This is a genomic window from Streptomyces bikiniensis, assembly GCF_000716625.1.
In the GTDB taxonomy this organism is placed as follows: domain Bacteria; phylum Actinomycetota; class Actinomycetes; order Streptomycetales; family Streptomycetaceae; genus Streptomyces; species Streptomyces bikiniensis.
Genome location: NZ_JNXJ01000008.1, coordinates 165,545 through 222,425 on the forward strand (window position 1 = coordinate 165,545; position 56,881 = coordinate 222,425).

The 56,881-nt window shown below is 70.6% G+C and carries 53 protein-coding genes and 4 tRNA genes (2 of these 57 cut by a window edge); 43 read left to right on the forward strand and 14 right to left on the reverse strand.

Translation table 11 applies throughout. The features are described 5' to 3' along the window. From OO47_RS08210 to OO47_RS08230, 5 genes are all read right to left on the reverse strand, one after another. Positions 1–723, reverse strand: partial view of a 2-oxoacid:ferredoxin oxidoreductase subunit beta gene (locus OO47_RS08210; RefSeq protein ID WP_051715548.1) — the 5' portion only. Its footprint begins 384 nt before the window's first position; the window shows 723 of its 1,107 coding nt (coding positions 1–723); its start codon is at positions 721–723; the stop codon falls past the left edge of the window. Then, positions 716–2,653 carry a 2-oxoacid:acceptor oxidoreductase subunit alpha gene (locus OO47_RS08215; protein WP_030208874.1) on the reverse strand — a complete coding sequence of 646 codons (1,938 nt, stop codon included), beginning with the start codon at positions 2,651–2,653 and terminating at the stop codon, positions 716–718. The genes OO47_RS08210 and OO47_RS08215 overlap by 8 nt, the downstream gene beginning before the upstream one ends. 342 nt (positions 2,654–2,995) lie before the next feature. Beyond that, positions 2,996–3,655 carry a response regulator transcription factor gene (locus tag OO47_RS08220; RefSeq protein ID WP_030208876.1) on the reverse strand — a complete coding sequence of 220 codons (660 nt, stop codon included), beginning with the start codon at positions 3,653–3,655 and terminating at the stop codon, positions 2,996–2,998. Between the two features lie 102 nt (positions 3,656–3,757). Next, entirely contained in the window at positions 3,758–5,017 is a 1,260-nt protein-coding gene (locus OO47_RS08225) for a sensor histidine kinase (protein ID WP_030208879.1), read from the reverse strand. A gap of 276 nt (positions 5,018–5,293) precedes the next feature. Continuing rightward, positions 5,294–6,496, reverse strand: a complete 1,203-nt coding sequence (locus OO47_RS08230) for a sensor histidine kinase (protein ID WP_030208882.1) — start codon at positions 6,494–6,496, stop codon at positions 5,294–5,296. A gap of 153 nt (positions 6,497–6,649) precedes the next feature. Here OO47_RS08230 and OO47_RS08235 point away from each other — a divergent pair, with 153 nt between their 5' ends. The 13 genes from OO47_RS08235 to OO47_RS08295 all read left to right on the forward strand — a co-directional run bounded on the left by OO47_RS08235 (position 6,650) and on the right by OO47_RS08295 (position 18,450). Then, complete coding sequence (locus OO47_RS08235; protein WP_033208412.1) at positions 6,650–7,078, forward strand: NADH-quinone oxidoreductase subunit A; 429 nt, start codon at positions 6,650–6,652, stop codon at positions 7,076–7,078. Then, the gene (locus tag OO47_RS08240; protein ID WP_030208887.1) at positions 7,069–7,656 is read left to right on the forward strand and encodes an NADH-quinone oxidoreductase subunit B; all 588 of its coding nucleotides are present in this window, start codon (positions 7,069–7,071) and stop codon (positions 7,654–7,656) included. The genes OO47_RS08235 and OO47_RS08240 overlap by 10 nt, the downstream gene beginning before the upstream one ends. Then, positions 7,653–8,816 carry an NADH-quinone oxidoreductase subunit C gene (locus tag OO47_RS08245; RefSeq protein ID WP_033208415.1) on the forward strand — a complete coding sequence of 388 codons (1,164 nt, stop codon included), beginning with the start codon at positions 7,653–7,655 and terminating at the stop codon, positions 8,814–8,816. Before OO47_RS08240 ends, OO47_RS08245 begins: the two co-directional genes overlap by 4 nt. Then, positions 8,813–9,781 (forward strand): complex I subunit 1/NuoH family protein, encoded by a 969-nt coding sequence (locus OO47_RS08250; protein WP_030208894.1) that lies wholly within the window; start codon positions 8,813–8,815, stop codon positions 9,779–9,781. Before OO47_RS08245 ends, OO47_RS08250 begins: the two co-directional genes overlap by 4 nt. Then, positions 9,781–10,356: a NuoI/complex I 23 kDa subunit family protein gene (locus OO47_RS08255; RefSeq protein WP_030208897.1), complete on the forward strand. Its 576-nt coding sequence runs from the start codon at positions 9,781–9,783 to the stop codon at positions 10,354–10,356. Before OO47_RS08250 ends, OO47_RS08255 begins: the two co-directional genes overlap by 1 nt. 35 nt (positions 10,357–10,391) lie before the next feature. Next, complete coding sequence (locus tag OO47_RS08260; protein WP_030208900.1) at positions 10,392–10,958, forward strand: NADH-quinone oxidoreductase subunit J family protein; 567 nt, start codon at positions 10,392–10,394, stop codon at positions 10,956–10,958. After that, entirely contained in the window at positions 10,958–11,362 is a 405-nt protein-coding gene (gene nuoK / locus OO47_RS08265; RefSeq protein ID WP_030208902.1) for an NADH-quinone oxidoreductase subunit NuoK, read from the forward strand. The genes OO47_RS08260 and nuoK overlap by 1 nt, the downstream gene beginning before the upstream one ends. Further along, entirely contained in the window at positions 11,359–13,353 is a 1,995-nt protein-coding gene (locus OO47_RS08270) for an NADH-quinone oxidoreductase subunit 5 family protein (RefSeq protein ID WP_030208905.1), read from the forward strand. The genes nuoK and OO47_RS08270 overlap by 4 nt, the downstream gene beginning before the upstream one ends. A gap of 27 nt (positions 13,354–13,380) precedes the next feature. Continuing rightward, complete coding sequence (locus tag OO47_RS08275) at positions 13,381–14,934, forward strand: complex I subunit 4 family protein (RefSeq protein WP_030208908.1); 1,554 nt, start codon at positions 13,381–13,383, stop codon at positions 14,932–14,934. Continuing rightward, positions 14,931–16,544 (forward strand): NADH-quinone oxidoreductase subunit N, encoded by a 1,614-nt coding sequence (locus OO47_RS08280; RefSeq protein WP_033208423.1) that lies wholly within the window; start codon positions 14,931–14,933, stop codon positions 16,542–16,544. The genes OO47_RS08275 and OO47_RS08280 overlap by 4 nt, the downstream gene beginning before the upstream one ends. Before the next feature lie 34 nt (positions 16,545–16,578). Then, positions 16,579–17,034, forward strand: a complete 456-nt coding sequence (mscL, locus tag OO47_RS08285) for a large conductance mechanosensitive channel protein MscL (protein ID WP_030208911.1) — start codon at positions 16,579–16,581, stop codon at positions 17,032–17,034. A 148-nt stretch (positions 17,035–17,182) separates the two neighbouring features. Continuing rightward, positions 17,183–18,046, forward strand: coding sequence for a zinc metalloprotease HtpX (htpX, locus tag OO47_RS08290; protein WP_030208914.1), 864 nt, complete (start codon positions 17,183–17,185; stop codon positions 18,044–18,046). Next, the gene (locus OO47_RS08295) at positions 18,043–18,450 is read left to right on the forward strand and encodes a YccF domain-containing protein (RefSeq protein WP_030208916.1); all 408 of its coding nucleotides are present in this window, start codon (positions 18,043–18,045) and stop codon (positions 18,448–18,450) included. Before htpX ends, OO47_RS08295 begins: the two co-directional genes overlap by 4 nt. Here the strand turns inward: OO47_RS08295 and OO47_RS08300 are convergent. From OO47_RS08300 to OO47_RS08310, 3 genes are all read right to left on the reverse strand, one after another. Next, positions 18,444–19,082 carry an alpha-ketoglutarate-dependent dioxygenase AlkB family protein gene (locus OO47_RS08300; protein ID WP_030208919.1) on the reverse strand — a complete coding sequence of 213 codons (639 nt, stop codon included), beginning with the start codon at positions 19,080–19,082 and terminating at the stop codon, positions 18,444–18,446. The two genes, OO47_RS08295 and OO47_RS08300, sit on opposite strands and share 7 nt — an antisense overlap. Further along, positions 19,079–19,576, reverse strand: a complete 498-nt coding sequence (locus OO47_RS08305; RefSeq protein WP_030208921.1) for a methylated-DNA--[protein]-cysteine S-methyltransferase — start codon at positions 19,574–19,576, stop codon at positions 19,079–19,081. The genes OO47_RS08300 and OO47_RS08305 overlap by 4 nt, the downstream gene beginning before the upstream one ends. Before the next feature lie 101 nt (positions 19,577–19,677). Continuing rightward, entirely contained in the window at positions 19,678–20,169 is a 492-nt protein-coding gene (locus OO47_RS08310; RefSeq protein ID WP_030208924.1) for a YajQ family cyclic di-GMP-binding protein, read from the reverse strand. Positions 20,170–20,342: 173 nt separating this feature from the next. On the opposite strand from OO47_RS08310, the gene OO47_RS08315 reads away from it, so the two are divergent. Continuing rightward, positions 20,343–20,424: transfer RNA gene (locus tag OO47_RS08315), tRNA-Tyr, on the forward strand. A 93-nt stretch (positions 20,425–20,517) separates the two neighbouring features. Then, positions 20,518–20,685 carry a hypothetical protein gene (locus tag OO47_RS08320; RefSeq protein ID WP_158708643.1) on the forward strand — a complete coding sequence of 56 codons (168 nt, stop codon included), beginning with the start codon at positions 20,518–20,520 and terminating at the stop codon, positions 20,683–20,685. Positions 20,686–20,745: 60 nt separating this feature from the next. Here the strand turns inward: OO47_RS08320 and OO47_RS08325 are convergent, their stop codons facing one another. Then, positions 20,746–21,402: an SDR family oxidoreductase gene (locus OO47_RS08325; protein WP_030208927.1), complete on the reverse strand. Its 657-nt coding sequence runs from the start codon at positions 21,400–21,402 to the stop codon at positions 20,746–20,748. A 2-nt stretch (positions 21,403–21,404) separates the two neighbouring features. After that, positions 21,405–22,709: an amidohydrolase family protein gene (locus OO47_RS08330; protein WP_030208930.1), complete on the reverse strand. Its 1,305-nt coding sequence runs from the start codon at positions 22,707–22,709 to the stop codon at positions 21,405–21,407. Positions 22,710–22,917: 208 nt separating this feature from the next. Here OO47_RS08330 and OO47_RS08335 point away from each other — a divergent pair. The 6 genes from OO47_RS08335 (at position 22,918) to OO47_RS08360 (ending at position 25,454) form a co-directional block, all read left to right on the forward strand. After that, positions 22,918–22,990 (forward strand) — tRNA-Thr (locus tag OO47_RS08335). 43 nt (positions 22,991–23,033) lie between these two features. Further along, positions 23,034–23,106: transfer RNA gene (locus OO47_RS08340), tRNA-Met, on the forward strand. Positions 23,107–23,195: 89 nt separating this feature from the next. Further along, positions 23,196–23,360 carry a 50S ribosomal protein L33 gene (gene rpmG / locus OO47_RS08345; protein WP_003956487.1) on the forward strand — a complete coding sequence of 55 codons (165 nt, stop codon included), beginning with the start codon at positions 23,196–23,198 and terminating at the stop codon, positions 23,358–23,360. Positions 23,361–23,443: 83 nt separating this feature from the next. Continuing rightward, positions 23,444–23,896 carry a MaoC family dehydratase N-terminal domain-containing protein gene (locus OO47_RS08350; RefSeq protein ID WP_030208932.1) on the forward strand — a complete coding sequence of 151 codons (453 nt, stop codon included), beginning with the start codon at positions 23,444–23,446 and terminating at the stop codon, positions 23,894–23,896. A 2-nt stretch (positions 23,897–23,898) separates the two neighbouring features. Then, on the forward strand, positions 23,899–24,327 hold the full coding sequence (locus tag OO47_RS08355; protein WP_030208934.1) for a MaoC family dehydratase: 429 nt from the start codon (positions 23,899–23,901) through the stop codon (positions 24,325–24,327). A gap of 65 nt (positions 24,328–24,392) precedes the next feature. Further along, positions 24,393–25,454 (forward strand): UDP-N-acetylmuramate dehydrogenase, encoded by a 1,062-nt coding sequence (locus OO47_RS08360; RefSeq protein WP_030208936.1) that lies wholly within the window; start codon positions 24,393–24,395, stop codon positions 25,452–25,454. On the opposite strand, the gene OO47_RS08365 is transcribed toward OO47_RS08360, so the two are convergent. Both OO47_RS08365 and OO47_RS08370 read right to left on the reverse strand, forming a co-directional pair. After that, positions 25,451–26,494: an adenosine deaminase gene (locus OO47_RS08365; RefSeq protein WP_030208939.1), complete on the reverse strand. Its 1,044-nt coding sequence runs from the start codon at positions 26,492–26,494 to the stop codon at positions 25,451–25,453. The two genes, OO47_RS08360 and OO47_RS08365, sit on opposite strands and share 4 nt — an antisense overlap. 116 nt (positions 26,495–26,610) lie before the next feature. Beyond that, positions 26,611–27,837 (reverse strand): pyridoxal phosphate-dependent aminotransferase, encoded by a 1,227-nt coding sequence (locus tag OO47_RS08370; RefSeq protein ID WP_030208941.1) that lies wholly within the window; start codon positions 27,835–27,837, stop codon positions 26,611–26,613. 203 nt (positions 27,838–28,040) lie between these two features. Here OO47_RS08370 and OO47_RS08375 point away from each other — a divergent pair. From OO47_RS08375 to OO47_RS08415, 9 genes are all read left to right on the forward strand, one after another. Further along, positions 28,041–28,113: transfer RNA gene (locus OO47_RS08375), tRNA-Trp, on the forward strand. Positions 28,114–28,216: 103 nt separating this feature from the next. Then, the gene (secE, locus tag OO47_RS08380) at positions 28,217–28,504 is read left to right on the forward strand and encodes a preprotein translocase subunit SecE (protein ID WP_033208429.1); all 288 of its coding nucleotides are present in this window, start codon (positions 28,217–28,219) and stop codon (positions 28,502–28,504) included. Between the two features lie 44 nt (positions 28,505–28,548). Then, positions 28,549–29,397, forward strand: a complete 849-nt coding sequence (gene nusG, locus OO47_RS08385) for a transcription termination/antitermination protein NusG (protein WP_030208947.1) — start codon at positions 28,549–28,551, stop codon at positions 29,395–29,397. Positions 29,398–29,555: 158 nt separating this feature from the next. Then, positions 29,556–29,990 (forward strand): 50S ribosomal protein L11, encoded by a 435-nt coding sequence (gene rplK, locus OO47_RS08390; RefSeq protein ID WP_030208950.1) that lies wholly within the window; start codon positions 29,556–29,558, stop codon positions 29,988–29,990. A 79-nt stretch (positions 29,991–30,069) separates the two neighbouring features. Then, entirely contained in the window at positions 30,070–30,798 is a 729-nt protein-coding gene (gene rplA / locus OO47_RS08395; RefSeq protein WP_030208953.1) for a 50S ribosomal protein L1, read from the forward strand. A 1,377-nt stretch (positions 30,799–32,175) separates the two neighbouring features. Then, on the forward strand, positions 32,176–32,706 hold the full coding sequence (rplJ, locus tag OO47_RS34785) for a 50S ribosomal protein L10 (RefSeq protein WP_078489544.1): 531 nt from the start codon (positions 32,176–32,178) through the stop codon (positions 32,704–32,706). Between the two features lie 113 nt (positions 32,707–32,819). Further along, positions 32,820–33,203, forward strand: a complete 384-nt coding sequence (gene rplL, locus OO47_RS08405; protein WP_030208958.1) for a 50S ribosomal protein L7/L12 — start codon at positions 32,820–32,822, stop codon at positions 33,201–33,203. 547 nt (positions 33,204–33,750) lie between these two features. After that, on the forward strand, positions 33,751–37,233 hold the full coding sequence (gene rpoB, locus OO47_RS08410) for a DNA-directed RNA polymerase subunit beta (RefSeq protein ID WP_030208961.1): 3,483 nt from the start codon (positions 33,751–33,753) through the stop codon (positions 37,231–37,233). Between the two features lie 100 nt (positions 37,234–37,333). Further along, a complete protein-coding gene (locus OO47_RS08415) occupies positions 37,334–41,233 on the forward strand; it encodes a DNA-directed RNA polymerase subunit beta' (RefSeq protein WP_030208964.1) in 3,900 nt (1,299 codons plus the stop codon). 120 nt (positions 41,234–41,353) lie between these two features. Here OO47_RS08415 and OO47_RS08420 read toward each other — a convergent pair whose 3' ends face one another. Next, positions 41,354–43,768 (reverse strand): YfhO family protein, encoded by a 2,415-nt coding sequence (locus OO47_RS08420; protein ID WP_234323108.1) that lies wholly within the window; start codon positions 43,766–43,768, stop codon positions 41,354–41,356. A 337-nt stretch (positions 43,769–44,105) separates the two neighbouring features. On the opposite strand from OO47_RS08420, the gene rpsL reads away from it, so the two are divergent. The 4 genes from rpsL to tuf all read left to right on the forward strand — a co-directional run bounded on the left by rpsL (position 44,106) and on the right by tuf (position 48,461). Then, entirely contained in the window at positions 44,106–44,477 is a 372-nt protein-coding gene (rpsL, locus tag OO47_RS08425; RefSeq protein WP_003948652.1) for a 30S ribosomal protein S12, read from the forward strand. Between the two features lie 2 nt (positions 44,478–44,479). Further along, positions 44,480–44,950, forward strand: a complete 471-nt coding sequence (gene rpsG, locus OO47_RS08430; protein ID WP_015035567.1) for a 30S ribosomal protein S7 — start codon at positions 44,480–44,482, stop codon at positions 44,948–44,950. 39 nt (positions 44,951–44,989) lie between these two features. Next, a complete protein-coding gene (gene fusA, locus OO47_RS08435; protein WP_030208970.1) occupies positions 44,990–47,116 on the forward strand; it encodes an elongation factor G in 2,127 nt (708 codons plus the stop codon). A 151-nt stretch (positions 47,117–47,267) separates the two neighbouring features. Further along, complete coding sequence (gene tuf, locus OO47_RS08440) at positions 47,268–48,461, forward strand: elongation factor Tu (RefSeq protein WP_030208973.1); 1,194 nt, start codon at positions 47,268–47,270, stop codon at positions 48,459–48,461. A 107-nt stretch (positions 48,462–48,568) separates the two neighbouring features. On the opposite strand, the gene OO47_RS08445 is transcribed toward tuf, so the two are convergent. After that, on the reverse strand, positions 48,569–50,557 hold the full coding sequence (locus OO47_RS08445; RefSeq protein WP_030208974.1) for a PIG-L family deacetylase: 1,989 nt from the start codon (positions 50,555–50,557) through the stop codon (positions 48,569–48,571). A gap of 307 nt (positions 50,558–50,864) precedes the next feature. Here OO47_RS08445 and gdhA point away from each other — a divergent pair, with 307 nt between their 5' ends. The 9 genes from gdhA to rpsC form a co-directional block, all read left to right on the forward strand. Continuing rightward, positions 50,865–52,232, forward strand: coding sequence for an NADP-specific glutamate dehydrogenase (gene gdhA, locus OO47_RS08450; protein ID WP_030208977.1), 1,368 nt, complete (start codon positions 50,865–50,867; stop codon positions 52,230–52,232). Positions 52,233–52,697: 465 nt separating this feature from the next. Further along, positions 52,698–53,006, forward strand: coding sequence for a 30S ribosomal protein S10 (gene rpsJ / locus OO47_RS08455; protein ID WP_003948644.1), 309 nt, complete (start codon positions 52,698–52,700; stop codon positions 53,004–53,006). A 13-nt stretch (positions 53,007–53,019) separates the two neighbouring features. Beyond that, positions 53,020–53,664, forward strand: a complete 645-nt coding sequence (rplC, locus tag OO47_RS08460) for a 50S ribosomal protein L3 (protein ID WP_030208979.1) — start codon at positions 53,020–53,022, stop codon at positions 53,662–53,664. A gap of 7 nt (positions 53,665–53,671) precedes the next feature. Further along, positions 53,672–54,322, forward strand: a complete 651-nt coding sequence (gene rplD / locus OO47_RS08465; protein ID WP_030208981.1) for a 50S ribosomal protein L4 — start codon at positions 53,672–53,674, stop codon at positions 54,320–54,322. After that, a complete protein-coding gene (gene rplW / locus OO47_RS08470) occupies positions 54,322–54,645 on the forward strand; it encodes a 50S ribosomal protein L23 (RefSeq protein WP_030208983.1) in 324 nt (107 codons plus the stop codon). Before rplD ends, rplW begins: the two co-directional genes overlap by 1 nt. A 39-nt stretch (positions 54,646–54,684) precedes the next feature. Further along, entirely contained in the window at positions 54,685–55,521 is an 837-nt protein-coding gene (gene rplB, locus OO47_RS08475) for a 50S ribosomal protein L2 (RefSeq protein ID WP_030208986.1), read from the forward strand. 12 nt (positions 55,522–55,533) lie between these two features. Beyond that, entirely contained in the window at positions 55,534–55,815 is a 282-nt protein-coding gene (rpsS, locus tag OO47_RS08480) for a 30S ribosomal protein S19 (protein ID WP_015035577.1), read from the forward strand. A gap of 42 nt (positions 55,816–55,857) precedes the next feature. Beyond that, complete coding sequence (gene rplV, locus OO47_RS08485) at positions 55,858–56,205, forward strand: 50S ribosomal protein L22 (RefSeq protein ID WP_030208989.1); 348 nt, start codon at positions 55,858–55,860, stop codon at positions 56,203–56,205. Then, positions 56,205–56,881, forward strand: the 5' portion of a protein-coding gene (gene rpsC, locus OO47_RS08490; RefSeq protein ID WP_017239578.1) for a 30S ribosomal protein S3. 172 nt of this gene lie beyond the right edge of the window; only the first 677 of its 849 coding nucleotides appear in the window; the start codon lies at positions 56,205–56,207; its stop codon lies off the right edge, out of view. The genes rplV and rpsC overlap by 1 nt, the downstream gene beginning before the upstream one ends.

Genomic DNA, 56,881 nt, shown 5'->3' on the forward strand with positions numbered 1-56,881 from the left:
GGTGTCGAAGGCCCCGTCGTTGAAGATGTTGCAGTTCTGGTAGATCTCCACCAGCGCCGTGCCGTCGTGGTCGGCGGCCTGCCGCAGGACCTCGGTGAGGTGCTTGCGGTCGGAGTCGACCGTGCGGGCCACGAAGGTGGCCTCGGCGCCGAGCGCGAGGGAGACCGGGTTGAAGGGCGCGTCCAGGGAGCCCATGGGGGTGGACTTGGTGATCTTGCCCGTCTCGCTGGTGGGGGAGTACTGGCCCTTGGTCAGGCCGTAGATCCGGTTGTTGAAGAGCAGGATCTTCAGGTTGACGTTGCGGCGCAGGGCGTGGATGAGGTGGTTCCCGCCGATGGACAGCGCGTCGCCGTCACCGGTGACGACCCAGACCGACAGGTCGCGGCGCGAGGTGGCCAGACCGGTGGCGATGGCGGGGGCCCGGCCGTGGATGGAGTGCATCCCGTAGGTGTTCATGTAGTACGGGAAGCGGGAGGAGCAGCCGATGCCGGAGACGAAGACGATGTTCTCCCGGGCCAGGCCGAGTTCGGGCATGAAGCCCTGGACGGCGGCCAGGACGGCGTAGTCGCCGCAGCCGGGGCACCAGCGCACCTCCTGGTCGGACTTGAAGTCCTTCATCGACTGGACGGCCTCGGCCTTCGGCACCAGGCTCAGGAGCGATTCCGTGCGCCCGGGCTCCGTGTGCTCGGGTCCTGTGTGCTCAAGCTCCTCGTGCTCAGGCATCGATGGCCTCCTTGAGGACGGCGGCGAGCTGTTCGGCCTTGAACGGCATGCCGTTGACCTGGGTGTGGCTGCGCGCGTCGACCAGGTACTCCGCCCGCAGCAGGGTGGCGAGCTGGCCGAGGTTCATCTCGGCGACGACGACCTTCTCGTAGCCCTTGAGGACGTCTCCGAGGTTGCGGGGGAAGGGGTTGAGGTGGCGCAGGTGGGCCCGGGCGACGTGCCCGCCCTCCCGGCGGATCCGCCGCACCGCCGCCGTGATCGGCCCGTACGTCGAACCCCAGCCCAGCACCAGCGTGCGGGCCCCGTCCGGGTCGTCCACGTCCAGGTCCGGGACGTCGATGCCGTCGACCTTGGCCTGGCGGACGCGGACCATGAAGTCGTGGTTGGCCGGGTCGTAGGAGATGTTCCCCGTCCCGTCCTGCTTCTCGATCCCGCCGATGCGGTGTTCGAGGCCCGGGGTGCCGGGGACGGCCCAGGGGCGGGCCAGGGTCTCCGGGTCGCGCTTGTAGGGCCAGAACACGTCCGTGCCGTCGGCCAGGGTGTGGTTCGGGCCGGTGGCGAACGCGGTCCGCAGGTCCGGGAGTTCCCCGGTGTCGGGGACGCGCCAGGGTTCGGAGCCGTTGGCGAGGTAGCCGTCGGAGAGCAGGAAGACCGGGGTGCGGTAGGCCAGCGCGATCCGGGCCGCCTCCAGGGCCGCGTCGAAGCAGTCCGCCGGGGTCCTCGGCGCCACGACGGGGACGGGCGCCTCGCCGTTGCGGCCGTACATCGCCTGGAGCAGGTCGGCCTGCTCGGTCTTGGTCGGCAGGCCGGTCGAAGGGCCGCCGCGCTGGATGTCCACGATCAGCAGCGGCAGCTCCAGGGAGACCGCCAGGCCGATCGTCTCGCTCTTGAGCGCCACCCCGGGGCCGGAGGTGGTCGTCACGGCCAGCGAGCCGCCGAAGGCCGCGCCCAGCGCGGCTCCGATGCCCGCGATCTCGTCCTCGGCCTGGAAGGTGCGGACGCCGAAGTTCTTGTGCTTCGAGAGCTCGTGCAGGATGTCCGAGGCCGGGGTGATCGGGTACGAGCCCAGGTACAGCGGCAGGTCGGCCTGGCGGGCGGCGGCGATCAGCCCGTACGACAGGGCCAGGTTCCCCGAGATGTTCCGGTACGTGCCCGCCGGGAACGCCGCCGTCGCCGGGGCGACCTCGTAGGAGACGGCGAAGTCCTCGGTGGTCTCCCCGAAGTTCCAGCCGGCCCGGAACGCGGCCACGTTCGCCTCGGCGATCTCCGGCTTCCTCGCGAACTTGCGGCGCAGGAACGCCTCGGTGCCCTCGGTCGGCCGGTGGTACATCCACGACAGCAGCCCGAGCGCGAACATGTTCTTCGACCGCTCGGCCTCCTTGCGCGGCAGCCCGAAGTCCTTCAGCGCCTCCAGGGTCAGCGTCGTCAGGGGCACCGGATGCACCCGGTACCCCTCCAGGGAGCCGTCCTCCAGCGGCGAGACCGCGTACCCGACCTTCGCCATCGCCCGCTTGGCGAACTCGTCGGTGTTCACGATCACCTCGCCGCCGCGCGGCACGTCGGCGATGTTCGCCTTCAGCGCGGCCGGGTTCATCGCCACCAGTACGTCCGGCGCGTCGCCCGGGGTGAGGATGTCGTGGTCGGCGAAGTGCAGCTGGAACGAGGAGACGCCCGGCAGGGTCCCGGCGGGCGCCCGGATCTCGGCCGGGAAGTTCGGCAGCGTCGACAGGTCGTTCCCGAACGACGCCGTCTCCGAGGTGAAGCGGTCACCCGTGAGCTGCATGCCGTCGCCCGAGTCGCCCGCGAAGCGGATGATCACCCGATCGAGGCGGCGGACCTCCTTCGCGTCGCCGTCGTGGGACACGGCCGGGGCGCCTCTCTGCTCCCCGAGCAGGGCCTCGCCGGCCTCGCTGCTGACCTGGCTGGTCACTGAACTGGACCTCCCTCGTGGCAAGGGGAACTCTCCGCCGGAGGCGGGGAGGGGCTCGCGGCGCGGTCGGCCGATCACCGTCCGTCCCGCTGCCCACCCTACGACGGCGAGGTCGGGTCTCCCCGGACTTCTTGCATCATGGACCGCTTTTCGGAAACGTTCTGTCAGGTTTCGTCACGCCGTGTCGCCGCCCGAAGTGTTGCGGAAGGTCGGATTCCGGCCTTTCTGTCGCTTCAGGGCCCCTCAAGGCCTCTCAAGGCTCCTCCGGGCCCCCAGGACTCCTCAAGGTCCCCCAAGACCATGCAAGACCCCCCAGGACTCCTCGGAAGTGGCCGGGACCGGTCAGGACCTCAAGTACGTCAACACGGCGAGCACCCGTCGATGGTCGCCGTCACTCGGCGAGAGCCCCAGCTTCAGGAAGATGTTGCTGATGTGCTTCTCCACCGCGCCATCGCTCACGACCAGCGCCTTCGCGATCGCCGAGTTCGTCCGCCCCTCCGCCATCAGGCCCAGGACCTCCCGCTCGCGCGGGGTCAGGTTCGCCAGGACGTCCTGCTGCCGGCTGCGGCCGAGGAGCTGCTGCACGACCTCCGGGTCCAGGGCCGTGCCGCCCCCGGCGACCCGCACGACCGCGTCCACGAACTCGCGGACCTCCGCGACCCGGTCCTTCAGGAGGTAGCCCACGCCCCGGCTGGAACCGGCCAGGAGTTCGGTGGCGTACTGCTCCTCCACGTACTGCGACAGGACGAGGACCCCGAGCCCCGGGTGGTCCCCGCGCAGCCGCACCGCCGCCCGCACCCCCTCGTCCGTGTGCGTCGGCGGCATCCGCACGTCCGCCACCACCACGTCCGGCAGCGCCCCCTCGGCCGCGAGCTTCCCCACCGTCTCCACCAGGGCCTCGCCGTCACCGACCTTGGCGACGACCTCGTGCCCCAGGTCGGTCAGGAGCCGGGTCAGCCCCTCCCGGAGCAGTACCGAGTCCTCGGCGATGACCACCCGCACCCGCTCCGCCACGTTCCGCTCTCCCACGCCCCACAGCCCCCGTGATCCGGTCGTCCGGTCTTCCGTCGGAGCCCAGCATCGCACCCGGCGCCGGTGAGGGGCCTACGCGCGCCAGGGCAGTTCGACCGTCACCGTCGTCGGCCCGCCCGCCGGCGAGTCCACGGCGAGCACCCCGTCCACCGCCCCGACCCGCTCGGAGAGCGCCGCCAGGCTCCGCCCGGCCGCCGCCTCCGCGCCGCCGGCGCCGTCGTCCCGGACCTGGACCATCAGCCGGTCCGCCGTCCGCCACACCTCCACCCAGGCGCGCCGCGCCCGCGCGTGCTCGGTGACGTTCCGCAGGAGCTCCGAGACCGTGAAGTACGCGATGCCCTCGATCGCCGGGACCGGCCGCGCCGGCAGGTCCACGTCCACCGACACCGGGACCGCGCAGCGCGAGGCCACCGCCGACAGGGCCGCGTCCAGGCCCCGGTCGGTGAGGACGGCCGGGTGGATGCCCCGGGCCAGGTCCCGCAGCTCCTGGAGCGCGAGCTTCACCTCGCCGTGCGCCTCCTCCACCAGGGCCGCCGCCGCCTCCGGGTCCTGCGCCAGCCTCTCCTTCGCCAGGCCCAGGTCCATGGCGAGCGCCGACAGCCGGGCCTGCGCGCCGTCGTGCAGCGCCCGCTCGATGCGCCGCAGGTCGGCGGCGGCGGTGTCCACGAGCACGCCCCGGTCCGACTCCAGCTCCGTCACGCGCGAGGCCGGCCGGGACGGGCCGAGCAGCCCGGCCACCAGGAACCGGTCCACGGCGACGAACCCGCGCAGCAGCCACGGCCCGACCATCACGAACAGCAGGCCGACCAGGCTCGTCACCGCGATCTCGAAGGGCGAGTCCAGGTAGAGGCCGTGCGTCCCGTCGCCGTACAGCTGGATCCCGTCCTGCCCGACGTACGCGGGGAACGTCCACTGCCACAGCGGGTACGTGAGGAGGCCCCAGCCCCACCCCCAGAACGCCACCGTCACCGAGAAGGAGAACACCGCCCACGGCATGTGCACGAACGCGTAGAGCAGGTGCCGCCAGGACGCCCCGCTCTTCAGCACGGCCCCCATCCACGAGAACGGCCCGCCGGTCCGGCCGCGCACCGGCTCCGGCGCCGCCACGTCGAGGCCGAGCAGCGCCCGCGCCCGGGCCCGCTCGACGACGCCGAAGCCCCGGCACAGGGCGAGCGCCCCGGCCAGGACCGGCACGCCGAGGAAGGTGACGAGCAGCCCGGCGCCGGCCGAGACGAGGGAGACGGAGAGCGCGAACCAGCAGACGCTCAGCGGGAGGCCGATCAGGACGTACCCGAAGGCGCGCCAGGTGCGGCCCTCGAACGGCGCGCGGATCGCGGCGGGGGGGGCGGGGGGAGGGCATGGCGAACGTCCTTCTCTGCGGGTGGGCGGGGTCCGTCGGCGGCGCGACGCGGGGCGGTACGTGGTCCAGGATTCCGTTCCGGCGGGTGCCGGACCATGAGGGAGGTCGGCGTCTGCGGGCGGGGGTTTTCCCCACCTCGGAACCTGGGGCCGGGCCCCGGGACCCGGGCCTGGGGGCCCGGGCCTCGGGTTCCCGGGCTTGGCCCGGCCCCCGGCCCCGGCCCTTCCGCCCGCCCCCCCGGGTGGCGGCTACCGCGCGCCCGCGCCCCGCCCCCGCCACGGCAGCTCCGCCGTGACCGTCGTCGGGCCGCCCGCCGGGGAGTCCAGGACCAGGACGCCGTCGACCGCGCCGAGGCGCTCCCCGAGCCCGGCGAGCCCCGTGCCGCCGCCGAGGCGCGCCCCGCCGGTGCCGTCGTCCCGGACCTGGAGCATCAGCCGGTCGCCCGCCCGCCACACCTCCACGGAGGCGGACCGGGCGCGGGAGTGCTTGGAGACGTTCTGGAGCAGCTCCGAGACCGTGAAGTACGCGATGCCCTCGATCGCCTCCGCCGGCCGCTCGGCCAGGTCGACGTCGACCCGCACCGGCACCGTGCAGCGCGCGGAGACCGAGGACAGGGCCGCGCCGAGCCCCCGGTCGGTGAGGACGGCCGGGTGGATGCCCCGGGCCAGGTCCCGCAGCTCCTGGAGCGCGAGCTTCACCTCGCCGTGCGCCTCGTCCACCATCGCGGCGGCCGCCTCCGGGTCGTCCAGGAGCTTCTCCTTGGCCAGGCCGAGCCCCATCGCGAGGGCGACGAGCCGGGCCTGCGCGCCGTCGTGCAGGTCGCGCTCGATGCGCCGCAGGTCGGCGGCGGCGGTGTCCACGACCACGCCCCGGTCCGTCTCCAGCTCGGCGATCCGCCGCTCCAGCTCGTCGGAGGGCGAGAGCAGCCCCCGGACCATCCCCCGGTCGGCGCTCGCGAGCAGCCGCGACGCGAAGGGCAGCAGGGGCCAGAGGACGAGGAGGGAGACCAGGGTGACCGTGAACGTCAGGATGCCCCAGGGCAGCCGGATCAGCCCGTACAGCTGGGTCCGCCAGGCCACCGGGTCCTTCAGCGCGGACCAGAGCCAGTCGAGGAAGCCGTCGTGCCGGGGCAGCGGGGACGGCTCCCGGACCGCGACGCCGAGCAGGCCCCGGGCCCGCGCCCGCTCCGACCGGCCGAGCAGCCGGGCGCCGCCGAGGCCGAGGGCGAGCAGCGGCAGGCCGACCACGGTGACCGAGAGGCCCACGCCGAGCAGCACGCTCACCACCGCGTAGACGAAGCCGACCAGCGTCGTGACCAGGTTGGAGAGGAGGAAGGCGACCGCCTTCCAGGTCTCCTTGCCGTAGGCGGTGCGGGGACGCGCCGTCGTGCCGGAGGGGGCGGCGGCGGAACCCGTGGAAGGGGCGGCGGCGGAGTCGTGATCGGCACTCATGGGCCCCAGGGTGCCCGGCGCGCCTCCCGCGCCGCCATGGGGGAGGTGGGCCGGTGGGAGAGGGGGTTAACCCCACCGGAACCGGCCACCGCGACTGCTTACGGTCCCTTTAGCAGGGCCTAGACTCGCGTGCGTACAGAACAGAAGTGACCCATGGGACACCTGGAGCGAGGGGCGGACGTGCGGGAACCGACCGTTGTCGCGGCCGACGCGGCGGACTACTTCCAGACGTACTCCGTCGTCGGCCTGCTCGCCGTCGTCGGCGTGCTCTTCGTCGCCGTGGCGTTCGGCGCCGGCCGGCTGCTCCGGCCCGTCGTGCCGACGCCCGAGAAGCTCCTCACGTACGAGTGCGGTGTCGATCCCGTGGGGGAGGGCTGGGCGCACACCCAGGTGCGCTACTACGTGTACGCCTTCCTCTACGTGATCTTCGCCGTCGACTCGATCTTCCTCTTCCCCTGGGCGACGGTCTTCGCCGCGCCCGGCTACGGCGCCACGACCCTGGTCGAGATGTTCGTCTTCCTCGGCTTCCTGGCCGTGGGGCTGCTCTACGCGTACAAGAAGGGCGTCCTGGCATGGACGTAACACCCGAAACCGGATCCGGCCCCGTGGCCCTGCCCGCCCCGAAACTGGGGACGCTCGCCCGCCTGGCCCCGGAGCCGATGAAGGTGGTCCTCAACTGGGGCCGCCGCTACAGCCTGTGGGTCTTCAACTTCGGACTCGCCTGCTGCGCGATCGAGTTCATCGCCGCGTCGATGGCCCGGCACGACTTCATCCGCCTCGGCGTGATCCCCTTCGCGCCCGGCCCGCGCCAGGCCGACCTGATGATCGTCTCGGGCACGGTGACGGACAAGATGGCACCGGCCGTGAAGCGCCTCTACGAGCAGATGCCCGAACCGAAGTACGTCATCTCCTTCGGCGCCTGCTCCAACTGCGGCGGCCCGTACTGGGACTCGTACTCGGTGACGAAGGGCGTCGACCAGATCATCCCGGTCGACGTGTACGTGCCGGGGTGCCCGCCCCGGCCGGAGGCGCTGCTCCAGGGCATCCTCAAGCTCCAGGAGAAGATCGCGCGGGAGAACCTGGCGGAGCGGTACGGCCGGTCCGCGTCGGTGCCGGAGCTGACGAGCCCGCTGACGCCCCCGCCGGGAGGCACGGCATGAGCACGTACGGCGATCTCCCCGAGTCGGTGACGGAGGTCTTCGGCGAGGAGGCGACGGCGGAGCGGGCGTACGACCTGCTGACGGTCGACGTGCCGCCGGCCTCCTGGACCACCGCCCTGACCACGGCCCGCGACGAGCTGGGCTGCACCTACTTCGACTGGCTGAGCGCGGTCGACGAGCCGGGCACGGGGATCCGGGTCTGCGCCCACGTGGTGGCGCTCGGGGAGGGCGGCCCGCGCCGCCTCCTCGTCCGCACGACGGTTCCGCACTCCGCCCCCGTCCTCCCCACGGCGGTGGAGGTGTACGCGGGCGCGGGCTGGCACGAGCGCGAGACCCACGAGATGTTCGGCGTGGACTTCACGGGCCACCCGAACCCGGCGCCGCTCCTCCTCCCCGAGAACTTCGAGGGCCACCCGCTGCGCAAGGACTTCGTCCTCGCGGCCCGGGTCGCCAAGGCGTGGCCGGGCGCGAAGGAACCGGGCGAGTCCCACGACGGCGGCGCTCCCAAGCGGCGCCAGATGCTCCCGCCGGGCGTCCCGGACCCCAACGAGTGGGGCCCCCTCAAGGGCCAGCTCCCCCCGGCCCCCACCCGACCCGAACGCCCGGCCCGCCGCACCCGCACGACGACGGACACCACTCCGACGCCTTCACCCCGCCGCACCCGCACGGCCTCGGAGGACCCGGCGAGCCAGGAGACGCCGGCGGCCCCGCCCCGCCGCATGCGCTCGGCGTCGGACGGCTCGGCGAGCCAGGACCCGGCGGCCCCGCCCCGTCGCATGCGCTCGGCGTCGGACGGCTCGGTGAGCCAGACGGCGGGGGATCAGACGGCCCCCCGGCGTACCCGCAGCTCGGACGCCCCCTGGCACCACGCCCGCCCCGCCTTCGACGAGGAACCCGAGGCCCCGGCGGAGCCGGACACCGCACCGGCCCCGCAGGTGGCCCCGGCAACTCCGGCGGAGCCGGACACCGCCACCGAGCCGGACACTGCCGCCAAACCGGACACCGCCACCGAGCCGGCCGCCCCGGCCGAGCCCGGCACGGACGCCGAGCCCGGCAAGGACGCCGAGCCCGGCAAGGACGCCGAGCCCGGCAAGGAAAAGCCCACCGCCCCGGACACCGACTCCGACCCCACCCACCCCGCCGGAGGCGATCCCGCGTGAACGACGTACTCGACGTCGCCCTCCGGCTCCTCGTCGTCTTCGCCGTCTTCCTCGTGCTGCCCCTCGTCGTCGGCCAGACCGAGCACAAGGTCATGGCCCACATGCAGGGCCGCCTCGGCCCCATGTACGCCGGCGGCTTCCACGGCTGGGCCCAGCTCGTCGCCGACGGCGTGAAGTTCGCGCAGAAGGAGGACGTGGTCCCGAAGGACGCCGACCGGCGGGTCTTCCAGCTCGCGCCGGCCGTCGCCCTCCTCCCGTACCTCCTCGTCCTCGTCGCGATCCCGGTCGGCCCGGGCGAGGGGGCCGTCGGCCAGGTCGTCGACGCGGGGATCTTCTTCGTGCTCGCCGTGATGGGCGTCGGCGTCCTCGGCAGCCTCATGGCCGGCTGGGCGTCCGCGAACAAGTTCTCGCTGCTCGGCGGCCTGCGGACCGCCGCCCAGCTCCTCGCGTACGAGCTCCCGATGCTCCTCGCCGCCGCCTCCGTCGCGATGGCCGCCGGCACCGTCTCCCTCCCCGGCATCCTGAACGCCTTCGAGTGGTGGTGGCTGCCCTGGCAGATCGTCGGCGCGCTGGTCTTCTTCGTGGCCGGCCTCGCCGAACTCCAGCGGCCCCCGTTCGACATGCCGGTCGCGGACTCCGAGATCATCTTCGGCGCGTACACCGAGTACACCGGCCTCCGCTTCGCGCTCTTCCTGCTCGCCGAGTACGCCGGCATCGTCGTCCTCTGCGGCCTCACCACCGTCCTCTTCCTCGGCGGCTGGCACGGCCCCCTCGGCGCCGACGGCCTCGGCTGGGTCTGGACCCTCCTGAAGACCGCCGTCCTCGCCTTCGTCGTCATCTGGCTGCGGGTCAGCTACCCGCGCCTGCGCGAGGACCAGCTCCAGCGCCTCGCCTGGACGACGCTCGTCCCGCTCGCCCTCGCGCAGATCGCGCTCACCGGCATCGTGAAGGTGGCGATCAACTAATGGCCCCTCTTCTCCCGCCCTCCCGACCCGGCATCCCCGGCTCCGGCCTCGCCAAGGGCCTCGCCGTCACCCTCCGCACGATGACGCGGCGCTCGCACACCGCGCAGTACCCCGACGTGCAGCCCGAACTCCCGCCCCGCACCCGCGGGGTCATCGGCCTGTTCGAGGAGAACTGCACGGTCTGCATGCTCTGCGCCCGCGAGTGCCCCGACTGGTGCATCTACATCGACTCCCACAAGGAGACGGTGCCGCCCGCCGCCCCCGGCGGCCGCGAGCGCAGCCGGAACGTCCTCGACCGGTTCGCCATCGACTTCGCGCTCTGCATGTACTGCGGCATCTGCATCGAGGTGTGCCCCTTCGACGCGCTGTTCTGGTCGCCCGAGTTCGAGTACGCGGAGACCGACATCCACGAGCTGACGCACGAACGCGACAAGCTCCGCGAGTGGATGTGGACGGTCCCGGAGCCGCCCGCGCTCGACCCGCGCGCGGAGGAGCCGAAGGAGATCGCCGCCGCCCGCAAGGCGGCGGAGAAGGCCGCGGCGGCAGCGGCGGCGGCCGAGGGGGAACAGCGGTGATCCTGACAACAGCACAGGCAGCACAGGCAGCACAGGTGGCACAGACGGCACAGGCGGCACAGGCGGCACAGGAACACGGCTTCCTCTCGCCCACCGGCGTCGAGATCGCCTTCCTCCTCGTCGGCCTCGTCACCCTCGGCGCCGCCGTCGTCACCGTCACCACCCGCCAACTGGTGCACGCCGCCCTCTGGCTGGTCGTGGCCCTCGGCGGCCTCGCCGTCGAGTACCTGCTCCTGACCGCCGAGTTCATCGCCTGGGTCCAGGTGCTGATCTACGTCGGCTCCGTCGTCGTCCTCCTCCTCTTCGGCCTCATGCTCACCAAGGCCCCCATCGGCCGCTCCCCGGACACCGACTCGGCCAACCGCCCGGTCGCCCTCGCCGTGGCCCTGGCCGCCGCGGCCGCGCTCGTCTGGGTGGTCGTCGACGCGTTCCGCACGACCTGGATCGACCTCGACGGGGCCGTCCAGGGCTCCACCGAGGTGACCGGTTCGATCCTCTTCCGGCACTGGGTGCTGCCCTTCGAGGCGCTGTCCGTGCTCCTCCTGGCCGCCCTGGTCGGCGCCATCGTGCTCTCCCGGAAGAAGAAGGAGGGGGAGCGCTGATGCACCTCGCCTACCCCGCCGTCCTCGCCGCCCTCCTCTTCTGCACCGGCCTCTACGGCGTCCTCGCCCGCCGCAACGCCATCCTCGTCCTGATGTCCGTCGAGCTGATGCTCAACGCCGTCAACCTCAACCTCGTCGCCTTCGACGTCTGGCTCCGCGACGCCCTCCACGCCGGGCAGGCCCTCACCCTCTTCACCATCGCCGTCGCCGCCGCGGAGATCGGCATCGGCCTCGCGATCGTCCTGATGGTCCACCGCAACCGCGGCACCTCGGACGTCGACCGCCTCCGCGAGACGGCGGAGCACCCGCACGAGGACCCGGACACGGACCCGCACGAGGACCCGGACACGGCCCCGCACGCCCACGCGGGCCCGCACGACGAGAAGGCCGAGGCCGCCGCGTGACCACGACCACCCTCGCCGTCCTCGTCCCCCTCCTCCCCTTCCTCGGCGCCGCCGCCGGGCTCCTCCTCGGCCGCACCGCCCCCGGCTTCGTCCGCCCCCTCGCCGTCCTCCCGACCCTCGCCGCCGCCGTCCTGGCCGTGCTCGTGGCGGTCCGGCAGGGCGGCGGGAAGGCGATCGACGCCGCCACCCAGCTCACCCCCACCGGCTCGGTCCCGATCGACCTGGCCCTGCACGTCGACGGCTTCGCCGCCCTCGTCGCCGTCCTCGTCGGGGTCGTCGCGACCTGCGTGCAGGTCTACTCGACCGGCTACCTCCGCGAGGACCCCCGCTACCCCTCGTACGCCGCGCTCGTCTCCCTCTTCACCGCCGCGATGCTCCTCGTCGTCTACTCCGGCGACCTGATGGTGCTCCTGGTCGGCTGGGAGGTCATGGGCATCTGCTCGTACTTCCTCGTCGGCCACTACTGGGAGACCCCCGAGGCCCGGTCCGCCTCCCTCAAGGCCTTCCTCGTCACCAAGCTCGGCGACGTCCCCTTCCTCATCGGACTCTTCGCGCTCGCCGTCGACGCCGGCACCTTCCGGATCACCGGGGTCCTCGGCGCCGTCGCGACCGGCGGCCTCGACCACCCCACCCCGATCGCGCTGCTGCTGCTCGCCGGCGTCGCGGGCAAGTCCGCCCAGTTCCCGCTGCACACCTGGCTCCCGGACGCCATGGCCGGCCCCACCCCCGTCTCCGCGCTCATCCACGCCGCGACGATGGTCGCCGCCGGCATCTACTTCACGGCCCGGCTGCTCCCCGTCTTCGCGGCCTCCGCCGCCGCGATGACCGTCCTCGCCGTGATGGCCGCGATCACCATGGTCGGCTCGGCGCTCGCCGCGCTCGCCCAGGACGACATCAAGCGGGTCCTGGCATACTCGACGATCGGCCAGCTCGGCTACATGGCCGGCGCCCTCGCCGTCGGCGACCGGGGCGCCGCCGTCTTCCACCTCCTCTCGCACGCCGCCTTCAAGGCGCTCCTCTTCCTCGCCGCCGGCGCGGTCATCCACGCCGCCGGTACGAACTCGCTCACCGCCATGTCCCGCATGAGCGGCCTCGCCCGGCGGGTCCCGGACGCGTACTGGACGACGACCGTCGCCCTCCTCGCGCTCGCCGCGATCCCGCCCTTCGCCGGCTTCTTCTCCAAGGAGGCCGTCCTGGTGGCCGCCGAGCACACCGCGCTCGGGGACCGGACCGTCGCCCCCGCCGGGGCCGGCTGGACCGTCCTCGTCGCGGGCCTCCTGACCGCCCTCCTCACCGCCGCCTACGCCCTCCGCCTCTGGCTGCGCGCCTTCCGCGGCCGGGGCGCCGAAGCCCCGGACCACGGCCGTCAGCCGATCGCCATGACGAGCGTCCTGTGGGTGCTCGCCGTCCCCTCCCTCGGCTTCGGCCTGACCGTCCGCCACCTCCCCGACTGGTTCGACGGGCACGACCTCGCCCCGACCCTCGTCACCACCGTCCTCGGCACCGGCCTCGCCGTCGCCGGGGCCGCCGTCACCTACGCCGTCTGGCGCACCCTCGCCGTCCGGGCCCTCACCGCCCCGGCGGCCGCCGCCGTCCCCACCCCGCACGTCGCCCACCCGGACGCCGACGCGGGCCTGGTCGAGGCCGAGGCGCTGCACCTGCCGCACCCCGCCGAAGACCCGGCCGACCCCGGCCGCGCCCTCCTCGGGCCGCTGCACCGCCCCGCCGCCGACGGCTTCCACCTGGACGCCGCCTACCGGGCCGCCTTCGTCCGCCCCGTACGCGCCGCCGCCTCCCTGGTCCGCTTCCTGGACCGCGAGGTCGTCGACACCTACGTCCGGGGCGCCGCCGGCTCCGCCAAGGGCCTGGGGTGGCTCGTCCGCCGCGCCCAGACCGGCAACGTCCAGACCTATCTGAGCGCCCTGCTCGCCGGCTCCGTCGTCCTGGCGATCGCCGCAGTCGCCCTCGCCAACGCCGTCGCCGGAGCGTGAGCCGTGATCGATATCAGCGAATCCGTGATGCAGTTCCTTCTGGCGTTGATCGTCGCCGGACCGCTCCTCGGCGCCGCCGCAGCCCTCCTCCCGGCCCTGCCGGGGCTGAAGGGGAAGTCACCCGACCAGGCCGTCCTGCGCCACGGCGTCACCGTCACCGGCGCGATCCTGCTCGCCACCCTCGTCCTCGCGGCCGGCTTCGACCACGACCACCCGTCGAGGATGCAGGCCACGACGGACATCAGCTGGATCAGGGCACTGGACGTGCGCATCCACCTCGGTGTCGACGGCATCTCCCTCCCCCTCCTGGTCCTGACCGCGCTCCTGTGCTTCCTCTGCGCGCTCCACAGTTACTTCAAGCCCCCGGCCGGCCCCGCCCCCAAGGCCTTCGTCGCCCTCCTGCTCCTCCTGGAGTCCGGCACCCTCGCCACCTTCGCCGTCCTCGACCTCGTCCTGTTCTTCCTGGCCTTCGAGACGGTCCTCATCCCGATGTACTTCCTCATCGCCCGCTGGGGCGGCGAGGGCAGGCGCGCCGCCGCCACCAAGTTCGTCCTCTACACGCTCCTCGGCTCCGTCGTCATGCTGCTCGGACTCCTCCTCATCGGTGTGAAGTCGGGCACATTCGACATGGTGGCACTCGCCACTGACAACGGCCGCGGACTGACCGCGTCCGTGCAGGTCATCGCCGTTCTCGCGATCGGGATCGGGCTCGCCGTGAAGACCCCGATGTGGCCGCTGCACAGCTGGCTCCCGGACGCCCACACCGCCGCCCCCACCGTCGGCTCCGTCCTCCTCGCCGGCGTCCTGCTCAAGATGGGCACGTACGGCTTCGTCCGGATCGTCCTGCCGATCGCGCCCGACGGCATGCGGACCTTCGCCCCGTACCTCGCCGCCTTCGCCGTCGCCGGGATCGTCTACGGATCGCTCGCCTGTCTCGCCCTCGCGCGCCCCGGCGCCAAGGGCGACCTCAAGCGCCTCATCGCGTACTCCTCCGTCGGCCACATGGGCTTCGTGCTCCTCGGCATCGCCAGCATGACCCCCACCGGGGTCAACGGCGCCCTCTTCGCCAACGTCGCCCACGGCCTCGTCACCGGCCTGCTCTTCTTCCTGGTCGGCGCGGTCAAGGACCGATACGGCACCGCCGACCTCGACACCCTCGCCGGAGCCACCGGCGCCGCCCTCTACGGCCGCGCCCCCCGCCTCGGCGCCCTCCTCGCCTTCGCCGCCGTCGCCTCCCTCGGCCTGCCCGGCCTCGCCGGCTTCTGGGGCGAGATGCTGGCCCTCTTCGGCGCCTTCGACCCGGCCGAGGGCCTCAGCCGCCCCGCCTTCCTCGCCTTCACGGCGATCGGCGCCTTCGGCACCCTGCTCACCGCCGCGTACCTCCTGATCGTCGTCCGCCGCGTCTGCATGGGCGGCCCCCGGCCCGCCGGGGAGGCCCCGATCCCCGACGTCCAGGGGTACGAGTTCGCCGCCTGGACCCCGCTCGTCGCCCTCACCGTCCTCGCCGGACTCTGGCCCGCCGTCCTCCTCGGCCTCACCGACCCGGCCGTCCAGAAGCTCCTCGCCGGAGGCACCCAGTGACGTCGCAGCTCGTCCAGTCCGTCGACTGGCTCACGATCGCGCCCCCCGTCCTCACGGCCGCGGTCGCCCTCGCCGTCCTCGTCGCCGACCTCTTCGTCCCGCCGGAGCGCAAGCGGCTCCTCGGCTGGACCGCGATCGCCGGCCTCACCGCCGCCCTCGCCCTCCTCGTCCCCCTGCGGGCCGGCGACCGCTCCACCTTCTGCCTCACCCCCGACACCCGGGTCACGGCCTGCAGCTACACCGCCGACCACTTCACCCTGGTCGTCCAGCTCCTCGTCCTCGGCGGAGCGCTCCTCACCGCGCTGCTCTCCCTGGACGAGACCCGCGAGAGGCTCCCGGCCAGCGGAAAGCCGTCGCCCCGCGAGCCCCTCCCGGCCGGCGAGTACTGGTTCCTGCTGCTCTCCTCCGCCGCCGGAGCCGCCCTGCTGCCCGCCTCCCGGGACCTCGCGACCCTCGTCGTCGCCCTGGAGGTGGCCTCCCTGCCCGCCTTCGCGCTCGTCGGCCTCAGGCGCGGCGACCGCAGGTCCGGCGAGGCCGCCCTCAAGTTCTTCCTCTCCTCCGTCACCGCGACCGCCGTCACCCTGCTCGGCGCGAGCTTCGTGTACGCGGCGACCGGCACCCTCCACCTCACGGAGATCGCCCAGCGCCTCGACGAGGTCCCCGGGCAGCTCCAGACCCTCGCCGAGGCGGGCGTCGCCCTCACCCTCGTCGGCTTCGCCTTCAAGACGGCCGCCGTCCCCTTCCACTTCTGGGTCCCCGACACCTACGTCGGCGCCCCGCTGCCCGTCGCCGCCTACCTCTCCGTGGTCGGCAAGGCGGTCGGCTTCACCGGCCTGATCCTGGTGGCCGTCGTCGCCTTCCCCTCGTACGCGGACGTGTGGGGCCCGGCGCTCGCCGTGCTCGCCGCGCTCACCATGACCGCCGGGAACGTCGCCGCCCTGCGCCAGTCCTCCACGCGCGCGTGGAGCGCGGTCCGGCTCCTCGCCTGGTCCTCCGTGGCCCAGGCCGGCTACCTCCTGGTGCCGATCGCGGCCGCCGCGTACTCCAGCGACGACCAGATCGGCGCCACCGTCGCGTACGCCCTGATGTACGCCGTCGTGAACCTCGGCGCCTTCGCGGTCGTCGTGCTCGTCGCGCGCGCGCGTCCCCGGAACCGGATCGAGGACTACCGGGGCCTGTACGCGGCGAGCCCCGCCGCCGCCCTCGCGCTCGCCTTCTTCCTCCTGAATCTGGCCGGTTTGCCCCCGGGTATCATCGGCCTCTTCGCCAAGGTGACCGTCTTCTCGGCGGCCGTCGACGCGGGCCTGGGCTGGCTGGCCGTGGTCATGGCGCTCAACGTCGTGATCGCGCTGTACTACTACCTCCGCTGGACGGCCCTGCTCTTCCGCACCCCGGAAGGAGCGCCGGAGGAGGCGCCGGGAGAGGTCCCGGCGGGAGCGCGGGGAGAAGCCCCGGCAGCGGTCCCGGAAGGCGCCGGGAAGGGCAGCGCCGCCCTCCACCGCCCCTCCGCGCCGGTCACCCTGGCGATCGCGCTGACCGCCGCGGCCGGAGCCGTCCTGTCGGGCTACCCGCAGTTCGCCCTCCGCTTCGCGACGACGACGCTCTTCTGACCCCCACCCGAGCAGAACCCAGGAGCAGGACCCCGTGCTGAACGGATTCAAGGACTTCATACTTCGCGGGAACGTCATCTCGATGGCCATCGGTCTGGCCGTCGGAACGGCGTTCACCTCCGTCGTCACGGGCTTCAGCAAGGCCTTCATCACCCCGCTCATCGGCCTCGCCACCGGCTCCGTCGGCAACTTCAACGACGCGACGTTCCACGTCGGCCGGACCGTCTTCCCCTACGGCCTGGCCATCTCCGCGACCATCGCCTTCGTCATCACCGCCGCGGTCCTCTACTTCCTGATCGTCGTCCCCATGACGAAGATCCAGCACAGGTTCGCCAAGGAGGAGGCGGCCGACCCCAAGTCGGAGAAGCGCGACTGCCCCCACTGCTACAGCGAGATCCCGGCCATCGCCTCCCGCTGCGCCTTCTGCACCGGAGAGGTCGAGCCCGTCGGCACCCTCCTGGAGAAGGTCGAGGTCCCGGCGCCCCGCTGACCACCCGGACGGCCCACGGCGGCCCCCCGGCGCGGCCGGGGGAACCCGAGCCTCCCGCCTGGCGTTGACCAGTACGGGAGGGTCCACTGGGGGAGTGGACCACCACGCAGAAAAGGGTTCCCCTGCCGCACCACCTGGAGGGCGTACCGTGCACCGCCGGCACAACGGGCTGAGGACCGCCGTACTCCTCGGAGGGCTCTCGGCCCTCATCATCGTCATCGGCAGCTTCTTCGGGCGTACGGGACTGATCGTCGCGCTCGTCGTGGCGCTCGGCACCAACGCGTACGCGTACTGGAACAGCGACAAGCTGGCGCTGCGGGCCATGCGCGCCCGCCCGGTCAGCGAGTTCGAGGCGCCCGCGCTCTACCGGATGGTGCGCGAGCTCTCCACGCAGGCGCGCCAGCCCATGCCCCGGCTCTACATCTCGCCCACCCAGGCGCCCAACGCCTTCGCCACCGGCCGCAACCCGCGCAACGCCGCCGTCTGCTGCACCGAGGGCATCCTCACCCTCCTGGACGAGCGCGAGCTGCGCGGGGTCATCGGGCACGAGCTGAGCCACGTCTACAACCGGGACATCCTGATCTCCTCGGTCGCCGGCGCGCTCGCCTCCGTGATCATGTTCCTGGTGAACTTCGCCTGGCTGATCCCCGTCGGCCGCTCCAACGACGACGACGGCCCCGGCCTCCTCGGCTATCTCCTGATCCTGATCCTCGGCCCGGTCGCGGCCTCGGTCATCCAGCTGGCCATCTCCCGCTCCCGGGAGTACGAGGCCGACGCCTCCGGCGCCCAGCTCACCGGCGACCCGCTCGCCCTGGCGGGCGCCCTGCGGAAGCTGGAGGCGGGCACCAAGCAGCTGCCGCTGCCGCCCGAGCCCCGGATCGAGACCGCGAGCCACATGATGATCGCGAACCCGTTCCGGCCCGGCCAGGGCCTCTCCAAGATGTTCTCCACCCACCCGCCGATGGCCGAACGCATCGCCCGGCTCGAACAGATGGCAGGTCGACGCCCGTGAAGACGATCCTGAACGTCATTTGGCTGATCCTGTGCGGCTTCTGGATGTTCCTCGGCTACATGCTCGCGGGACTCCTGCTCTGCATCACGATCATCGGCATCCCCTTCGGGCTCGCCGCCTTCCGCATCGGCCTCTACGCCCTGTGGCCCTTCGGCAAGACGGTCGTCGACCGCCGCGACGCGGGCGCGCCCTCCTGCGTGGGCAACGTCCTGTGGCTGATCCTCGCCGGCTGGTGGCTGGCCCTCGGCCACATCACCACGGGCATCGCCCTCTGCCTCACGATCATCGGCATCCCGCTGGGCATCGCGAACTTCAAGCTGATCCCGGTCTCGCTGCTGCCGCTCGGCAAGGAGATCGTCTCCACGGACCGTGCCGCGGGCGTCCACGTCCCGCAGGGCTACTGACCGGACCGCGGGATCCCGGTCTCCCGCAGGGTGATGTTGAGCCGCCCCCGCAACCCGAGACCGGGCTCGGCGGTCCCGGGAAACACCCGGGGCACCCCGTGGTGCGCCCACCGCGAGGGCCCGCCGAAGACGAACAGGTCCCCGGAGACCAGCTCGACGTCCCGGTAGGGCCGCCCCCGGCCCTCCGCGTTCCCGAACCGGAACACGCACCGGTCCCCGAGGCTCAGCGACACCACCGGCGCGCTCGAACGCTCCTCCCGGTCCTGGTGCATCCCCATCCGCGCCTCGGGCGCGTAGAAGTTCACCAGCGCGGTGTCGGGCGCGAAACCGCCGTGCTCCCCGTACGCCTCGGCGACGGCCTCCCGCCCGAGCGAAACCAGCCACTCGGGCAGTGGCACCCCCACGGCGTCGAGATACCGATACGGCACCCACTGCCGCCCCAGACACAGCGACCGCACCGACATGACGCCCCCGCCCGGCAGCACGGTCCGCCGGTACGGGAAGGGCCCGCGCCCCCACTCCCGGCAGGCGTCCACCAGCTCCCGCTGCCGCGAGAACGGGAGCCACGCGGGCACGTGCACGGCCCCGGGAGCCACGAGGACCCGGTCCCGCGGAAAGAGCCCCTCACTCACACCAGGGCCCCCTCCAGGCCCAGCAGCCGCTCCTTGCGCTCGACCCCGGCGGCGTACCCGCGCAGGGCCCCGTCGGCCCCGATCACCCGGTGACAGGGCCGCACCACGAGCAGCGGATTGCGCCCGATCGCGGTCCCCACGGCCCGCACCCCGGCCCCGGCCGAACCGACCCGCCGGGCGATCTCCCCGTACGAGACGGTGGAGCCGTACGGCACCTCTTCGAGGGCCCGCCAGACCCGCCGCTGGAACTCCGTCCCGGCACCGTCGTCGCAGGGCAGCTCGAACCGCTCCCGCTCCCCGGCGAAGTACTCCCCCAACTGCCCGGCGGCCTCCTCGAAGGCCCCGGGGGCGAGCGTCCACCCGTCCTCGACCGCGACGGCCCCCTTCTGCCCCGGCAGGGACAGCGAGCGCAACACGGCACGACCCCCCGGCGCGAGCCGCCCGACGAGCAGCATCGCCCCCAGGGGGCCGTCGACGTACGCGTACACGGTCATGACTGCTTCCTCTCCCGCACGGGCCTTCCACGCCCAGTGTGCGGGCCCGCCGACCCGAAGGCTGGCGGGATTCGGACACGACCTTCGCCGCCGGACAGGCCCTAGCGGTAGTTCACGAACTGGATCGCGAAGTCGAAGTCCTTGCCCTTGAGGAGCGCCTGGACGGCCTGGAGGTCGTCGCGGCTCTTCGAGCTGACCCGCAGTTCGTCGCCCTGCACCTGCGCCTTGACGCCCTTGGGGCCCTCGTCGCGGATGGTCTTCGCGACCTTCTTGGCGTTCTCCTGGGAGATGCCCTCGGTGACCGAGGCGAAGAGCTTGTACTCCTTGCCGGAGAGCTGCGGCTCGCCCTCGACGTCCAGCGACTTGAGCGAGATCCCGCGCTTGATCAGCTTGGACTGGAAGATGTCGAGGATCGCCTTGACCCGCTCCTCGCCGTTCGCCTGCATGAGGATCTTCTCGCCCGACCAGGAGATCGAGGCGTTGGTCCCCTTGAAGTCGTAGCGCTGCGAGATCTCCTTGACGGCCTGGTTGAGGGCATTGTCGACCTCCTGCCGATCGACCTTGGAGACGATGTCGAAACTGGAGTCGGCCATGACTCGTGGCTCCTTGCTCGGATGCTGTGGGGTACAGCGCAAAGCCTAGGGGGTGAGCGACGGCCCGAACCGCTGATCAATCCGGTGGCGGAGCACCCCCGGGGATCAGGTATTGTTTACGTCGTTGCCACGGAGCACCGCCGGAAGGCGGATCTACAGGGCAGCGATCCCATGGCGGTGTGCCCGAGTGGCCAATGGGAGCGGACTGTAAATCCGTCGGCTTAGCCTACCCAGGTTCGAATCCTGGCGCCGCCACGCGATGAAGAAGGTCCCCGGTACTCGTACCGGGGACCTTCTCTCGTTGTGCGGGCTCTCGTCGTACGGGCCGGGGCGCTAGGGTCCCGGTCCATGGGGGCGATCGAGATCGAAGTGGGGCCGCTGGCGTGCAAGTGGTGCAAGCGGCCGGTTCCGCAGCGCCGTTGGTGGCGGCGGAGGCGGTACTGCAACGGCTGGCACCGGGTGAAGAAGTGGGTGGCCCGGATCTTCGAGTTCGTCGGAGAGGTCCTTTCCTCCTGACCTCCCGGGAACACCCCCGCGAGGTCTCCTCCTGGCCTCCCCGGGGACACCCCCGCGAGGTCAGTTTCCGGCCACCGCCTTCACCGCCACCGAGACCGGCGTCGACCCCGAGGTCAGTTCCAGGGTGAGGCCGGCCGTCGCCGGGGTCTCCAGGAGTTCCGCGACGACCGCCGCCACGTCGTCGCGGGGGACCGGGCCGCGGCCCGTGCGGGCCTCCAGGCGGACCAGGCCCGTGCCCGCGTCGTTCGTGAGGGCGCCGGGGCGCAGGATCATCCAGTCCAGGGCCGTGCGCGAACGGATCTCGTCGTCCGCCGCGCCCTTGGCCCGCAGGTAGGTGTCGAAGACCTCCTCGCCCGGGTGGGACGCGTCCGCGCCCATCGAGGAGACGACCACGTACCGCCGCACCCCCGCCCGTTCCGCCGCGTCCGCGAGGAGCACCGCGGCCCCCCGGTCCACCGTGTCCTTGCGGTCCGCGCCGCTGCCCGGGCCCGCGCCCGCGGCGAAGACCACCGCGTCCGCGCCCCGCAGGGCGTCGGCCACCATGTGGGACGAGGCCGTCTCCAGGTCCAGGACGACGGGCTCGGCGCCCGCCTCCCGCAGGTCCGCCGCCTGCTCCGGCCGGCGGATGATCCCCGCCGGTTCGTGTCCGCCCGCCGAGAGCAGCCTCTCCAGGCGCAGGGCGATCTGTCCGTGTCCTCCAGCGATGACGATGCGCATACTCACGACCGTACGACGGGACCGGCCTGCGGGCTCCCCGGCTCGGGCGGCCGCTTCGTCCGCGCCTGCCGCGGCAGGTCGAGCGCCGCCGCCGAGTCGCAGTACTCCCGCACCGCGCTCGTCCGCGCCACCACCCGCCCCCGGTGCACCACGATCCGGCTGTACGCCAGGGACAGCACGCCCGCCAGCCGCTCGCCCCGCACCGCCAGGAGCTCCGCCGGGAAGCCCGCCTCCACCCGCACCTCCGGAAGCCCGAGGACCGCCCGCGCCTCCGCGCCCACCGCCCCGTACGCCTCCTCCGGCGCGAGCCCGCCCTGCGACGCCAGCAGGTACGCCGCCTCCAGCGGGTCCCCGCGCCCCACCGGGTTCGCCGCGTCCCGCAGCGCCCCGCTCCCGGCCGCCACCCGCACCCCCGCCGCCCGCAGCAGCCCCACCGGCGCCACGCCCCGCGACCCCGCGTCCCGGCACCCGCCCTGCGGCAGGCACACCACCGCCACGCCGGCCGCCGCCAGCCGCTCGGCCGCCCGACCCGCCACCCCGGCGGGGAGCCGGGCCAGCCCCGCGCACGGTCCGATCGTCACCCCGGCCCCCAGCCCCCCGGCCATCGCCGCCAGCCGGGCCAGCCACGCCGGATCGTCCCCCTCCGTGTGCAGGTCCACCGGTACGCCGTGCTCCGCCGCGACCTCCAGGGCCGCCGCCACGTGCCCGGCCGGATCGGGGTCCAGGTCCGGCCGGCCACCGACCGCGACCGCACCCCTCCGCACCGCGTCCCGCAGCAGCGCCCGCCCGTCCGCGCCCGCCGCCCCGGTCAGCAGCCGGGGTACGGCGACGGGCAGCAGCTCGCCGAGGCCGTGCAGCGAACGCCGGGCCCGGAGCACCTCCTCCAGCGGCCCGAGGCCCTGCCCGTCGTCGATCCGCACGTGCGCGCGCAGCGCGGTCGCGCCGTGCCCGAGCTGGAGCAGCGCGGCCTCCGTGGCCCGGCGCCGCACCTCCTCCCCGTCGTACGGGACGCCGTACGACACGGGCCCGGGGCCGGGGGAGCCGGCGGAGAACGCCGTGTCGGCGTGCGCGTGGGGCTCGGCGGGCGCGGGCAGCAGCAGATACCCCGTGAGGTCCACCCGGGCGCCCGCGGTCACGGGCCCGAGGCCGCCCGCCGCCCCGACGGCCTCGATCCGGTCGCCCGCGATCCGTACGTCCACGGTCCGCCCGTCGGCGAGCCGCGCGCGCGAGAGCAGGAGCGAGGTCGTGCCGGCGCCGGTCGCGGCCCCGTCCTCGGGCGGTTGGGGCTGCTTCCTGTCGGCTGACATCCGGCTCCTCAGGCCTCCTCGGGATCGGGTACCACCCGGCGTGCGCCCGAGCCTAGGGGCGCCCGCGGTGACCTGCGGGGAAGGGCGCGGCGGGGGTACCCGATCGGGGCACGAGTGGCGTACGTGACACCGGACGGGAAGGGTCGCAGCGGCTCCGGGAAACGGATTTGGGAGATGGGCCGGGGACCGTGTAATGTCTTCCTCGCTCGCCCCAATAGCTCAGTCGGTAGAGCGTCTCCATGGTAAGGAGAAGGTCTACGGTTCGATTCCGTATTGGGGCTCTGGTGAGAAGGACCCGCCTTCGGGCGGGATCCGGATCATCAAAGCGGTGTAGCTCAGTCGGTAGAGCAAGCGGCTCATAATCGCTGTGTCACCGGTTCAAGTCCGGTCACCGCTACACACGGTAGCCGATTGTGGGGTCGGTCCTTCGATCGGCTACCCTTTTATGCGTTCATCCGTCCAACCGTCCGTCCAAGGAGCACTCACGTGGCTGCCACCGACGTCCGCCCGAAGATCACGCTGGCCTGCGTGGAGTGCAAGGAGCGGAACTACATCACCAAGAAGAACCGGCGTAACAACCCGGACCGTCTTGAGATGAAGAAGCACTGCCCTCGCTGCAACTCGCACACCGCGCACCGCGAGACGCGCTAACCAGGCTCGTACACGAGGCCGTCCCCTTTCCGGGGGCGGCCTCGTGTCGTTTGTCGGCAACAGATCCAGGAGGTATCGAGTCCATGGCGCTCGACCAGTCCTTCGTGGGCCGGACCTATCCGCCCACCCCGCCCTACGAGGTCGGCCGCGAGAAGATCCGCGAATTCGCCGAGGCGATCGGGGACGCCAACCCCGCGTACACCGACACCGAGGCGGCCAAGGCACTCGGCCACCCCGACGTGATCGCCCCGCCCACCTTCGTGTTCGCCATCACGTTCAAGGCGGCCGGACAGGTCGTGGAGGACCCGCAGCTCGGCCTCGACTACAGCCGGGTCGTCCACGGCGACCAGAAGTTCGCCTACACCCGTCCCGTACGGGCCGGCGACCGGCTCTCGGTCACCTCCACCATCGAGGCGGTCAAGTCCCTCGCCGGCAACGACATCCTGGACATCCGCGGCGAGGTCCACGACGAGACCGGCGAGCACGTCGTCACCGCCTGGACCAAGCTCGTCTCCCGAGCGCCCGAGGAGGCCTGACCATGACCGCGAAGATCGCCTACGACGAGGTCGAGGTCGGCACCGAGCTGCCCGCGCGGACCTTCCCCGTGACCCGCGCCACCCTCGTCCGGTACGCCGGCGCCTCCGGGGACTTCAACCCCATCCACTGGAACGAGAAGTTCGCGGTCGAGGTCGGCCTGCCCGACGTCATCGCCCACGGCATGTTCACCATGGCCGAGGCGATCCGCGTCGTCACCGACTGGGCCGGCGACCCCGCCGCCGTCGTCGAGTACGGCGTCCGCTTCACCAAGCCCGTCGTCGTCCCCAACGACGACACCGGCGCCCTGATCGAGGTCGCCGCCAAGGTCGCCGCCAAGCTGGACGACGGCCTGGTACGGGTGGACCTCACCGCGACCAGCGCGGGCCAGAAGGTCCTGGGGATGAGCCGGGCCGTGGTGCGGCTCGCCTGAGACCCGCACTTGCGTACGGGGTGCGATCGCAGCCGCGGTCGCACCCCGTACGTACTCTTGTCCTCGTGCAGCTCCTCAATGACGCCCCCCTCGCCCCCCTCACCACCTTCCGCCTCGGCGGCCCCGCCTCCCGCCTCGTCACCGCCACCACCGACGACGAGGTGATCGCGGCCGTCCGCGAGGCCGACGACGCCGGGACGCCGCTGCTGGTCATCGGCGGCGGATCCAACCTGGTCATCGGGGACAAGGGCTTCGACGGCACCGCGCTGCGGATCGCCACCACCGGCTTCTCCCTCGACGGGACCCGCCTGGAGCTGGCCGCCGGAGAGGTCTGGACGGACGCCGTCGCGCGGACCGTCGAGGCCGGCCTCGCCGGGATCGAGTGCCTGGCCGGGATCCCCGGCTCGGCCGGGGCCACCCCGATCCAGAACGTCGGCGCGTACGGGCAGGACGTCTCCGCCACCGTAACCGAGGTCGTCGCGTACGACCGGACCACCCGCGAGACGGTCACGCTCACCAACGCCGAGTGCGCCTTCTCGTACCGGCACAGCCGCTTCAAGGAACACCCCGAGCGGTACGTCGTGCTGCGGGTCCGCTTCGAGCTCGAGGACGCCGACGGGCTCTCCGCGCCGCTCCGGTACGCCGAGACCGCCCGCGCCCTCGGCGTCGGGGCCGGCGACCGCGTCCCGCTCGCCGCCGCCCGCGAGACCGTCCTGAAGCTGCGCGCCGGGAAGGGCATGGTCCTGGACCCGGAGGACCACGACACCTGGTCGGCCGGCTCCTTCTTCACCAACCCGATCCTCGACCCCGAGCAGTACGAGGCCTTCCTCGCGCGCGTGGCCGGGCGCCTCGGCCCCGACGTCACCCCGCCCGCCTTCCCCGCCGGGGACGGGAGCGACCGCGTCAAGACCTCGGCGGCCTGGCTGATCGACCGGGCCGGGTTCACCAAGGGGTACGGCACCGGGCCCGCCCGGATCTCCACCAAGCACACGCTCGCCCTCACCAACCGGGGCGAGGCGACCACCGAGGACCTGCTCGCCCTCGCCCGCGAGGTCGTCGCCGGAGTCAGGGACGCCTTCGGGATCACCCTCGTCAACGAGCCCGTCACGGTGGGCGTCGAGCTCTAGGACAGGCCCCGGGCGGGATCGGCGCCGATCCAGTCGTCGATCCCCGCCAGCAGCTTCTCCCGTACGCCCTCCGGTGCCGCCGAGCCCCGTACCGACTGCCGGGCCAGTTCCGCCAGTTCCGCGTCCGTGAAGCCGTGGTGCCGGCGGGCGATCTCGTACTGGGCCGCCAGGCGGGAGCCGAAGAGCAGCGGGTCGTCCGCGCCGAGCGCCATCGGCACCCCCGCCTCGAAGAGGGTCCGCAGCGGTACGTCCTCGTGCCGCTCGTACACCCCGAGGGCCACGTTCGACGCCGGGCAGACCTCGCAGGTCACCCCGCGCTCGGCGAGCCTGCGCAGCAGCCCCGGGTCCTCCGCCGCCCGCACCCCGTGGCCGACCCGCGCCGCCCGCAGGTCGTCCAGGCAGTCCCGCACCGACGCCGGACCCGTCAGCTCGCCGCCGTGCGGGGCCGCGAGCAGACCGCCGTCCCGGGCGATCGCGAAGGCCCGGTCGAAGTCCCGGGCCATGCCCCGGCGCTCGTCGTTGGAGAGCCCGAAGCCCACCACGCCCCGGTCCGCGAACCGCACCGCGAGACGGGCCAGGGTGCGCGCCTCCAGGGGGTGCTTCATCCGGTTCGCCGCCACCAGGACCCGCATCCCGAGCCCGGTGTCCCGGGACGCCGACTCGACCGCGTCCAGGATGATCTCCAGGGCCGGGATGAGCCCGCCGAGGTGCGGGGCGTACGAGGTGGGGTCGACCTGGATCTCCAGCCACCCCGAGCCGTCCCTGACGTCCTCCTCGGCCGCCTCCCGGACGAGCCGCCGGATGTCCTCCGGCGCGCGCAGGCAGGAGCGGGCGATGTCGTAGAGCCGCTGGAAGCGGAACCAGCCGCGCTCGTCGGTCGCCCGCAGCTTCGGGGGCGTACCGCTGCTCAGCGCTTCGGGGAGGTGCACGCCGTACTTGTCGGCCAGCTCGATCAGCGTCGTGGGCCGCATCGAACCGGTGAAGTGCAGGTGCAGATGGGCCTTGGGCAACAGGGTGAGGTCGCGGTAGTCGTGCTCCATCGACCGATCCTGCCGCACCCGAACGGGCGAAGACAGCCCCTTTCCCCGATCGGGTTCCTCCCGAACGCAGAAACGGGCCCCGGTTCGGAGGAACCGGGGCCCGTGCACGGCTGCGATCAGTCCGTCGCCTCCGCCAGGAGCTTCTGGATCCGGGACACGCCCTCCACCAGGTCCTCGTCGCCGAGCGCGTACGACAGGCGCAGGTAGCCGGGGGTGCCGAAGGCCTCGCCCGGGACGACCGCGACCTCGGCCTCGTCCAGGATCAGGGCGGCCAGCTCGACCGAGCTCTGCGGGCGCTTGCCGCGGATCTCCTTGCCGAGCAGCTCCTTGACCGAGGGGTACACGTAGAACGCGCCCTCCGGGGTCGGGCAGACGACGCCGTCGATCTCGTTCAGCATCCGCACGATCGTCCGGCGGCGCCGGTCGAAGGCGGTGCGCATCTCCGCGACCGCGTCCAGGTTCCCGGAGACGGCGGCGAGCGCGGCGACCTGCGCGACGTTGCTCACGTTGGACGTGGCGTGCGACTGCAGGTTCGTGGCGGCCTTCACGACGTCCTTGGGGCCGACGATCCACCCGACGCGCCAGCCCGTCATCGCGTACGTCTTCGCCACGCCGTTGACCACGACGCACTTGTCGCGCAGCTCGGGCACGATCGCCGGCAGCGAGGTGAACTTCGCGTCGCCGTAGACCAGGTGCTCGTAGATCTCGTCCGTCAGGACCCACAGGCCGTGCTCGACGGCCCAGCGGCCGATCGCCTCGGCGTCGGCCTCGCTGTAGACGGCGCCGGTCGGGTTCGAGGGGGAGACGAAGAGGACGACCTTGGTCTTCTCCGTGCGGGCCGCCTCCAGCTGCTCCACCGAGACCCGGTAGCCGGTCGTCTCGTCGGCCACGACCTCGACCGGGACGCCGCCCGCGAGGCGGATCGACTCGGGGTACGTCGTCCAGTACGGCGCCGGGACGATGACCTCGTCGCCCGGGTCGAGGATCGCGGCGAAGGCCTCGTAGATCGCCTGCTTGCCGCCGTTGGTCACCAGGATCTGGGACGCGTCGACCTCGTAGCCGGAGTCGCGCAGCGTCTTGGCGGCGATGGCGGACTTCAGCTCGGGCAGGCCGCCGGCCGGGGTGTAGCGGTGGTACTTGGGGTTCTTGCAGGCCTCCACGGCCGCCTCGACGATGTAGTCGGGGGTCGGGAAGTCGGGCTCGCCCGCGCCGAAACCGATCACCGGGCGGCCGGCGGCCTTGAGGGCCTTGGCCTTGGCGTCTACGGCGAGGGTGGCGGACTCGGAGATCGCACCGATCCGGGCGGAGACCCGACGCTCGGTGGGAGGGGTAGCAGCGCTCATGCGGCCATCGTCCCAGACCGCCTCGGCGGCGGACACACAGGTTTCACGGAGCGGACAGGAACGGTCATTCCCGGTCGTACGCGCGCCCGTCGGCAGGTCGGCGCGGTTTCTGTTCGACGTAGGGGCCCATGACCACGTATGCTCACTCCTCGTTGGTCCGCACCGGCCGCGTCTCACGATGCGGTAGGTTGGGTAACTGACAAAGGGTCGTAGCTCAATTGGTAGAGCACCGGTCTCCAAAACCGGCGGTTGGGGGTTCAAGTCCCTCCGGCCCTGCTACACACACCGCCAGGTGTTGTGCGCATGTACGTACTTCATTGCACCGCCGTGCGGCTCCACCCGGGCGCGGCACGGCCGACCCGGAATCAGGTGAGACATCGTGACGGACGCCGTAGGCTCCATCGACACGCCTGATGCCGACGACGAGACGGCGGAGTCGAAGAAGAAGTCCCGCAAGGGCGGAAAGCGCGGGAATAAGGGCCCCCTGGGCCGCCTCGCGCTCTTCTACCGCCAGATCATCGCCGAGCTCCGCAAGGTCGTCTGGCCCACGCGCAGCCAGCTGTCGACGTACACCACCGTGGTGATCATCTTCGTCGTCATCATGATCGGCCTCGTCACCGTGATTGACTATGGCTTCCAGGAAGCAGTCAAGTACGTCTTCGGCTGACTTTTTGTTCCACCCCATCTGTATCGCAGGAAGAAGCAGCCACCGTGTCTGACGCGAACCTGAACGACGCCTTCGAGTCCGAGTCCGTCGAGGACGAGCTGGACATCGTCGAGGCCGCCGACGAGGACCGGGCCGACGCTGCTGACGACGCTGCGGACGAGGCCGCCGCCGACGAGACCGTCGAGGACGAGCTCGCCGAGGACGAGGCCGACGCCGACGAGGCCGCCGCCGAGGCCGGGGAAGAGACCGAGGAGGAGGCCGAGGAGGCCGCTCCGGTCGACCCGGTCGCCGCGCTCCGCGAGGAGCTGCGCACCCTTCCCGGCGAGTGGTACGTCATCCACACCTACGCGGGCTACGAGAAGCGCGTGAAGGCCAACCTGGAGCAGCGCGCCGTCTCGCTCAACGTCGAGGACTTCATCTACCAGGCCGAGGTCCCCGAGGAAGAGATCGTCCAGATCAAGGGCGGCGAGCGGAAGAACGTCAAGCAGAACAAGCTCCCCGGCTACGTGCTCGTCCGCATGGACCTCACGAACGAGTCCTGGGGCGTCGTCCGCAACACCCCCGGCGTCACCGGCTTCGTGGGCAACGCCTACGACCCGTACCCGCTGACCCTGGACGAGATCGTCAAGATGCTCGCCCCGGAGGCCGAGGAGAAGGCCGCCCGCGAAGCCGCCGAGGCCGAGGGCAAGCCGGCTCCGGCCCGCAAGCTGGAGGTCCAGGTCCTGGACTTCGAGGTCGGCGACTCGGTCACCGTCACCGACGGCCCCTTCGCCACCCTCCAGGCCACGATCAACGAGATCAACGCCGACTCGAAGAAGGTCAAGGGCCTCGTCGAGATCTTCGGCCGCGAGACCCCGGTCGAGCTCAGCTTCGACCAGATCCAGAAGAACTGATCCCACGGTTTTCCGACCAGGTCAGAGTGGCTGTCGCAGCCGCTCTGACCTGCTCGGTTTTTAGCCGCACGTGTATACCCGTTATCGTGGTGCGGTATGCCTCCATCCGGATGTCCGGGTGGCGGGCTGAACACTCTCACTAGGACCCGGAGAGAGCAATGCCTCCCAAGAAGAAGAAGGTCACGGGGCTGATCAAGCTCCAGATCAACGCCGGTGCGGCCAACCCGGCCCCGCCGGTCGGCCCCGCGCTGGGTCAGCACGGCGTCAACATCATGGAGTTCTGCAAGGCCTACAACGCCGCGACCGAGTCGCAGCGCGGCATGGTCGTGCCGGTGGAGATCACGGTCTACGAGGACCGTTCCTTCACCTTCATCACCAAGACCCCGCCGGCCGCGAAGCTGATCCTCAAGGCCGCTGGTGTGGACAAGGGCTCCGGCGAGCCGCACAAGACCAAGGTCGCCAAGCTCACGGCCGCCCAGGTCCGCGAGATCGCCTCGGTCAAGCTCCCCGACCTGAACGCCAACGACCTCGACGCCGCGTCGAAGATCATCGCCGGCACCGCCCGTTCCATGGGCATCACGGTCGAGGGCTGATCACCCCCCTCGTGATCCAGTGGTAGGACCAAGCGCTGGTCCGCACCACGACTCCACACCTGAACCAACAGGAGAAGAAGTGAAGCGCAGCAAGGCTCTCCGCGGCGCGGACGCCAAGGTCGACCGCGAGCGGAACTACGCTCCCCTCGAGGCCGTCCGTCTCGCCAAGGACACCGCCACCACGAAGTTCGACGGCACCGTCGAGGTCGCCTTCCGCCTGGGTGTCGACCCGCGCAAGGCCGACCAGATGGTCCGTGGCACCGTGAACCTCCCGCACGGCACCGGCAAGACCGCCCGGGTCCTGGTCTTCGCGACCGGTGAGCGTGCCGAGGCCGCGATCGCCGCGGGCGCCGACATCGTCGGCTCCGACGAGCTCATCGACGAGATCTCCAAGGGCAACCGCCTGAACGAGTTCGACGCCGTGGTGGCCACTCCGGACCTCATGGGCAAGGTCGGCCGCCTCGGCCGCGTCCTCGGCCCGCGTGGTCTCATGCCGAACCCCAAGGTCGGCACCGTCACCCCCGATGTCGCCAAGGCTGTCAACGACATCAAGGGCGGCAAGATCGAGTTCCGCGTCGACAAGCACTCGAACCTGCACTTCATCATCGGCAAGGTCTCCTTCGACGAGACGAAGCTGGTCGAGAACTACGCCGCGGCCCTGGAGGAGATCCTCCGTCTGAAGCCGTCCGCCGCCAAGGGACGCTACATCAAGAAGGCGACCCTGACGACGACGATGGGCCCCGGCATCCCGCTGGACTCCAACCGCACCCGCAACCTCCTCGTCGAGGAGGACCCGGCCGCGGTCTGAGCCCCATCGGCTCGCTGAAGTGGTCAGCCGGCCCCGTACCTCTCCGGAGGTGCGGGGCCGGCTCTTTGCTACGGTCCGAGAGATCGTGAAGAACTGAACGACATGAACGACCAGGGGTGGGGAACCATGAGCAAGTCCGCATGGAAGCGCGCGGGCGTCGTCCTGACGGCAGCCGCCGTCGTGACGGGCCTCGCGGGCTGTCAGGACGACGGCGGGGACAAGGGGGAGAAGAAGGCGGCGGCTCCGGCCCCCGCCACGACGCCCGCCGCGCCGCGGACGCAGACCCTCGGCGAGGCCACGGAGGTCATCCGGGCCGCGTACACGAAGACCGCCGGGGCCAAGGCCGCCAAGGTGAAGATGACGATGAGCATGACCGGCCTCGGGGAGGAGTCCGGCACGGCCGAGATGACCGGCGTCCAGGGCTGGAACCCCGCGGTGATGGACATCACCATGAAGGGCTCCCTGCTCACCGCGGGCGACCCGGGCGCCCCGGAGCAGTCCCGCATGATCATCCTCGACGACGTCACGTACGTGGACATGGGCGCCGAGAAGGCCGCCGAGCGGGACGGCAAGCGCTGGATGAAGCTGGACACGAAGGCCGCCGCCGAGGCTTCCGGCGACCCGGCGACGCAGAAGCAGATGACCGGCGGAGCTCTGGGGAACATGAACCAGGACCCGGCGCAGCAGCTCGCCCTGCTGCTCGACTCCCCGGACCTCAAGCACGTGGGGGCCGAGAAGATCAACGGCATGGAGACGCAGCACTACAAGGGCACGCTCACCTTCGAGCAGATGCTCAAGGCCAACAAGACGTCCGAGCTCCTCTCCAAGAAGGACCACGACGCCCTCATAGCCGCCGTGAAGCTGGCCGGGCTCAAGGGGTACGACACCGAGGTCTGGGTCAACGAGGACGGCTACCCGGCCCGTATGAACGTCGACATGAACATGGGCTTCGGCTCGATGAAGCTCCGCGCCGACTACAGCGACTACGGCACCGCGACCGCCGTCAAGGCCCCGCCGGCCAAGGACACCTACGACCTCCTCGAGATGCTGAAGGAGCTGGAAAGGCCTGGAAGGCACGGAGGGGCTGGAAGGGCTGGAGGAGCCGGAAGGGCTGACGGAGGGCTGATTTGCCCCTGGCCGACCCGGTCACGTACTCTTCCACAGAAGCCAAAGACCGCTGGTCGTCTCTGCGCCCGTTCGGGTGCGGTGGCCGAAGGATTCGCTGAGAGATGCGAACGACCCGCGCAGGTGACTGTGGAAGAGTTCCCGATTCCTTGTGAAACGGTCGAGCTGAGCCCCGTGCGCCTGCGCCCGGGGCGTTTTGTTTTGTTCAGCCCCTTCCGAGCGGTCCCATCACCCGGAAGGAGGCCGACGCTTATGGCAAGGCCCGACAAGGCTGCCTCGGTGGCCGAGCTGGAGGACCAGTTCCGCAGCTCGAACGCCGCTGTGCTGACCGAGTACCGGGGTCTCACCGTCGCGCAGCTCAAGACGCTGCGTCGTTCGCTCGGTGAGAACGCCCAGTACGCCGTGGTGAAGAACACGCTGACCAAGATTGCGGCCAACCAGGCCGGGATCACCGCGCTGGACGAGCACTTCGCTGGTCCGACCGCGGTCGCCTTCGTCACCGGTGACCCGGTGGAGTCGGCGAAGGCCCTGCGTGACTTCGCCAAGGAGAACCCGAACCTCATCATCAAGGGCGGTGTCCTTGACGGTAAGGCGCTCTCCGCGGATGAGATCAAGAAGCTCGCGGACCTCGAGTCCCGCGAGGTTCTGCTCAGCAAGCTGGCCGGCGCGTTCAAGGGCAAGCAGTCCCAGACTGCCTCGCTCTTCCAGGCGCTGCCGTCGAAGTTCGTCCGCACCGCGGAGGCGCTTCGCGTCAAGCTCGCCGAGCAGGGCGGTGCCGAGTAACTCGGCTCGCGCATTGACCCGCGCCGCCTAGCGCGCGGGTCGCAGCGGGCCGACAGTACGCCCGCCTCTACATACATCCGGCACCTGCCGAATTAGTGGAAGGATCGCCCATCATGGCGAAGCTCTCTCAGGACGACCTCCTCGCCCAGTTCGAGGAGATGACCCTCATCGAGCTCTCCGAGTTCGTGAAGGCCTTCGAGGAGAAGTTCGACGTCACCGCCGCCGCGGCCGTCGCCGTCGCCGGTCCGGCCGGCCCGGGCGCCCCGGCCGAGGTCGCCGAGGAGAAGGACGAGTTCGACGTCATCCTCACCGGCGCCGGTGACAAGAAGATCCAGGTCATCAAGGTCGTGCGTGAGCTGACCTCCCTGGGCCTGAAGGAGGCCAAGGACCTCGTCGACGGCACCCCGAAGCCGGTCCTCGAGAAGGTCAACAAGGAGGCCGCTGACAAGGCCGCCGAGGCCCTCAAGGGCGCCGGTGCCTCCGTCGAGGTCAAGTAACACCTCCTCGGGTCACGAGCTGACTCCGGTCCCCGTGTAACGCGGGGGCCCCGAAGGGCGATCATCCACATGGGTGGTCGCCTTTCGGCGTTCCCGGGTACGGGCGTGGCGGGCGTCCGGAGGGGCGCCGGAAGCGGAGTATGGTGATCTTCGCCGTGCGCCCCGCGGGACGGGGCCCCTTGACGAACCGCACGCAGCGCGCAATTCTCAGGACGCGTCGTCACAACGATCCGTATCCGAGGCATGGATCGACGGCGGAACGGGCAGTATCGAGGTGCGCCGCACGGCGCGAGGTAGCGCGGAGTTGAGAGCAACGAGGGTCGCGAAGAACTCGCCCTGGACATCAGTGAGCCAAGTGGCTACACTGACCCTTTGCGCTGCCTGTTAGCTGCCCCCTGCCCGTCACCAGGGGCATACCTTCGCATCCGTTTCATCGGCCGACCCCTTCTGACCTGGCCTTTCGGTCATTTCAGGAAACGTCTGCCCTGAAGCTCTGCTGGGGACCGGTACGCGCGTAGTGAGTCCGAGCCCTCGGAAGGACCCCCTCTTGGCCGCCTCGCGCAACGCCTCGACCAATACGAACAACGGCGCAAGCACCGCCCCGCTGCGCATCTCCTTTGCAAAGATCAAGGAGCCCCTCGAGGTTCCGAACCTCCTCGCGCTGCAGACCGAGAGCTTTGACTGGCTGCTCGGCAACGCCGCCTGGAAGGCTCGCGTCGAGGCTGCCCTTGAGTCGGGACAGGACGTCCCCACGAAGTCCGGCCTGGAGGAGATCTTCGAGGAGATCTCCCCGATCGAGGACTTCTCCGGGTCGATGTCGCTGACCTTCCGCGACCACCGCTTCGAGCCGCCGAAGAACTCGATCGACGAGTGCAAGGACCGTGACTTCACGTACGGCGCCCCGCTCTTCGTCACCGCCGAGTTCACCAACAACGAGACCGGCGAGATCAAGTCCCAGACGGTCTTCATGGGCGACTTCCCGCTCATGACCAACAAGGGCACCTTCGTCATCAACGGCACCGAGCGTGTCGTCGTGTCGCAGCTCGTCCGCTCCCCGGGCGTCTACTTCGACTCCTCGATCGACAAGACGTCCGACAAGGACATCTTCTCCGCCAAGATCATCCCGTCCCGGGGTGCCTGGCTGGAGATGGAGATCGACAAGCGCGACCTGGTCGGCGTCCGCATCGACCGCAAGCGCAAGCAGTCCGTCACCGTCCTCCTGAAGGCCCTCGGCTGGACCACCGAGCAGATCCTCCAGGAGTTCGGCGAGTACGAGTCCATGCGCGCCACCCTGGAGAAGGACCACACCCAGGGCCAGGACGACGCGCTGCTCGACATCTACCGCAAGCTCCGCCCGGGCGAGCCGCCGACCCGCGAGGCCGCCCAGACGCTGCTCGAGAACCTCTACTTCAACCCGAAGCGCTACGACCTCGCGAAGGTCGGCCGCTACAAGGTGAACAAGAAGCTCGGCGCGGACGAGCCGCTGGACGCCGGCGTCCTCACCACCGACGACATCATCGCCACGATCAAGTACCTCGTGAAGCTCCACGCGGGCGAGACCGAGACGATCGGTGAGAACGGCAACGAGATCGTCGTCGAGACCGACGACATCGACCACTTCGGCAACCGCCGCCTGCGCAACGTCGGCGAGCTGATCCAGAACCAGGTCCGTACGGGTCTCGCCCGTATGGAGCGCGTCGTGCGCGAGCGCATGACCACCCAGGACGTCGAGGCGATCACGCCGCAGACCCTGATCAACATCCGGCCGGTCGTCGCCTCCATCAAGGAGTTCTTCGGCACCAGCCAGCTGTCGCAGTTCATGGACCAGAACAACCCGCTGTCGGGTCTGACGCACAAGCGTCGCCTCTCGGCGCTCGGTCCCGGCGGTCTGTCCCGTGAGCGGGCCGGCTTCGAGGTCCGAGACGTGCACCCGTCCCACTACGGACGCATGTGCCCGATCGAGACCCCCGAAGGCCCGAACATCGGTCTGATCGGTTCGCTCGCCTCGTACGGCCGCGTCAACGCGTTCGGCTTCATCGAGACGCCGTACCGCAAGGTCGTCGACGGCCAGGTCACCGACGAGGTCGACTACGTCACCGCCGACGAGGAGGACCGCTTCGTCATCGCGCAGGCCAACGCCGCGCTCGACGACGAGCTGCGCTTCTCCGAGAACCGCGTCCTGGTCCGCAAGCGCGGCGGCGAGGTCGACTACGTCGAGCCGTCGGACGTGGACTACATGGACGTCTCGCCGCGCCAGATGGTGTCGGTCGCGACCGCCATGATCCCCTTCCTGGAGCACGACGACGCCAACCGCGCCCTCATGGGCGCGAACATGATGCGTCAGGCGGTGCCGCTGATTAAGTCGGAGGCCCCGCTCGTCGGCACCGGCATGGAGTACCGCTGCGCCACCGACGCCGGCGACGTGCTCAAGGCCGAGAAGGACGGCGTCGTCCAGGAGCTGTCGGCCGACTACATCACGGTCGCCAACGACGACGGCACGTACATCACGTACCGCCTGCACAAGTTCTCCCGCTCGAACCAGGGCACCTCGGTGAACCAGAAGGTCGTCGTGGACGAGGGCGACCGCGTCATCGAGGGCCAGGTCCTCGCCGACGGCCCCGCCACCGAAGACGGCGAGATGGCGCTCGGCAAGAACCTGCTCGTGGCGTTCATGCCGTGGGAGGGCCACAACTACGAGGACGCGATCATCCTGTCGCAGCGCCTCGTGCAGGACGACGTCCTCTCCTCGATCCACATCGAGGAGCACGAGGTCGACGCCCGTGACACCAAGCTGGGCCCCGAGGAGATCACCCGGGACATCCCGAACGTCTCCGAGGAGGTCCTCGCCGACCTCGACGAGCGCGGCATCATCCGCATCGGTGCCGAAGTCGTCGCCGGCGACATCCTGGTCGGCAAGGTCACGCCGAAGGGCGAGACCGAGCTGACCCCGGAGGAGCGCCTGCTCCGCGCGATCTTCGGCGAGAAGGCCCGCGAGGTCCGCGACACCTCCCTGAAGGTGCCCCACGGCGAGATCGGCAAGATCATCGGCGTGCGCGTCTTCGACCGCGAGGAGGGCGACGAGCTTCCCCCGGGCGTGAACCAGCTGGTCCGCGTCTACGTCGCCCAGAAGCGCAAGATCACCGACGGTGACAAGCTCGCCGGCCGTCACGGCAACAAGGGCGTCATCTCGAAGATCCTGCCGATCGAGGACATGCCGTTCCTGGAGGACGGCACCCCGGTCGACATCATCCTCAACCCGCTCGGCGTCCCGTCCCGAATGAACCCGGGACAGGTCCTGGAGATCCACCTCGGCTGGCTCGCCAGCCGCGGCTGGGACGTCTCCGGCCTCGCCGACGAGTGGGCGCAGCGCCTCCAGGCCATCGGCGCCGACCAGGTCGCCCCCGGCACCAACGTCGCCACCCCGGTCTTCGACGGCGCGCGCGAGGACGAGCTCGCGGGTCTGCTCCAGCACACCATCCCGAACCGCGACGGCGAGCGCATGGTGCTCCCGTCCGGCAAGGCGAGGCTGTTCGACGGCCGCTCCGGCGAGCCGTTCCCGGACCCGATCTCCGTCGGGTACATGTACATCCTCAAGCTCCACCACCTGGTCGACGACAAGCTGCACGCGCGTTCGACCGGCCCGTACTCGATGATCACCCAGCAGCCGCTGGGTGGTAAGGCCCAGTTCGGTGGCCAGCGCTTCGGTGAGATGGAGGTGTGGGCGCTGGAGGCTTACGGCGCCGCGTACGCCCTCCAGGAGCTGCTGACGATCAAGTCCGACGACGTGACCGGCCGCGTGAAGGTCTACGAGGCCATCGTCAAGGGCGAGAACATCCCTGAGCCCGGCATCCCCGAGTCCTTCAAGGTGCTCATCAAGGAGATGCAGTCCCTGTGCCTCAACGTGGAGGTGCTGTCCTCGGACGGCATGTCCATCGAGATGCGCGACACCGACGAGGACGTCTTCCGCGCAGCGGAGGAGCTCGGCATCGACCTGTCCCGGCGCGAGCCGAGCAGCGTCGAAGAGGTCTGACGGGAGTCCGGCCGGGGGGACCCGTACAGGTCCCCCCGCCGGCCCCAGGACCCCCGTATCAGACCCACAGCCTTACAACCCTGAGAGGGATTGACGCATAGTGCTCGACGTCAACTTCTTCGACGAGCTCCGGATCGGTCTGGCCACCGCTGACGACATCCGTCAGTGGAGCCACGGCGAGGTCAAGAAGCCGGAGACCATCAACTACCGTACGCTCAAGCCCGAGAAGGACGGACTCTTCTGCGAGAAGATCTTCGGTCCGACCCGGGACTGGGAGTGCTACTGCGGCAAGTACAAGCGCGTCCGCTTCAAGGGCATCATCTGCGAGCGGTGTGGCGTCGAGGTCACCCGCGCGAAGGTGCGCCGCGAGCGGATGGGCCACATCGAGCTCGCCGCCCCCGTCACCCACATCTGGTACTTCAAGGGCGTCCCGTCGCGCCTCGGGTACCTGCTCGACCTCGCCCCGAAGGACCTGGAGAAGGTCATCTACTTCGCGGCGTACATGATCACGTACGTCGACGACGAGCGCCGTACGCGTGACCTGCCCTCGCTGGAGGCGCACGTCTCCGTCGAGCGCCAGCAGATCGAGAACCGTCGCGACTCCGACCTGGAGGCCCGCGCCAAGAAGCTCGAGAACGACCTCGCCGAGCTGGAGGCCGAGGGCGCCAAGGCCGACGTGCGCCGCAAGGTGCGCGAGGGCGCCGAGCGCGAGATGAAGCAGCTGCGCGACCGCGCGCAGCGCGAGATCGACCGTCTGGACGAGGTCTGGTCGCGCTTCAAGAACCTCAAGGTCCAGGACCTGGAGGGCGACGAGCTCCTCTACCGCGAGCTGCGTGACCGCTTCGGCACGTACTTCGACGGCTCGATGGGCGCCGCGGCGCTGCAGAAGCGCCTGGAGTCCTTCGACCTGGAGGAGGAGGCCGAGCGCCTCCGCGAGATCATCCGCACCGGCAAGGGCCAGAAGAAGACCCGTGCGCTCAAGCGCCTCAAGGTCGTCTCCGCGTTCCTGCAGACCGCGAACAGCCCCAAGGGCATGGTCCTCGACTGCGTGCCGGTCATCCCGCCGGACCTGCGTCCGATGGTGCAGCTGGACGGTGGCCGCTTCGCGACCTCCGACCTGAACGACCTGTACCGCCGCGTGATCAACCGCAACAACCGCCTGAAGCGGCTTCTCGACCTCGGCGCGCCCGAGATCATCGTGAACAACGAGAAGCGCATGCTCCAGGAGGCCGTCGACGCGCTCTTCGACAACGGCCGTCGTGGTCGCCCGGTCACGGGCCCCGGCAACCGTCCGCTGAAGTCGCTGTCCGACATGCTCAAGGGCAAGCAGGGTCGTTTCCGTCAGAACCTGCTCGGCAAGCGAGTCGACTACTCGGCCCGTTCCGTCATCGTCGTCGGCCCGCAGCTCAAGCTGCACCAGTGCGGTCTGCCGAAGGCCATGGCCCTGGAGCTCTTCAAGCCGTTCGTGATGAAGCGCCTGGTCGACCTGAACCACGCGCAGAACATCAAGTCGGCGAAGCGCATGGTCGAGCGCGGCCGCACGGTCGTGTACGACGTCCTCGAAGAGGTCATCGCGGAGCACCCGGTCCTCCTGAACCGTGCGCCCACGCTGCACCGCCTCGGCATCCAGGCCTTCGAGCCGCAGCTGGTCGAGGGCAAGGCCATCCAGATCCACCCGCTCGTCTGCACCGCGTTCAACGCGGACTTCGACGGTGACCAGATGGCCGTCCACCTGCCGCTCTCCGCGGAGGCGCAGGCCGAGGCCCGCATCCTGATGCTGTCCTCGAACAACATCCTCAAGCCGGCCGACGGCCGCCCGGTCACGATGCCGACCCAGGACATGGTCCTCGGTCTGTTCTTCCTGACCACCGACGGCGACCTCCGTGACACCAAGGGCGAGGGCCGCGCGTTCGGCTCCACGGCCGAGGCGATCATGGCGTTCGACGCCGGCGAGCTCGCGCTGCAGTCGCCGATCGACATCCGCTTCCCGGTGGGCACCATCCCGCCGCGCGGCTGGACCCCGCCGGCGCGCGAGGAGGGCGAGCCCGAGTGGCAGCAGGGGGACTCGTTCCGCCTGCGCACCACCCTGGGCCGCGCGCTCTTCAACGAGCTGCTGCCCGAGGACTACCCGTTCGTCGACTACTCGGTGGGCAAGAAGCAGCTCTCCGAGATCGTCAACGACCTGGCCGAGCGCTACCCCAAGGTCATCGTGGCGGCGACGCTCGACAACCTGAAGGCGGCGGGCTTCTACTGGGCGACCCGCTCCGGCGTCACCGTGGCCATCTCCGACGTCGTCGTCCCCGAGGCGAAGAAGGAGATCGTCGCCGGGTACGAGGCGCAGGACGAGAAGGTCCAGAAGCAGTACGAGCGCGGTCTGATCACCAAGGAAGAGCGCACGCAGGAGCTCATCGCGATCTGGACCAAGGCGACCAACGAGGTCGCCGAGGCGATGAACGCGAACTTCCCCAAGACCAACCCCATCTTCATGATGGTCGACTCGGGTGCCCGAGGAAACATGATGCAGATGCGGCAGATCGCGGGTATGCGCGGTCTGGTGTCGAACGCGAAGAACGAGACCATCCCGCGTCCCATCAAGGCGTCCTTCCGCGAGGGCCTGTCCGTCCTCGAGTACTTCATCTCGACGCACGGTGCCCGTAAGGGTCTCGCCGACACCGCCCTGCGCACCGCCGACTCGGGTTACCTGACCCGTCGTCTGGTGGACGTCTCGCAGGACGTCATCATCCGCGAGGAGGACTGCGGCACCGAGCGCGGTCTGAAGCTGCGGATCGCGGCGAAGGACGAGACGGGTGTCCTGCGCAAGACCGAGGACGTCGAGACCTCCGTGTACGCGCGGATGCTCGCCGAGGACGTCGTCGTGGACGGCAAGGTCATCGCGCCGGCCAACGTCGACCTGGGTGACGTGCTCATCGACGCCCTGGTCAACGCGGGCGTCGAGGAGGTCAAGACCCGTTCGGTCCTGACCTGCGAGTCCGCCGTCGGCACCTGTGCGTTCTGCTACGGCCGTTCGCTCGCCACCGGCAAGCTGGTCGACATCGGTGAGGCGGTCGGCATCATCGCCGCCCAGTCCATCGGTGAGCCCGGTACCCAGCTGACGATGCGTACCTTCCACACCGGTGGTGTGGCCGGTGACGACATCACCCAGGGTCTGCCCCGTGTCGTCGAGCTCTTCGAGGCCCGGCAGCCGAAGGGTGTCGCCCCGATCTCGGAGGCGGCCGGCCGCGTCCGCATCGAGGAGACCGAGAAGACCAAGAAGATCGTCGTCACCCCGGACGACGGCACCGACGAGACGGCCTACCCGATCTCGAAGCGTGCCCGTCTGCTCGTGGGCGAGGGCGACCACGTCGAGGTGGGCCAGAAGCTCACCGTGGGTGCCACCAACCCGCACGACGTGCTCCGGATCCTCGGTCAGCGCGCGGTCCAGGTCCACCTGGTCGGCGAAGTCCAGAAGGTCTACAACTCGCAGGGCGTGTCGATCCACGACAAGCACATCGAGATCATCATCCGGCAGATGCTGCGCCGCGTGACGATCATCGAGTCCGGCGACGCGGAGCTGCTTCCGGGCGAGCTGGTCGAGCGGTCGAAGTTCGAGACCGAGAACCGTCGTGTGGTCACCGAGGGCGGTCACCCCGCCTCCGGCCGTCCGCAGCTGATGGGCATCACCAAGGCCTCGCTGGCGACGGAGTCCTGGCTGTCGGCCGCCTCCTTCCAGGAGACGACCCGAGTGCTGACGGACGCGGCGATCAACGCCAAGTCCGACAGCCTCATCGGCCTCAAGGAGAACGTCATCATCGGTAAGCTCATCCCGGCCGGTACGGGTCTGTCCCGCTACCGCAACATCCGGGTCGAGCCGACCGAGGAGGCCAAGGCCGCGATGTACTCGGCCGTCGGCTACGACGACATCGACTACTCGCCGTTCGGCTCGGGCTCCGGCCAGGCCGTTCCGCTGGAGGACTACGACTACGGCCCGTACAACGGCTGAGGGTCGTCCGTCTGACGAAGAAGCCCCCCGCCGCTCCGAGAGGAGCGGCGGGGGGCTTCTTCGTGTGCGTGCCGTACGGCCTTCCTCCCCCGGGGGCGGGGCCCCGGGGGAGGGGGGAGGTCACTCCGCCGGTGCGCCGGTACGGGCCCGGCGGCGGGCGACCACGGTGACGGCGATCAGGGTGAGCAGGGCCAGGGCCGAGGCCGCCAGACCGGGCAGGAAGCCCTTGGGCGTGAAGGTGCAGGAGACCTTCTCGGCGCCGGAGGAGAGGTCCAGGGCCACCAGGCCGTGGAACTCCTTCCGGGGGGCCGAGCACTGCCAGCCGGGGACGTCGGTCATGGCGAACACGGCGGTGCCGGTGCTGCCGGCGGGCAGGACGGCCTCGATGGTGTGGCCGCCGGCCTTCACCTCGGTGGCCCCGGTGGCGGTGAGGGTCCGCACGGCCCTGTCGAGGGCGGAGCGGTCCAGGCAGCCGATCGGGTACTCCGGGGCGTCGGCGTCGCTCCTGGTCCTGACGGTGGCCTCGACGGTGCCGTTCGCGGGGACCGGGCCCAGCCCGACGACCCCGGTGAGGCGGTCTTCGAGGTGCAGGGCGGTGCCGGCGGCGGTGAGGGTGCCCTTGAGGGCGGGGGAGTACCAGTAGGCCTCGGTGCCGGGGCGGCAGGTCGCGGTGTACGTCCGGGTGGTGCCGGCGTCGGTGCGGGTCGTGCGGGGCACCTGGTACACGGCGCTGCCCAGGACGTCCTCCTGGTGGGCCCAGACGCTGCCGGCCGGGGCGGGCGACGTGAAGGCGGCGCCGCGGACGGTCACGAGCGGGGGCGCGGGGAAGGTCCGGCCGGCCCAGGCGTTCTTCTTCCCGGGGACCGGGGCGACCCGGGCGCCGATGGAGAAGACGGCGTCCAGGACCGGGTTGTCGGCGCCGAAGAAGGTGCGGCCGTCGTTCTTGTAGCCGTAGCCCAGCGGCTCCAGGGCCCGGAAGGTGGTCTCGGGCAGGTAGCTGCTGTAGTACTGCGGGCCCTCCGCCCGGAGGGCGAGCGCGTCGTTGTACGAGGTCTGCGGCTGGCCCGAGTCCGTCCGGTACGCGGGCCAGCCGTCCACGGAGCGGACGGCGTCGAAGTGCGCGGCGATCGACTTGCTCGACGTGACGGCCGGCTTGGCCCACCGCTCCCGGACCCGCTTCTCGTCCGCGTTGAAGGCGGACAGGGCGGACTCGGCGAAGACGACGCCGGCCATCAGCACGGCGGCGACCGGTATCAGGACGCGCCGGCGCTCGCCCGCTCCCAGCAGGAGCAGCGCGAGCAGGGACAGCGCGCCGCCGCCCAGGACCGCGTACCAGGTCTCCACCGAGAAGTCGTCGGTGTTCCGGAGCAGGAAGGTGGCCGCGACCATGATCCCCGTCGCGATCGCCAGGTGCAGCGGGCGCGGGCGGTGGGCCAGCGACAGCCAGGCCAGGATCACCAGCAGCCCGCTGAACACGAAGGCCTCGCGGTACGGGTTGCCGTTCGGGACCGCGAGGCCGTGCCAGACGTACTGGGTCGGCGGGAACTGGAACGAGGCCGCCACCAGCACCACGGCCAGGCCCCACGCCAGTCGCGTCTTCTTCGCGATCGCGGAGTTCATCAGGAAGGCGAGCGCCAGGATCAGGCCCAGGGAGGCGATGTAGAGCCTCGGTCGGCCGCCCCAGAGGTGGGTGGCGGGCAGCATCCCGGTGAGGAAGACGTCCAGCCGCTGCGGGTCGAACTCGGCCGCCTTGGTGGGCTGGGCGGCGCCGCTGGAGAGGAAGGCGGGGAGCAGCAGCGGCAGGGTGAGCAGGATGCCGGTGGCGGCCGCGGTGGCGGCCCGGAACAGGGCGCGCAGCCGCTGCCGGCCGGTCATGTCCAGGGTGACGAGGCGGACGGCCAGCAGGACGCAGGCCGCCATCGTCGCCATCATCCCGGTGTAGAAGTTGCCCAGCCAGGCCAGCGCCACGAGCAGGGTGACGCCCGGCCAGCGCCGCTCCTCCAGGCACCACTCGACGGCGATCCCCAGCAGGGGGAGCGCGACCAGGCCCCACAGCCACATCGGGATGTACGAGGCGTCGCTGAGCGCCCACCCGCACAGTCCGTACGCCGCGCCGAGCACTCCGCGCTGCCACCAGGGGCCCGGCACGAGCCGGCCCAGGTAGACGGCCATCACCGCGGCGGCCAGGCCCATGGTGAGCGGGGAGACGGCGAAGACCACCAGGTCCACGTGGTTCCGCGGCACCAGGGTCACCAGCCAGGAGAACGGGTTGCCCAGGTAGGTGTGGTAGTCGGACAGGAACTGCTGTCCGAAGGCCCCCCGCCAGGTGAACAGCGCGTCACCGGCGGCCTGCCCGTGCACCAGGTCCCAGAGCGCCCGGTGGAAGGGGATGTACTGGTTGGCCTGGTCGTTGATGGCCCGCCCGGTGTTCCCGAAGGGGAAGCTGCCGCGCAGCGCCCACGCCGTGCAGAACGCTACGGAGGTGAGGGCGAAGGCGAGCAGGGGGGCGTACAGCCGCTTGATCCGGCTCGCCAATGTGTAGCTCCCTGAAACTCGATACGATGACTCGTTCGGACAGTTTAGGTGTCGGCCCGGAGGGCCCCGCCGGGCGCCCGGGGCCGGTGCGCGCAGGGGTCCTGGGCATTTGTTTTGACCGGAGTCCGTGCGATAGGTACGCTCAAGCCTTGTGCCTGGGGTGTGCCTGGGCTCGTGTGCGTGTCCTCAACCGCACGGCGAGTTCTGCACCGGCCACCGTGGTCCGCGCTTTTTCCCGCCGTCGGCGGGGGTCCGCGAGATTCGACACACCCGACCGCGTGGGTCGGTGAATGTTCCAGGTTAGTTTTACCGACGGCACACAGAAACCGGAGAAGTAGTGCCTACGATCCAGCAGCTGGTCCGCAAGGGCCGGCAGGACAAGGTCGAGAAGAACAAGACGCCCGCACTCGAGGGTTCCCCTCAGCGTCGCGGCGTCTGCACGCGTGTGTTCACGACCACCCCGAAGAAGCCGAACTCGGCCCTCCGCAAGGTCGCGCGTGTGCGTCTGACCTCCGGCATCGAGGTCACGGCCTACATCCCGGGTGAGGGTCACAACCTGCAGGAGCACTCCATCGTGCTCGTGCGCGGTGGCCGTGTGAAGGACCTGCCGGGTGTTCGCTACAAGATCATCCGCGGTTCCCTCGACACGCAGGGCGTCAAGAACCGTAAGCAGGCTCGCAGCCGCTACGGCGCCAAGAAGGAGAAGTAAGAATGCCTCGTAAGGGCCCCGCCCCGAAGCGCCCGGTCATCATCGACCCGGTCTACAGCTCTCCTCTTGTCACCTCGCTGATCAACAAGATCCTGCTGGACGGCAAGCGTTCCACCGCCGAGCGCATCGTGTACGGCGCCATGGAGGGTCTTCGCGAGAAGACCGGCCAGGACCCGGTCATCACGCTGAAGCGCGCGCTGGAGAACGTCAAGCCGGCCCTCGAGGTCAAGTCCCGCCGTGTCGGTGGCGCCACCTACCAGGTGCCGATCGAGGTCAAGCCGGGCCGCGCGTCCACGCTCGCCCTCCGCTGGCTCGTCGGTTACTCCCGCGCCCGCCGCGAGAAGACGATGACCGAGCGCCTCATGAACGAGCTCCTCGACGCCTCGAACGGCCTCGGTGCTGCCGTCAAGAAGCGTGAGGACACGCACAAGATGGCCGAGTCCAACAAGGCCTTCGCGCACTACCGCTGGTAGTCGCAACCCACATCGAGACCGAGAGAAGACTGAGCCGATATGGCTACCACTTCGCTTGACCTTGCCAAGGTGCGCAACATCGGCATCATGGCTCACATCGACGCGGGCAAGACGACCACCACCGAGCGGATCCTGTTCTACACCGGTGTCTCGTACAAGATCGGTGAAGTCCACGACGGCGCTGCCACGATGGACTGGATGGAGCAGGAGCAGGAGCGCGGCATCACGATCACGTCCGCCGCGACGACCTGCCACTGGACGCTCGAGAACGTCGATCACACGATCAACATCATCGACACGCCGGGCCACGTCGACTTCACCGTCGAGGTGGAGCGTTCGCTGCGCGTGCTCGACGGTGCTGTCACCGTGTTCGACGGCGTGGCCGGCGTCGAGCCCCAGTCGGAGACCGTCTGGCGCCAGGCGGACCGCTACGGCGTTCCGCGCATCTGCTTCGTCAACAAGCTCGACCGCACCGGCGCCGACTTCCTGCGCTGCGTCGACATGATCGTGAACCGCCTCGGCGCGACCCCGATCGTCATGCAGCTCCCGATCGGTGCCGAGGCCGACTTCCAGGGCGTCGTGGACCTGGTCCGCATGAAGGCGCTCGTCTGGTCCGCCGAGGCCAGCAAGGGCGAGATGTACGACGTCGTCGACATCCCGGCCGAGCTGACCGAGCTGGCCGACGAGTACCGCGCCAAGCTGGTCGAGACCGTCGCGGAGAACGACGAGGAGATCATGGAGCTGTTCCTGGAGGGCGTCGAGCCCACCGAGGAGCAGATCTACGCCGCCGTCCGCCGCATCACCATCGCCTCCGGCAAGGGCGGCGACACCACGGTCACCCCCGTGTTCTGCGGCACCGCGTTCAAGAACAAGGGCGTCCAGCCCCTGCTCGACGCGGTCGTGCGCTACCTCCCCTCGCCCCTGGACGTCGAGGCCATCGAGGGCCAGGACGTCAAGGACCCCGAGGTCGTCGTGCGGCGCAAGCCGTCCGAGGACGAGCCGCTGTCGGCCCTCGCGTTCAAGATCGCGAGCGACCCGCACCTCGGCAAGCTCACCTTCGTCCGGATCTACTCCGGTCGCCTGGAGGCCGGCACCGCGGTGCTGAACTCCGTCAAGGGCAAGAAGGAGCGCATCGGCAAGATCTACCGCATGCACGCGAACAAGCGTGAGGAGATCGACTCGGTGGGCGCCGGCGACATCGTCGCCGTCATGGGCCTCAAGCAGACCACCACCGGTGAGACGCTGTGCGACGACAAGAACCCGGTCATCCTGGAGTCCATGGACTTCCCGGCGCCGGTCATCCAGGTCGCCATCGAGCCCAAGTCCAAGGGTGACCAGGAGAAGCTGGGTGTCGCCATCCAGCGTCTCGCGGAGGAGGACCCCTCCTTCCAGGTCCACTCGGACGAGGAGACCGGCCAGACCATCATCGGTGGCATGGGCGAGCTCCACCTCGACATCCTCGTCGACCGCATGCGTCGCGAGTTCAAGGTCGAGGCGAACGTCGGCAAGCCGCAGGTCGCGTACCGCGAGACGATCCGCAAGGCCGTCGAGCGCGTGGACTTCACCCACAAGAAGCAGACCGGTGGTACCGGTCAGTTCGCCAAGGTGCAGATCGCGATCGAGCCCATCGAGGGCGGCGACGCCTCGTACGAGTTCGTGAACAAGGTCACCGGTGGCCGCATCCCGAAGGAGTACATCCCTTCGGTCGACGCGGGTGCGCAGGAGGCCATGCAGTTCGGTATCCTCGCGGGCTACGAGATGACTGGCGTTCGCGTCATCCTTCTCGACGGCGCCTACCACGAGGTCGACTCCTCCGAGCTCGCGTTCAAGATCGCCGGTTCGCAGGCCTTCAAGGAGGCCGCGCGCAAGGCTTCGCCCGTGCTCCTCGAGCCGATGATGGCCGTCGAGGTCACCACGCCCGAGGACTACATGGGTGAGGTCATCGGCGACATCAACTCCCGCCGTGGCCAGATCCAGGCCATGGAGGAGCGTGCCGGCGCCCGTGTCGTCAAGGGCCTGGTGCCGCTTTCGGAGATGTTCGGCTACGTCGGAGACCTCCGCAGCAAGACCTCGGGTCGCGCAAGCTACTCGATGCAGTTCGACTCCTACGCCGAGGTTCCGCGGAACGTCGCCGAGGAGATCATCGCGAAGGCCAAGGGCGAGTAACTCTTCCGAGTCCACGCTTTAGGCTTGACACCAGTCACCGGGGCCCGGCCCCCGAAACCCGAGGAATCGGGCCCCGGTTGACTGGCATCCCAGCAAAGATCACCTGGCGCCGATGAAGCAAGGCGTTCAGAACCACTCCAGGAGGACCCCAGTGGCGAAGGCGAAGTTCGAGCGGACTAAGCCGCACGTCAACATCGGCACCATCGGTCACATCGACCACGGTAAGACGACCCTCACGGCCGCCATTACCAAGGTGCTGCACGACGCGTACCCGGACCTGAACGAGGCCTCGGCCTTCGACCAGATCGACAAGGCTCCCGAGGAGCGCCAGCGCGGTATCACGATCTCGATCGCGCACGTCGAGTACCAGACCGAGTCGCGTCACTACGCCCACGTCGACTGCCCCGGTCACGCGGACTACATCAAGAACATGATCACGGGTGCCGCGCAGATGGACGGCGCCATCCTCGTGGTCGCCGCCACGGACGGCCCGATGCCGCAGACCAAGGAGCACGTGCTCCTGGCCCGCCAGGTCGGCGTTCCGTACATCGTCGTCGCCCTGAACAAGGCCGACATGGTGGACGACGAGGAGATCCTGGAGCTCGTCGAGCTCGAGGTCCGTGAGCTCCTCTCCGAGTACGAGTTCCCGGGCGACGACCTGCCGGTCGTCCGCGTCTCGGCGCTCAAGGCGCTCGAGGGCGACAAGGAGTGGGGCGAGAAGCTCCTCGGCCTCATGCACGCCGTGGACGAGTCCATCCCGCAGCCCGAGCGTGACGTCGACAAGCCGTTCCTGATGCCGATCGAGGACGTCTTCACGATCACCGGTCGTGGCACCGTCGTCACCGGTCGTATCGAGCGTGGTGTCCTCAAGGTCAACGAGACCGTCGACATCATCGGCATCAAGACCGAGAAGACCACCACCACGGTCACCGGCATCGAGATGTTCCGCAAGCTGCTCGACGAGGGCCAGGCCGGTGAGAACGTCGGTCTGCTCCTCCGTGGCATCAAGCGCGAGGACGTCGAGCGCGGCCAGGTCATCATCAAGCCCGGCTCGGTCACCCCGCACACCAAGTTCGAGGCCCAGGCCTACATCCTGTCGAAGGACGAGGGTGGCCGTCACACCCCGTTCTTCAACAACTACCGCCCGCAGTTCTACTTCCGTACCACGGACGTGACCGGCGTCGTGACCCTCCCCGAGGGCACCGAGATGGTCATGCCGGGCGACAACACCTCCATGTCCGTCGAGCTGATCCAGCCCGTCGCCATGGAGGAGGGCCTGAAGTTCGCCATCCGTGAGGGTGGCCGGACCGTCGGCGCCGGCCAGGTCGTCAAGATCACCGCCTGATCTCGAACCGACCTGGTGACTCGCAGGAGTCGCTGAGCAGTAAGGGGAAGCCCCGCACCGGAAGGTGCGGGGCTTCTTCGCGTTCCCGGGGCCGTGCCCCGGAGCCCCTACGGCTTCCAGCTCCACGGCCGCCCGTCCGCGCCGAGCCCCACCACGGTCGCGCCCCGCGCCCCCAGGTGCAGGGCGGCCGGGGCCGCCGCCCCGCCCTTCGCCGTACGCACATGGGTCCGGCCCCCGGCCCGCACCACCGCCCGGCCGCGCGCGTCCGTGCCGAGCAGGACGGTGCCGAGCGCCGCCGACCGCGCGGCGACCACCTCCCCGTACCCGTCGAGACCGGTGTCGCCGGCCGGGCCGAGCAGCCGCGCGTCCGCCGGCGGCCGGTGGAACAGCTCGCCGTCCGCGCTCGCCAGCGCGGACCCGGAGAGCGGCAGCCGCTCCGTCCGCTCCCGCCCGTCCACCCAGTGCCGTACGGACTCCCGCCCCGCCGCGTACACGTGGACGCGCCCCGCCGGGTCCACCGAGACGGCCGGACCGTCCTGGACCTCGGCGTCCCCGGGGAGCGTCCGCCACGGGCCCCAGGAGCCGTCGACCGCCCGGACCCGGGTCGAGAGGCGCTTGTCCGCGTTCCGCACGAAGAGGTGGACCCGGCCGTCGGGGGCCGCGACCGCCGCCGGGGAACCGAGCCTGCGTCCCCGGTCGTCCCCGTGCTCCGGGTTCCCCAGGCCCCGCCAGGGGAGGAACGGGCCGCCGGGGGACCGCTGTTCGAGGAGGACGACCTCGCGCCGGTTGACGCCGCCGTGCCCGTCGAGCGCGGCGAGCCGCACCCCGAGGAGCAGCACCCGCCCGTCGGGCAGGACCGCGGAGCCGAGCGCCGGGGCGAGCGGGCCGCCGCCGAGGTCCTCCGGGTCGCCCCAGACGCCGCCGGGCGCCGACTCGCGCCAGCGGACCGCGCGCAGGCCCAGGACCCCGTACGCCGCGAGCCGGCCGTCCGGCTCCTCGGCGAGGGCCGGGCGGGCGCCGGGCCAGCGGTGGTGGGTGGAGCGGACCCAGCCCTTGCGGTTGGTCAGCGGGCGGTCGCCGCCGACGCCGTAGTCGCCGCAGCCCGAGGGGTTCCCGCACCGCCAGGAGGGGTCGCCGCCGTACGGGACGAGCCGGGCCGCCTTCTCCTCCAGGACGCCCGGCGGGAGGTTCTTGGGCCAGTGCCGGTTGTAGTAGCCGCGGAAGGCCGTCGTCGTGAACGCCGGTATCGGCTCGCCGTCCCGGACCGCGTCCGAGACCCGGCGGCACAGCGCCGCCCAGGTGAAGCAGGCGACCGCCGTGTGGTCCCCGTGGTCCGCGTAACCGGGCTGCTCGGAGTCCCGCCGCCGGGTCGCCTCGTCGCTGTGCTGGACGTCCGGGTCGGGGTCCAGGGTGTGCACCACCGTGGGCCGGTAGCGGGCGAGGAGTCCGGCGAGGACGCCGACGAGGCCGTCGTAGTCGTAGGCGTCGGCCCGGGTGACGGGGGAGCCGGCCGGCAGGTGGGTGCGCAGCTCCAGGGCGCGGTCCTCCCAGAGCGCGGGCAGGGCCATGTACCGGCGGGGGGTGTGCATCGGCAGGTTGAGGAGGACCAGCTCGACCCGGCGGCCGCCGTGCGCGAGGACGTCGACCTCGGCCCGCCGGCCGCCGGCGAGTTCCAGCGTCCCCCGCCGCCACGGCGTGAACAGCGGCAGGCCGAGCGCCGCCGCGTACGACTGGCGCAGGCCCTGGTGGCGGGCGGCGGAGTAGGCGGCCCGGTCCGGGGGAGTCCCGGGCATGCCCGGGATCCGGTTCACGCCGTTGTGCTCGCCGGCCGTCACGTACACGGAGACGAGCGGGACGCCCGCGTCGAGCAGTCGCTGCGAGTCCGGGTTCATGAAGTACAGGTCGTCGTCCGGGTGCGCGGCGAACTGCATCAGGAGCGCCCGGCGGGCCGGTGCCGGGGCGATCGGCTTCCCCGGCGCCGGATCGGCGGTCGGCGCGCTCCGGCGCGGCGCCGGTACGGAACACCCGGCGGCGGCCGCGGTGGCGGCGAGGGCGGTGGCGAGCACCGCCCGTCGGCGGGGTCGGGTGTGCTGCACTGCGGGGCCCTTCGCTCGGCGGTCCCCTGGAAGACGGAAATCTGTGCGAAGGGGTTGTGCGTGTACGACGGGCACGGGCGCGTACGGGGAGGGCGCGGGCGTACGAAGGGCTCGTGGCCGTCTCGGATGGCGGACCCACGCGTCCGCTTACTGGTGCTTGCATTCACATGGATGTAACAGTGGGCACGGCGGCGGGGACGACGAGGTCCCGGAGCGGCCGTCCGTCCCTCCCCGCGCGCGGCAACGGCGCCGAGCGCTCCCACCCGGTTCTCCGCCGGCGTACAGCCGTGCCAGAAGGGGGTTCCACGTGCCGAACCGGCCCGACCCGCAGACCGCCCGCTCCACCCTCGACGCCCTCCGCGCCGAGATCGAGCACCGCAATCCGGCGCAGCCCGAGTTCCACCAGGCCGTCCACGAGGTGCTCGACAGCCTCGCCCCGGTGCTCGCGGCCCGGCCCGAGTTCGCCGAGCCGGGGCTCCTGGAGCGGATCGTCGAGCCCGAGCGGCAGATCGTCTTCCGGGTGCCGTGGCAGGACGACCGGGGGCGCACGCACGTCAACCGGGGTTTCCGCGTCGAGTTCAACAGCGCCCTCGGCCCGTACAAGGGCGGCCTGCGGTTCCACCCCTCGGTGAACCTGGGGATCGTCAAGTTCCTCGGCTTCGAGCAGATCTTCAAGAACGCCCTCACCGGGCTCGGCATCGGCGGCGGCAAGGGCGGCAGCGACTTCGACCCGCACGGGCGCAGCGACGCCGAAGTCATGCGGTTCTGCCAGTCGTTCATGACCGAGCTGTACCGGCACCTCGGCGAGCACACCGACGTGCCGGCCGGCGACATCGGCGTCGGCGGCCGGGAGATCGGCTACCTCTTCGGCCAGTACCGGCGGATCACCAACCGCTGGGAGGCCGGCGTCCTCACCGGCAAGGGCACCGGCTGGGGCGGCTCCGCGATCCGCCCGGAGGCCACCGGCTACGGCAGCGTGCTCTTCGCGGCGGCGATGCTCCGCGAGCGCGGCGAGGACCTGGAGGGCCGGACCGCCGTCGTCTCCGGCTCCGGCAACGTGGCGCTGTACACGATCGAGAAGCTGCTCGCCCTCGGCGCCAACCCGCTCACCTGCTCCGACTCCGGCGGTTACGTGTACGACGACAAGGGCATCGACCTCGATCTGCTGAAGCAGGTCAAGGAGGTCGAGCGCGGCCGGGTCGCCGACTACGCCGAGCGCCGGGGCGCCTCGGCGCGCTTCGTGCCCGGCGGCCGGGTCTGGGAGGTCCCCGCCGACGTCGCCCTGCCGTCCGCGACGCAGAACGAGCTGGACGAGGACGACGCGGCGGCCCTGGTCCGCAACGGCGTGAAGGCCGTCGCCGAGGGCGCCAACATGCCCACGACGGCGGAGGCGGTCCACCTGTTCCGGCGGGCCGGCGTCGCCTTCGGCCCGGGCAAGGCCGCCAACGCGGGCGGCGTCGCGGTCAGCGCCCTGGAGATGGCCCAGAACCACTCCCGTACGTCCTGGAGCGCGGAGAAGGTGGAGGCGGAGCTGGCCGGGATCATGACCTCGATCCACACCGCCTGCCACGAGACGGCCGAGCGGTACGGGGCGCCGGGCGACTACGTCACCGGGGCCAACATCGCGGGCTTCGAACGGGTCGCGGAGGCGATGCTGGCGCAGGGCGTCATCTGATCCACAGGTGACCCACGGGTCCGACGGAGGGGCGCACGGCTTCGGTTCGTGCGCCCCGGCGCATGGGTGGACGTGACGTGGGGTACAGTCTTGGACCCCGATTGGCGGCCGGATGGTCGCGTGTGGCAGACTGTCGGGGTTGCTCGGTTGAGTGCCGATGCTGCGCGCCTCCCGTCGGGAGGACCGGAAGCGAGTCCCACAGTACTCGTCGCCCCTCGTCAGGGGCGGACGTACGGGAATCTTCTGGGAAGCGTCAGCGGGGTACCGGCCAGGCACTCGGTGGGCCTTCGCAGACCTCTGCAGCCGCCCCCGGCTCGCGGTCCCGGGACCGCGCCCCCTTGGTTGGGAAATCCTCAGGGACTTCTGCGTAGAGGGAGCGCGACACGCCCGACCGCGTGGGTCGGAGGCGGAACCATGAGAGCCCCCGAGTCCAGAGCGTTACGAGACAAAGGACTACTAGTAGCCATGGCGGGACAGAAGATCCGCATCCGGCTCAAGGCCTACGACCACGAGGTCATCGACTCCTCGGCGAAGAAGATCGTCGAGACGGTGACCCGCACTGGTGCGTCGGTCGCGGGCCCGGTGCCGCTGCCCACTGAGAAGAACGTGTACTGCGTCATCAAGTCGCCGCACAAGTACAAGGACTCGCGCGAGCACTTCGAGATGCGCACGCACAAGCGCCTCATCGACATCCTCGACCCCACGCCGAAGACCGTCGACTCGCTCATGCGTCTCGACCTGCCGGCGGGCGTCGACATCGAGATCAAGCTCTGAGGTGACGCGCGAGATGGCTAAGAACATCAAGGGCATCCTGGGTGAGAAGCTCGGCATGACGCAGGTCTGGGACGAGAACAACCGGGTCGTCCCGGTGACCGTCGTCAAGGCCGGCCCCAATGTCGTGACCCAGGTGCGTACGAACGACACCGACGGCTACGAGTCGGTCCAGATCGCCTTCGGCGAGATCGACCCGCGCAAGGTGAACAAGCCCCTCAAGGGCCACTTCGCCAAGGCCGACGTCACCCCGCGCCGCCACCTGGTGGAGCTCCGCACCGCTGACGCCTCCGAGTACACGCTCGGCCAGGAGATCACCGCCGAGGTCTTCGAGGCCGGCGTGAAGGTCGACGTCACCGGCAAGAGCAAGGGCAAGGGCTTCGCCGGTGCGATGAAGCGCCACAACTTCCGTGGTGGCAAGGCGTCGCACGGTGCCCACCGCGTGCACCGCAAGCCCGGTTCCATCGGTGGCTGCGCCACCCCGGGCCGTGTCTTCAAGGGCATGCGCATGGCCGGTCGCATGGGCAACGAGCGTGTGACCACCCAGAACCTGACCGTCCACGCCGTTGACGCCGAGAAGGGTCTGCTGCTCATCAAGGGCGCCGTCCCCGGCCCGAACGGTGGCCTCGTCCTGGTCCGCACCGCGGCCAAGGGGGTTTGAGGAACCGATGAGCACCATTGACATCCTTTCGCCGGCAGGCGACAAGGCCGGGACCGTCGAGCTCCCCGAGGAGATCTTCGGCGCGAAGGTCAGCGTTCCGCTGATCCACCAGGTCGTCGTCGCGCAGCTGGCCGCGGCCCGTCAGGGCACGCACAAGACCAAGACCCGTGGCGAAGTCCGCGGTGGTGGCAAGAAGCCTTACCGCCAGAAGGGCACCGGCCGCGCCCGTCAGGGTTCGACCCGCGCCCCGCAGTTCGCCGGTGGTGGCGTCGTGCACGGTCCCGTGCCGCGTGACTACTCGCAGCGGACCCCGAAGAAGATGAAGGCCGCCGCCCTCCGCGGTGCCCTCTCGGACCGGGCGAACCACTCCCGCATCCACGTCGTCACCGGCGTGGTCGAGGGTGAGATCTCCACCAAGGCCGCCAAGACGCTGTTCGGCAAGATCTCGGAGCGCAAGAACCTGCTCCTGGTCGCCGAGCGCTCCGACGAGGCCGCGTGGCTGTCCGCTCGTAACCTGCCCCAGGTGCACATCCTGGAGCCGGGCCAGCTCAACACGTACGACGTGATCGTCTCCGACGACGTGGTCTTCACCAAGGCCGCCCTCGAGTCCTTCGTGTCTGGCCCCCAGACCGCTGAGACCGAAGGGAGCGACGCCTGATGAGCGAGGCCGTCGTCACCAGCAAGACCTTCTCGGACCCGCGTGACATCCTCGTCAAGCCGGTCGTCTCGGAGAAGAGCTACGCCCTGCTCGACGAGAACAAGTACACGTTCATCGTCGCGCCCGGCTCCAACAAGACCCAGATCAAGCAGGCCGTCGAGGCGGTCTTCTCGGTCAAGGTCACCGGGGTCAACACGATCAACCGCCAGGGCAAGCGCAAGCGCACCCGCACCGGTTTCGGCAAGCGCGCCAACACCAAGCGCGCCATCGTGACCCTTGCTGAGGGCAACCGAATCGACATCTTCGGCGGCCCGACCGCCTGACGGCGGTCGAGTCGTCCGATATCGGACGAGGACTGAGAAATGGGTATCCGCAAGTACAAGCCGACTACGCCGGGCCGTCGTGGCTCCTCCGTAGCCGACTTCGTCGAGATCACGCGGTCCACGCCGGAGAAGTCGCTGGTCCGCCCCCTGCACAGCAAGGGCGGCCGTAACAACACCGGTCGTGTGACCGTCCGTCACCAGGGCGGTGGCCACAAGCGCGCCTACCGCGTGATCGACTTCCGTCGTCACGACAAGGACGGCGTGCCGGCCAAGGTCGCTCACATCGAGTACGACCCCAACCGCACCGCGCGCATCGCGCTGCTCCACTACGTGGACGGCGAGAAGCGCTACATCATCGCCCCCAAGGGCCTGACGCAGGGCGACCGCGTCGAGAACGGCCCCGGCGCGGACATCAAGCCCGGCAACAACCTGGCGCTCCGCAACATCCCGGTCGGTACCACGATCCACGCGATCGAGCTCCGTCCCGGTGGCGGCGCCAAGTTCGCGCGCTCGGCCGGTGCCTCCGTGCAGCTGCTCGCGAAGGAGGGCACGATGGCCCACCTCCGCATGCCCTCCGGCGAGATCCGTCTGGTCGACGCCCGCTGCCGCGCCACCATCGGCGAGGTCGGCAACGCCGAGCAGTCGAACATCAACTGGGGCAAGGCCGGACGCAAGCGCTGGCTGGGTGTTCGCCCGACCGTCCGCGGTGTGGCGATGAACCCGGTCGACCACCCGCACGGTGGTGGTGAGGGCAAGACCTCCGGTGGTCGCCACCCGGTCTCCCCGTGGGGTCAGAAGGAGGGTCGTACTCGTTCGCCGAAGAAGGCTTCGAACAAGTACATCGTCCGCCGCCGCAAGACGAACAAGAAGCGCTAGGAGCGGGTTTAGATGCCGCGCAGTCTCAAGAAGGGACCCTTCGTCGACGGCCACCTCGTCAAGAAGGTGGACGCCCAGAACGAAGCCGGTACCAAGAACGTCATCAAGACCTGGTCCCGTCGCTCGATGATCATCCCGGCCATGCTCGGCCACACGATCGCGGTGCACAACGGCAAGACCCACATTCCGGTGTTTGTCACCGAGTCGATGGTCGGCCACAAGCTCGGCGAGTTCTCGCCGACGCGCACCTTCCGGGGTCACGTGAAGGACGACCGGAAGTCGAAGCGCCGCTAGTAGCGGGGTGGAATGACCATGACAGACACTGGAAGGACAACCATGGAAGCCAGGGCCCAGGCGCGGTACATCCGCGTCACGCCCATGAAGGCCCGCCGCGTGGTGGACCTTATCCGTGGCATGGACGCCACGGAGGCTCAGGCGGTCCTGCGTTTCGCCCCGCAGGCCGCGAGCGTGCCGGTCGGCAAGGTGCTGGACAGCGCCATTGCCAACGCCGCGCACAACTACGACCACAGTGACGCCTCTTCGCTGTACATCAGCGAGGCGTACGTGGATGAGGGCCCGACCCTGAAGCGGTTCCGTCCGCGCGCCCAGGGCCGTGCCTACCGGATCCGTAAGCGGACCAGCCACATCACCGTGGTCGTCAGCAGCAAGGAAGGAACCCGGTAATGGGCCAGAAGGTTAACCCGCATGGGTTCCGGCTCGGCATCACCACGGACTTCAAGTCCCGCTGGTACGCCGACAAGCTGTACAAGGACTACGTCAAGGAAGACGTCGCCATCCGCCGGATGATGACGTCCGGCATGGAGCGCGCCGGCATCTCGAAGGTGGAGATCGAGCGCACCCGTGACCGTGTGCGTGTGGACATCCACACCGCGCGTCCCGGCATCGTCATCGGCCGCCGCGGCGCCGAGGCCGACCGCATCCGCGGCGACCTCGAGAAGCTCACGGGCAAGCAGGTCCAGCTGAACATCCTCGAGGTCAAGAACCCCGAGATGGACGCCCAGCTGGTCGCCCAGGCCGTCGCCGAGCAGCTCTCCTCCCGCGTCTCCTTCCGCCGTGCCATGCGCAAGAGCATGCAGGGCACCATGAAGGCCGGCGCCAAGGGCATCAAGATCCAGTGCGGCGGTCGCCTCGGCGGCGCCGAGATGTCCCGCTCGGAGTTCTACCGCGAGGGCCGCGTGCCCCTGCACACGCTCCGCGCGAACGTCGACTACGGCTTCTTCGAGGCCAAGACGACCTTCGGCCGCATCGGCGTGAAGGTCTGGATCTACAAGGGCGACGTCAAGAACATCGCCGAGGTCCGCGCCGAGAACGCCGCGGCCCGTGCCGGCAACCGCCCGGC

Excerpts from the sequence above, each read along its gene's own strand:
- rplV (WP_030208989.1), top strand. The coding sequence starts at position 55,858 with ATGGAAGCCAGGGCCCAGGCGCGGTACATCCGCGTCACGCCCATGAAG.
- OO47_RS08365 (WP_030208939.1), bottom strand. The coding sequence starts at position 26,494 with ATGGAGCACGACTACCGCGACCTCACCCTGTTGCCCAAGGCCCATCTG.
- OO47_RS08355 (WP_030208934.1), top strand. The coding sequence starts at position 23,899 with ATGACCGCGAAGATCGCCTACGACGAGGTCGAGGTCGGCACCGAGCTG.
- rpsS (WP_015035577.1), top strand. The coding sequence starts at position 55,534 with ATGCCGCGCAGTCTCAAGAAGGGACCCTTCGTCGACGGCCACCTCGTC.
- OO47_RS08235 (WP_033208412.1), top strand. The coding sequence starts at position 6,650 with ATGGGACACCTGGAGCGAGGGGCGGACGTGCGGGAACCGACCGTTGTC.
- rplK (WP_030208950.1), top strand. The coding sequence starts at position 29,556 with ATGCCTCCCAAGAAGAAGAAGGTCACGGGGCTGATCAAGCTCCAGATC.
- OO47_RS08240 (WP_030208887.1), top strand. The coding sequence starts at position 7,069 with ATGGACGTAACACCCGAAACCGGATCCGGCCCCGTGGCCCTGCCCGCC.
- rpsG (WP_015035567.1), top strand. The coding sequence starts at position 44,480 with ATGCCTCGTAAGGGCCCCGCCCCGAAGCGCCCGGTCATCATCGACCCG.
- OO47_RS08305 (WP_030208921.1), bottom strand. The coding sequence starts at position 19,576 with ATGACCGTGTACGCGTACGTCGACGGCCCCCTGGGGGCGATGCTGCTC.
- OO47_RS08255 (WP_030208897.1), top strand. The coding sequence starts at position 9,781 with ATGGCCCCTCTTCTCCCGCCCTCCCGACCCGGCATCCCCGGCTCCGGC.
- OO47_RS08230 (WP_030208882.1), bottom strand. The coding sequence starts at position 6,496 with ATGAGTGCCGATCACGACTCCGCCGCCGCCCCTTCCACGGGTTCCGCC.
- OO47_RS08330 (WP_030208930.1), bottom strand. The coding sequence starts at position 22,709 with ATGTCAGCCGACAGGAAGCAGCCCCAACCGCCCGAGGACGGGGCCGCG.
- OO47_RS08350 (WP_030208932.1), top strand. The coding sequence starts at position 23,444 with ATGGCGCTCGACCAGTCCTTCGTGGGCCGGACCTATCCGCCCACCCCG.
- rplC (WP_030208979.1), top strand. The coding sequence starts at position 53,020 with ATGGCTAAGAACATCAAGGGCATCCTGGGTGAGAAGCTCGGCATGACG.
- OO47_RS08275 (WP_030208908.1), top strand. The coding sequence starts at position 13,381 with ATGCAGTTCCTTCTGGCGTTGATCGTCGCCGGACCGCTCCTCGGCGCC.
- rplJ (WP_078489544.1), top strand. The coding sequence starts at position 32,176 with ATGGCAAGGCCCGACAAGGCTGCCTCGGTGGCCGAGCTGGAGGACCAG.
- rplB (WP_030208986.1), top strand. The coding sequence starts at position 54,685 with ATGGGTATCCGCAAGTACAAGCCGACTACGCCGGGCCGTCGTGGCTCC.
- fusA (WP_030208970.1), top strand. The coding sequence starts at position 44,990 with ATGGCTACCACTTCGCTTGACCTTGCCAAGGTGCGCAACATCGGCATC.
- rplL (WP_030208958.1), top strand. The coding sequence starts at position 32,820 with ATGGCGAAGCTCTCTCAGGACGACCTCCTCGCCCAGTTCGAGGAGATG.
- OO47_RS08320 (WP_158708643.1), top strand. The coding sequence starts at position 20,518 with ATGGGGGCGATCGAGATCGAAGTGGGGCCGCTGGCGTGCAAGTGGTGC.
- rplD (WP_030208981.1), top strand. The coding sequence starts at position 53,672 with ATGAGCACCATTGACATCCTTTCGCCGGCAGGCGACAAGGCCGGGACC.
- rpsJ (WP_003948644.1), top strand. The coding sequence starts at position 52,698 with ATGGCGGGACAGAAGATCCGCATCCGGCTCAAGGCCTACGACCACGAG.
- rplW (WP_030208983.1), top strand. The coding sequence starts at position 54,322 with ATGAGCGAGGCCGTCGTCACCAGCAAGACCTTCTCGGACCCGCGTGAC.
- nuoK (WP_030208902.1), top strand. The coding sequence starts at position 10,958 with ATGCACCTCGCCTACCCCGCCGTCCTCGCCGCCCTCCTCTTCTGCACC.
- OO47_RS08310 (WP_030208924.1), bottom strand. The coding sequence starts at position 20,169 with ATGGCCGACTCCAGTTTCGACATCGTCTCCAAGGTCGATCGGCAGGAG.
- OO47_RS08245 (WP_033208415.1), top strand. The coding sequence starts at position 7,653 with ATGAGCACGTACGGCGATCTCCCCGAGTCGGTGACGGAGGTCTTCGGC.
- OO47_RS08370 (WP_030208941.1), bottom strand. The coding sequence starts at position 27,837 with ATGAGCGCTGCTACCCCTCCCACCGAGCGTCGGGTCTCCGCCCGGATC.
- OO47_RS08325 (WP_030208927.1), bottom strand. The coding sequence starts at position 21,402 with ATGCGCATCGTCATCGCTGGAGGACACGGACAGATCGCCCTGCGCCTG.